This window comes from Bradyrhizobium sp. STM 3561, assembly GCF_045571455.1.
Classification (GTDB): domain Bacteria; phylum Pseudomonadota; class Alphaproteobacteria; order Rhizobiales; family Xanthobacteraceae; genus Bradyrhizobium; species Bradyrhizobium vignae.
Genome location: NZ_CP120695.1, coordinates 919,828 through 974,182 on the forward strand (window position 1 = coordinate 919,828; position 54,355 = coordinate 974,182).

A 54,355-nucleotide genomic window follows, 5' to 3' on the forward strand; every position below is an offset into this window, starting at 1 on the left:
TTCCGCATCAGCACCGGCCGCTATTCCGGCGCCGCCGACCTGCCGTACGAGTTCGAGGATCGCGCAGCCGCCTGGACCGAGATGACCGAGGTGTGCGCCAATCTGCTCGGCGGCATCGCGCGCAGCCTGAAGCCGAACGCCGCGTGGTGCATGGAGCTGCTCGACGAGAACAAGAAGCCGGTCTTTCGAATCAGCCTCGTCGGTGAGGCGGTCGGATGCAAGGCATCCTAGATCCGACTTGAAGCTGCAATTTACAACGATGATGAGATCATTCCCTTCGCGCACCGCGGCCGTGGAGGAGCAGGGGGCGGCGACTCAGGAGATCTCTCGCAACATCGAGCACGCCGCGCAAGGCACCTCCGAAGTCTCGGCGAACATCAGCGAAGTCCAGCGCGGCGCTGGCGTGACCGGAGCTGCGTCGGCACAGGTGCACGTCGTCGAGCTCATCAATACCATCGCGGGCCAGACCAACCTCCTCGCGCTGAACGCGACGATCGAGGCGGCGCGCGCAGGCGAAGCCGGCCGCGGCTTTTGCCGTCGTCGCCTCCGAAGTCAAGGCACTGGCCCGAGCAGACCGCGTGAAGAGGTGAGCATCTCGCCTGACGTTTACGATCCCGTCTGCGGAGCCGGCGGTGTGACCTGCCGCCGGAACAGGATGCGTTGGTACAGCCAACCGATCGCGACCAGCACGACGCCGAGGCACATGAACGAAAGCGCACGATAGACGCCGGTCAGCGTCGACATATCGATGACGAAGGCCTTCAGGATCGTCAGCGCAATGACCGCGGCCGATGCCAGCCGCGCCCGTTCCGAATTGACGAGGATGCCGACGCCGAGCAGCACCACGCCGAAAGCGAGCCAGCCGATCGAATAGGTGTATTGCTCGGCACCCGTGGTCGGTCCGGTAGACAGGATCGGGCCGTGATAGAAGCGGCGGATCTCCAGCGTGACATAAGCGAGCGCGAACACGAGCGCGCAGCCAGCAATCGTATTGGCGTAGACCTTGCCACGCTGTTCTACCACGGCATAGGACAGCAGCAGCAGCAGAACCGCCGGCAGCGCGTAGCCGAGCAGCAGCAGATTGAACACCGCGCCGCCGACGTCGGTGCGCCACAGCAGCGGATTTTCAAGGATCAAGAGGCCGAACACGCTGACGAGTCCGGCGATCGCCGTCAGCACGACCGCGCCGACATTGTGCACGATGCTGCGGCTGCGCAGCCGCAGGCGCTCCAGCCCGATCGCCATCGCCAGCGTGACGCAGGCTTGCAGCGCGAACTCGAGCAGCGAGGGCGCCACCGTCATGCGGCCACCGGTCGCAAAGTGCCGGATCTCCATGAAAGCAAGCAGTGCAGTGAACAGGATGGCGGCGGTCTCGACCATGCGCAGCGGCGCATCGTCGGCGCGGCGGCGCAGGAAGATGCTCGCGGCCCAGAACGATGCCGCCGGCAGGCCGTAGCCCCACAGCAGCCAATTGAAGATTGGCGTGGTGCCGACGGCATCGCCGACGATGCGGGGATCGTAGGCGATGCGCGCGGTGACGAGGCCGGCGAAGATGGCGGCGAGCCAGCGCAGGAACGGAATCGGCCGCTGCAACGAGATCCAGGCGGTGCCGAGCGACATCAGCGCCAGTGCGATCGTCAGCCAGCCCTTCTCCAGCGCGAAGGTCAGCGCCAGCGTCATTGCGCCGAGCGTGCCGGTCGCGAACAGGGCCGTGGAGATCGCCATACCCGGGCGGGTCTCGCGGCGCGTGAGCGCTTCGGTCGCCGCGCCGAAGGCAGCGGCGAGCAGTACCGCGAGAATTGCAAACGGGATCGAGCGGTCGAGATGAGCGATACGCGCGTAGAGCGCCACCAGGATCGCAATCGGCGTCGCGACTGCAGATGCGGACCACACGACCGGAATGATCGCCGAGTTCGAGCGGCCTTGCGCCAGGAAACCGGCGATGCCGAAGCCGGCGGCGAAGATCGCGGCCGCCACCAGATGCAGCGTCACCGCGCTGTCGATCGCGGTCGGTCCGATGCCGGGCATGGCGCCGCCCGGCAGCACCAGCATGTCGGGATTGGCGCGCACCGCCCATTCGGCGAACACGATGAAGACGGTCGCCGCGGCGGCGCCGAGGGCGCCCGTGGCCGCTGGCGCACGCCAGGCGACGAACAGCGTGCCCGCGACGAGAAGCGTGAAGGCGATCAGCGCGAGATCCGCATGTGCGCTCGATAGCACGACCAGCATCGCAGCGAACAGATAAGCGCCGAACGCGCCCGACGAGACCGGCTCGATCTCGCCGTCCTCGAAGCTGGGTCCGAACATGAAGCCACACACCACGAGCAGTGCGGCGAGTACGAAGCCCGCGATCACATGGAAGGCGTGTGGCGCGACCTGTAACTCTTCCGTATCGAGACCCGGGAAGATCCAGAGCACAGCGAAGGCAATGGTCGTGACCGCAAGCCAGCGCCAGAGCCGGATGCGGGCGAGACCAAAACTCGCGGCGGTCACAATCGCAAGATAAATATAGAGCGCCCAATAATCCGGCTTGCCGCTGGAGACGAGGATCGGCGTCACGAAGGCGCCGACCACGCCAAGGCCGGCCAGCGCGGGCCCATGCAGCAGCGCTGCGGCCAGCGTGCCCATCGCAACGATGCCGAGCAACACGAAAGCCGTCGCCGGCACGAGCAAGCCGTAGAGCGCGTAGGCCGCGTAGATGGTCGCGAACGCCACTGCCGTGCCGGCTGCGGTGAGGATCGCGGGGATATTGGCGATCGGCAGCGCCTGGACGGTGGAGATGCTCTCCTTGCGCCGCGTCCATTCGCCGGCGCCCAGCAGTGCAGCCGCGAACAGGCCGCCGAGGAGCACGCGCACGCCGGGGCCGAGGAGCCCGGCCTCGATCGAATAGCGCACCATGAAGAAGCCGCCGAGCGCGAGCGCAAGTCCGCCGATCCACACCACCCAGCGGGTGCCGAGGCGTTCCTCGAACCCTGGCGCCGCTTCCGGTACGCGAGGCGGCGCGTCGGCGCCCGTGCCCGGTTCAAGCGGGGGCGGTGATACATCTTCGGTGATGGGCGCAGGCGGTGCCGTTTCGGCTTGCGGCGCAAGCGGCGGCGGCTCAGCGGCTGTGGTCGTCGCGGGCGCTTCAGCCTGCACCTGCGCAGGCATCAGCGGCGGCGGTTGCACAGGCCGCAGCGCGTGAAACTTCTCTTCGAGCAAGTTCAGCCGGCGGCGCAGCTCGGTCGCCTGGCTGGACGCCTTGATCGCGATCAGGAAGGCGATGATCGCAATGATCAGCGCCAAGACGTCGAACGGGCCGTCCAACATGAACCCTCCAGGTAACCGGCGGGCAGGGGCCGGTACCACAAATATCAGGATCTAGCGCCGGGAGCGTACGCGCAAGCCTGGTGCGGGCCGCTCCTGGAGCACCTCGCGGCGGAAGCGGTAGAGCGCCGCCGGCCGTCCGCCCGTCTGTGTCGACATCACCCCGGTCGGTTCGACCAGGGCTTCCATTTCGACCAGGCGGCGGAAATTCTGCTTGTGCAGATGCCGGCCGGAGATCGCCTCCACCGTGTGTTGCAATTCGGTAAGTGTGAATTCAGCTGGCAAAAGTTCAAAGACGACAGGACGATACTTCAGTTTTGCACGCAGCCGAGCGATCGCCGTGGCGAGAATCCGGCGGTGATCGAACCGCATCGAGGTCCCGAGCGGAGGAAGCGACTTGCGCGCTAACGCCGCAGGACGGCCGTCCCGCCGCGCCTCCTCGATCAGCCCGGCCTCGTACAAGAGCTCGTAGCGGTCGAGCACGCGCTCCTCGTCCCAGGGCGCGCCGTCGAGACCGAAATAGAACCTCACGCGGTCCTTCCTCGGCAGCGCGCGTGTCGTCTCCGGCGTCTCCTCCTCGGCCCACTTGGTCAGCGCCGGGATGATGTCGCGGGCGATGATCTCTGACGGCTGCTCGCGCCAGTCTTCCCAGGGGAAGAAGCGGTACCATGGCGCGAAGCTCGCCGCGTTTGCTGCGAGTTCGCCGTCCACGGGGCGCGTCAGCGCGAGATAGCCGATCGACACCATGTGCGCGCCGGTGTCCCCGGCTTCGGCATGACGGCCGCGGTCGCCGAAGGTGTAGAGCTGCTCGACATAGCCGAGCCGCAGGCCCGCCTGTTGCTCGACCCAGGCGCGCAGGCCCATCTCGAAGGTGCGATGGCTCACTGCGTCGAACGGACCGAACGGCAGGCCGGCAAGCCCGTCAGCACCGCGCGCGGTGAGGATCAGCGGCTCGTGATCCTCGATCGCGACGATCGCGGCGGTGAGGCCAATCTCGATCGGCGTCAGCTGCGTGTCGCTCATGCGGTTAGGCTTGCAGGTGTTGCGACGTCATGCCCGGGCTTGTCCCGGGCATCCACGTTCTTCGGGCCGCGGGAAAGCTCGTGGATGGCCGGGACAAGCCCGGCCATGACGATGTGGATGCATCTGCGCATCAGAACGCGCGCAGTTCCGTTGCGGCTGCTATTCGACTCCCGCCTCATTCGAGCTCGATCACGAAGGGGCGTCCCTCCACCATCATCGCAGCGGGGCCCATCTCGTCGAGCGCGCGCAGCATGCGGCCGTTGCGCCCGAGTGCACGATCGGCGAGGCTGACGATGCGCCGGTTGGGTGAGGCGATCGGCGAGGCCGCGCGGATCTTCCTGGCGATCTCGATCTCGTCGCGATTGGGATTGAGCGCGCACACGGCCGCAAACGCGCTCGCGGTGGAGCGGCTGATGCCGGCATAGCAATGCACCACCAGCGGCGCGCTGCGGTCCCAGCCGCGCACGAAGTTCAGCACCTGCTCGATATGCGTCTCCGATGGCGCGATGAAGCCGTCCATCTCCTCGGTGATGTCGTCCATCGACACTTTGAGGTGGTTGGCGGGGAGCACCGACACCGGGCGCGCGACCTGTTCGACATTGGCCATCACGGTCAGCACATGGCTGGCGCCTGTGGTGCGGACAGTCTCGGGAAGCGCGGCGAGGGAACAGACGTGGATCATGGCGGACCTTTTTGCCGGCGATTATAGCGAGCGCTTGTAGAGTGGGCAAAGGCGCATCGCGCCATGCCCACCATGTCGCAGTCGCGCGCATCTAGTTTGGTGGGCACGCTTCCGCTTTGCCCCCTCCAGGAAGGGATGATGCTACGCGAGCACCGCGCCAAAGCGCTCCAGAAACTGCTTCTCGGCCCGCGCCGCGGTCCAGGGCGTGAGATAGTCGCGCCGGACGCTGTCGGGTAGGCCGGGATCCTTGCCGAACAGGCGCCGCGCCTCGCTCTCGCTGAAACCGGCGAGCTCGGTTGCTTCGAGGTAGGCGGCGCCGCGATCGGCAGCCTTGATCGATTGCGTGATCTCCTCCGGCAGCACGGGCGGTAGCCCGAACCGGATATGGATGGCGCCGAGAAGCCGCTTCTCGACCGCCTTGTAATGACCGTCGAGTACGGCCTTGAAGGGCGAGATCATGTCGCCGATCACATATTCGGGCGCATCGTGCAGCAGGGCTGCGAGCCGCACGCGCTGATCGACACGTGGCATCTCGTGCCGCAGCACGGTCTCCACCAGCAACGTGTGCTGCGCGACCGAAAAGATGTGCGCGCCAAGGGTCTGCCCGTTCCAGCGCGCCACCCGCGCCAACCCATGGGCGATGTCGGCGATCTCGATGTCGAGCGGAGAGGGATCGAGCAGATCGAGCCGCCGGCCCGACAGCATGCGCTGCCAGGCGCGGGCCTCCTCGTCGCGCGCCGCTTTCTTCGCCGTCATCTGGCCTTGAGGCGGGGCTTGCGCTGCGTCTTGCCGCAGGTCGCGTGACAGTGGCAGTCGACCAGGTGGTCGTTGACCATGCCGGTCGCCTGCATGAAGGCGTAGACGATGGTCGGGCCGACGAATTTGAAGCCGCGCGAGGTCAGCTCCTTGGAGATCTGCACCGACAGCGGCGTCGAGGCCGGCACGCTTGCACTGGTCTTGAAATGGTTGACCTTGGGCTGTCCGTCCATGAAGTCCCACAGCAGTTTCGAGAAGCCCGGGCCTTTCTCCATGATGTCGAGATACGACTTCGCGCTCAGGATCGCGCCTTCGATCTTGGCCTTGTTGCGCACGATGCCGGCATCGTTCATCAGTGCGTGAATCTTCTTGGAGTTGTAACGCGCGATCTTCTCCGGCTGGAAATCGTCGAAGGCTTTGCGGAAATTGTCGCGCTTGCGCAGGATCGTGATCCAGGACAGGCCGGCCTGGAAGCCGTCGAGGATCAGCTTCTCGTACAGCGCGCGATCGTCATATTCCGGCACGCCCCATTCGGTGTCGTGATAGGCGACATAAAGCGGATCTTCGCCCGGCCAGGGGCAGCGGGTCAGACCATCCGGATGCAGACGGGGAGCGCGGCTCATGCGATGGGCTGCTTGGCTGGAATTCGAACGGTGTCCGGTTCAGCGAGCGTCAAACTCAGCCCCCCAGCGGTGAGCGGCTGACCCGCGTCGAGCGCATCGGCAACGCGGTCGATCCGCACCAAGGCAATGCCCTTGCCGCCGGCCGTCGAGCCGATCGTGCCGACAGGCTTGTCGCCGGCGAGAATGGTCGCGCCGATTTCGGGTGAAGGACCGTCGAGCAGCACCTTGACGCTGCGGGTGCGCGCGGTGCCGCGATGCTGCATCCGCGAGACGACCTCCTGGCCGACATAGCAGCCCTTGTCGAAATCGACGCCGGCGAGTCGATCCATGTTGGTCTCGTGCGGGAACGCATCGCTATACATGAAATCGAGCCCGCCGCGCGGCACGCCGAGCGCGATACGGTGCGCCTCGTATTCGGCCCCATCGACCAGCGCGGCGCCGATGAGGTCGGACAGCTTCTGCTTGAGATGTTCCGGGATCAGAATGCGGGTGCCGAGCCCGTCGTTCCGTGGATCGACGAAGGCAAGATCGGGCTGGATCGCGGGGCGGCCGTCCCAGGCCGCGAGCACACCGAGATCGTCGGAAAGGTTGTCCACCGTGACCTTGGCGCGCAACTTGTAGAATTTGAGCTTGGTGGCGAGGGTGTCCGCCAGCGCTTTCGGGCAGTCGATCAGGAACCCGCCGCCGTGACCGGCGGGCGCCTCCGTGATCAGGAAGTCAACGATGATCTTGCCCTGCGGCGTCAGCAGCGCGCCGAATCGCCCCAGGCCGGGCTTCAGCCTGTCGACGTCGGTCGTGACCAGGCCGTTGAGGAAGTTGCGCGCATCCTCGCCCGCGACCTTGACCACGCCCCGGTCGGGAAGAAACGCCGATTTCATGCGAAAATCTCTTGCGACATGTTGCTCCGGAACGTAAGCCCGCAACGCATAAACGACAAGACCTCGAGCCCTGCGCTTGGGGATGAGAGAGGCCTTCAGCCATGAGCCAGCGTTTCGATGTGATTCTCAAGGGCGGCACCGTGGTCAACCAGGACGGCGAGGGTGTTCGCGACATCGGAATCGCGGGCGGTCGCATCGCCGAGCTGGGCCCGCTGTCGCAAGGCTCAGCCGCCGAGGTGATCGACTGCAAGGGCCTGCACATCCTGCCCGGTGTGATGGACACGCAGGTGCATTTCCGCGAGCCCGGGCTGACGCACAAGGAAGACCTCGAGACCGGCTCGCGCAGCGCCGTGCTGGGCGGCGTCACCGCGGTGTTCGAAATGCCGAACACCGCGCCGCTGACGGTGACGGAGGCCGAATTCACCGACAAGGTGAAGCGGGCCCATCACCGCATGCATTGCGATTTCGCCTTCTTCATCGGCGGCACCCGCGAGAACGTGCAGGACCTGCCGGTGCTCGAGCGCGCACCGGGCTGCGCCGGCGTCAAGGTCTTCATCGGCTCGTCCACCGGCGCGCTGCTGGTCGAGGACGACGAGAGCCTGCGCCGCATCTTCCAGGTGATCCGCCGCCGTGCCGCCTTCCACGCCGAGGACGAGTACCGCCTCAACGAGCGCAAATCGCAGCGCATCGAGGGCGATGCCCGTTCGCATCCGGTCTGGCGCGACGAGACCGCGGCGTTGATGGCGACGCAGCGCCTGGTCAAGCTCGCGCACGAGACGGGCAAGCGCATCCACGTGCTGCACATCTCGACCAAGGAAGAGATCGAGTTCCTGCGCGACCACAAGGACGTCGCCTCCTGCGAGGCGACGCCACACCATCTTACGCTGGTCGCGCCCGAATGCTACGAGCGGCTCGGTACGCTCGCGCAGATGAACCCGCCGGTACGTGGGGCCGATCATCGCGCCGGCATCTGGCGCGGCATCGAGCAGGGCATCATCGATGTGCTCGGCTCCGACCATGCCCCGCATACGCTGGAAGAGAAGCAGAAGACCTATCCGGCCTCGCCTTCGGGCATGACCGGCGTGCAGACGCTGGTGCCGATCATGCTCGATCACGTCAACGCCGGACGCCTGTCGCTGGCAAGATTCGTCGATCTCACCAGCGCCGGTCCGGCACGCCTCTACAACATGGCCTGCAAGGGCCGCATCGCTGCCGGCTACGATGCCGACTTCACCATCGTCGACCTGAAGCGCAGCGAGACCATCACCAACGAATGGGTCGCGTCCAAAGCCGGCTGGACTCCCTATGACGGCGTCCGCGTCACGGGCTGGCCCGTCGGCACCTTCATCCGCGGCCGCCGCGTGATGTGGCACGGCGAGCTGGTGACGCCCTCGCAGGGCGAGGCGGTGCGGTTCCTGGAGACGCTGAAGCAGTAAGCTTCTGGCGGGGGACGACGCACTATCCCGTCATTGCGAGGAGCCCTTGCGACGAAGCAATCCAGAAACCCGCCGCGGAAAGATTCTGGATGCTTCGCTGCGCTCGCAATGACGAGGGGAGAGACCCGTAGCCCGCACGAGCGCAGCGATATGCGGGACGTCGCCTTGACGTGATTCTACTTGAGACGTCCCCGAGTTTCGCTACGCTCACCCGGGCTACGGCTTTGTAACGCGAGGCGACAATGTCCCAGCCAGCCGCCCTCATCACCACCGAGCAACTCGCCGCGATGCTCGACGATCCCGATCTCCGCCTCTACGACTGCACGACGTACAACGAACCAGTCCCGCCGGGCAGCGACGTGCCCTATCGTGCGGTGCCCGGCGACAAGACGTTCGCGGCTGGCCACATCCCCGGCGCCGATTTCCTCGACCTGCAAGGTGAGTTCTCCGACACCTCGTCGCGACACTTCTTCATGATGCCCGATGTGGCCCAGCTGGAGGCTGCCTTCGGCCGCCATGGCCTCGATGCGGACAAGACCATCGTGCTCTACAGCATCGGGACCATGATGTGGGCGACGCGGTTCTGGTGGATGCTGCGCTCGCTCGGCGTCGATGCCCGTGTGCTCGACGGAGGCTTCGATAAATGGAAGGAGGAGGGGCGGCCGATTGAGACGGGCGCACCGAGGGGCTATCCAGCCACGACCTTCAAGGCCGCGCCGCGCGTGGGCTTTTTCGTCGACAGGAATGTCGTGAAGGGGCGGATCGGCGATCCCTCGACAGTCATCGTCAACGCGCTCGGGCCCCAGTTTCATCGCGGCCTCGAGCCGAGCCGCTACGGCCGGCCGGGCCGCGTTCCCGGCAGCGTCAACGTTCCTGCAGCCATGCTCGTGAATGCCGACAAGACGCTGACGAGCCTTGCAGATGCGCAAGCGAAGTTCGCGGCCCGGGGCATCACGCGCGACAAGACCGTGATTCTCTATTGCGGAGGCGGCATCTCGGCCACGATCGACCTCTTCTTGCTGACGCAACTCGGCTACGACAAGCTGACGCTGTACGATGCCTCGATGGGCGAATGGGCAAGGGACCCAGCGCTGCCGATCGAGACGGATTGAGGGGGCGGCTCTTGGCCTCCGGGTAAGAGCCACGAGTAAACAAAATCGGGAACCTTTCCCCTGGGCCTGCATCCAATGGCCGGAACCAATGGAGACGAGGAAACCGCCATGCCAGGGACCGCAGCCGGCCTGTCGGCCGGCGCCAGGACTTCGGAAGCCGCGCTGGTCGACCGGGCGCGGCGCCGGGACGAGACCGCCTTGCGCGAGATCATGCAGGCCAATAACCGCAGGCTCTACCGCCTCGCGCGAGGCATCCTGCGCAGCGACAGCGAGGCCGAGGATGTGGTGCAGGAAACCTATGTCCGCGCATTCACGCATCTCGACGGCTTTCGCGGCGAGTCCGGACTGTCGACCTGGCTGTCGCGCATTGCCATCAACGAGGCACTTGGCCGGGCACGCAGCGCCAGACCGCATGTCGAGCTCGGCGCGGTGCCGGAACGGGCGCTCGAGGCGCAGATCATCAAATTCCCTGTTTCTCCTCCAGGCGATCCGGAAAGGACCATGGCCCAGCGTGAAATCCAGCGTGTGGTCGAACGCGCCATCGACGAATTGCCGGATGTCTTCCGCATGGTCTTCGTCGCCCGGGTCATGGAGGGGATGACGGTCGATGAGACCGCCGATCTGCTCGGTGTGAAGCCCGAAACTGTGAAGACGCGGCTGCACCGCGCTCGCACCATGCTGCGCGAGAACGTCGAGAAGGAGATCGGCCCGGTGGTTATGGATGCGTTCCCCTTCGCCGGGCGACGATGTGAGCACTTGACCGAGGCTGTGCTGAAGCGGCTCGGGTTCGGAGCCTGAAGTTTTCGGGAACGTTTGCGCGAAATGTCCATCCAACTCCTGTGAAGCAACGTGCCGGCCAAACGTCCGGCACCACAGGAGGATCAAGCCATGTTCATCCGATCGAGCGCGGCAATCGCCGCCGCCGTTCTGCTGTCGAGTCCCGTGCTGCCACAGGGCGCTCGTGCGGCCGATAAGCTCACCGATCCGCAGATCGCGCATATCGCCTACACCGCCGGCGTGATCGACATCAACGCGGCGAAGCAGGCGATGAAGAAAGCCAAGAACAAGGATGTGAAGGCGTTTGCCGAGGACATGGTGCGCGACCACGAGGCCGTGAACAAGCAGGCGCTCGCGCTGGTCAAGAAGCTGAACGTCACGCCTGAAGACAACGACACCAGCAAGGCGCTGTCGAAGCAGGCCAGCGAGAAGCTAGCCGAGCTCGACAAGCTGAGCGGCGCGGCCTTTGACAAGGCCTATGTCGCGAACGAAGTCGCCTACCACAAGACGGTCAACGGCGCCCTCGAAACCCAGCTCATTCCGTCCGCCAGCAATGCCGAGCTGAAGAACCTGCTGCAGACCGGCCTGAAGATCTTCCAGGGACATGAGCAGCACGCCGAACATGTCGCGGCCGAGCTGAAATAGGAGATGGGATGATGCCGGGACGTCTCGCTTCAACCGCGCTTGCAGTCGTCTTCCTGACGATGGTCGTCCCGGCAGACGCCGCGACCATAGAGATCACGATGGAGAATCTCGTGATCTCGCCGGCCGAAATATCGGCGAAGGTGGGCGATACCATTCAATGGGTCAACAAGGACGTCTTCGCTCATACCGCGACCGCGAGGAACGGCGATTTCGACGTGACGCTGCCGCCGAACAAATCGGCGGCGTCGGTTCTGAAGAAGGCTGGAACGGTCGAATATTACTGCCGCTATCATCCCAACATGAAAGCGATGCTCAAGGTCGAGCCTTGAGGAGGAAAGGAGCGCGTTCGCGATTGCAGCGGGAACATCTCCCGGTGATCGCGAGACCAATGCTTGTCCGGGTGATGCGCTAAAGCATGATCCGGAAAAGTGCGAAGCGGTTTTCCGGAAAGATCATGCGTAAACAACAAGCTAGAGCGCGATGACCAAATCTCATCGCGCTTTAGTTCAGCCGGATTTGCTTGAGCGCTGCGCGAACGCCGGGACTGTACGATCGGCTGCGATAGTAGTGCATCAAGGCTTCGTAGAGGCGCCAGGAGCCGGACCATTTTCCCGGTCCCTTGCCAATTCCGCTGGCCCATACTTCGACGTCGCCATAGAGCTGAATGTCATCGCACAGAAATGCTCTTTCCCGTGCCGTAGGCCGGGTCGATGCGCGCTTTGCGATCCATTTGTTGTCCCCGATCCCGTCATCCGGAATCTCGAATGCGACGCTTTTCGTTTCTTTGGGGACCTGCTCCAACCACATCTCCATACAGAGTTCAGGTGTTTTGCCCTTGGTCGCGCGGATGGGGTCGCCATTCTCCTCTTGAAATTTCGCCATAAGGACGGGGGCGGATGATGCGCGGTCTCGTCCGATGGCGCGTGATTGGTCTCTAAGTGCCTTCTTGATCTTCTCCGCGACCTTGTCGGGATTTTCGTGCTTCACGGCGTGAAATGATCGCAACGGAGTCGGAATTGCCGCGCCTTCCACGAGGATTGCAATGACCGGGATGCCGGCGCCCCTTGCAAGCGAATATTCGTAGGTGACCCATTCCGAACGTCTGCTGGCCTCGGTGACGAGAACGACGACACCACGGGAATCGCGAATACCGTCTTCAATGTCGTCAAACCATTTCGCGCCTGGGCTGATGCTGTGTTCATCCCGCCACACCGGCAATTTGTGGGCCTTCAGGCTGCGCTCAAGATCGCGAGCCAGGTCCTTGTCGTCCGAGGCATAAGACAGAATAGACGCTTGATCATGGACTCAGCTCGTCGGGAAAAAATTCGATGAAAAACTTATGGTAGCGTATGCAAGTCGGTTCAGCCAGAAAGAATGCATCGCTGAACGCGCTGTATCCACAACGGCCGAATTTCATTTCAACATGAAGGCGACGCTCAAGGATCGCACCGTGATGGAAGGGGAAATTCCTGATCGTATCAAGAACATTTCCCGCTCATTGCAAGACTAATGCTTGTCCGCGGGGAACGGCTTTCATGCGATAAATCGCTGCAGACTTCGCGACGACTTTCGCAAAGTCATTCATCCGCCAACTGGCCCCGCCCACGTGGCGGGGATTTTCGACAGACTTACTGCCTGGAGATGCCGACCGAGAATTCGCCGTTGCGAATGCGGCCGGGAAAGCCCTCGACGAACTTCGCCACCGCGTCCTCGCCATAGGTGCCGACGAGCTCGGCCAATGCCGCGAACAGGCTCGCCTGCGCCAGGCAATCACCGTCGATGCCGTCATGGCGAGCCTCGGCCCAGGCCTCGTTGAGATAGTTCAGGGCAGCCTTTTTCTGCTCGTGATCGGGCAGCGGCGCGCGGGCGGGGGCGTAGGAAATCGGCTGGCTCATGAAACTCGATCAGGGCTGGGGCGCGATCCACGGCGATGCGCTGTGCGAGAGGTGTAGCACGGTCGTTAACGACGGCTAGGCCACATCTTTAAGAACGGTTAACGGCTATGAACAAAATCGATGACAGGGTTCCCGCACTGCGTGATTCCGCGGCGTGCGCCGCGCGAACCCGGAATGACGAGTAGAGAGAGCTCAGTTCGCGTAGCGCGCCGTGAGATCCCGCGAGATCTTCGAGCCTTCCTCGATGTAGCGGCGGATCGCGACCGTCGCGGCCGGCGTGCAGCTGCGGTAGGTCTGCTGAAAACCGTTATAGCCGCGGTTGAAGCCGGCGATCATGCGGGTGCGGCGCTCCCCGGAGGGAGTTTCGGCATCGATCAGCGCCTGCATCTCGTTGCGCCATTTGTTGCCCTCATTGGTCCCGCAGATGCCGCGCAGATAGTGCAGCCCGCCCAGGATCTCGGCCAGCCGCTGCAAATCGGCGTCAAACGGCGCCGCCACGTCCTGGGCCCGGGCAGGCCCGGCGGCGCAGGCAACAATCAGGGCAAAAATGGCCAGAGGTCGCGTCGACATCGGCGGCTGTATGCCCCCTTGGGATGGCCGGCGCAAGGCGGGCCGGTCAGGCGCCAAGCAGCCGGTGAGCGGACTGGATAACCTCCTCCAGCCCCCCGGTCAGCTTGAGGTCGCAGAGACTGCCAAGAGCATCCGGCACGATCCAGCGGTAATCGTCGAGCTCGTCGTTCAAGGCCGGTTCCTTCGCCCTCCAGCGGGCGGCAAAAGACATGATCAGGTAATGCCCGGCGCCGGCTGCGGCCGGCAGCACTTCGCGCGAGCCGGCGAGGCCGATGATCTCGATCTCGAGCCCGGTTTCCTCGTCGACCTCGCGGCTCAGGGCCTGATGCAACGATTCGCCGAACTCGACCCGGCCGCCCGGAAGCGAATAGAATCCCTTGGCCGGCGAGCGGGCGCGGCGGACCAGCAGCACCTTGCCGTCGCGGAAGATGGCCGCGCTGACCGCAAGCTGGGGATGGGTGGGCTGGACGACCGCGGCCAATCTCGTCACCTATCCGGCCGAATTCGCCATGATGGTGTCGACGTCGGCTTCCGCCCCGCCATTGATGATGCCGCCGCAGGCCGCAATCAGAGGCTTGACCCAGAGTGCGGCCTGCTCGGCGAGGCGGACGCGGGTCGTGTCCTTCTCGACCTCGCGCATGGCCGAACCCACCGCGGTCAGGATCGAGGTCATGGTATCCGTAATGTGGTCGAACTGGGCCCGGACGTTGGGATCGGCCTTCTCATAGGCCTCGATGGCGAGGTCCCGCGCCTTGAAATTCGAGGCCGTGAAATGCTCGGCATAGGACAGCGGCGTCCAGGTCAGGAAGTCTTCGGCGCATTCGGGCATATCAGGGACCATTTCGAGCAGCATCACGGCTTCATTGAAATGGTTGAGATAGTCGGTGGCAAGCCCGGTCCGCGGGTTGATGTTGGCCACGCGCAGCCGTTCGGCCCAGGCCTCGGCCTCAGGGCCCGTCTGTACATGCGTGCGCGCGGGTTTGGAGGCCGTTGAGCTCATCTGCCGCAGTGTTAGCTTTTGGGGTTAAAAGGACCTGAACGGACCCTATATAGATACCCTGCGATGTGTGGACGCTTCGTCATAACTTCGGCCCCCGCGGCTTTGCGGCAACTGTTCGGCTATGTCGAGCAGCCGAACTTCCCGCCCCGATACAATGTCGCCCCGACAGAGCCGATTCCGGTCGTATTGGCCGAGAACGGGGCGCGCCATTTCCGCCTGATGCGTTGGGGCCTGCTGCCGGGCTGGGTCAAGGATCCCCGCGGCTTTACGCTCCTGATCAACGCCCGCTCCGAGACGGTGCTGGAGAAGCCCGCCTTCAAGAACGCGATTCGTCGCCGGCGCGGCCTGATTCCGGCCGACGGCTATTACGAGTGGAAGTCGGAGGGCGGCCGCAAGCAGGCCTTCTTCATCCACCGTGCTGACGGCGCGCCGCTCGGCTTTGCCGCTGTGTTCGAAACCTGGCTCGGGCCGAACGGCGAGGAGCTCGATACGGTCGCGATCGTCACGGCGGCGGCGGGCGAGGATCTCGCCGCGCTTCATGACCGCGTGCCCGTCACCATCAGCCCGCGCGATTTCGAGCGCTGGCTCGACGTCAGCGGCGACGAGGTCGATGCGATCCTGCCGCTGATGAGCGGCCCGCGTATCGGCGAATTCGCCTGGCACCCGGTCTCCAGCCGCGTCAACCGCGTCGCCAACGACGACGAGCAGCTGCTCTTGCCGATCAGCGCGGAGCAGATGGAGGCGGAGGCAGAGGCTGCCAAGCCCAAGAAGGTGGCGAGGAAAGTTGCTGCTGCGTCATCAGACGACGGGCAGGGGTCGTTGTTCTGAACAGCGATGCCGGTGGGCAATGGCGCGCAACATGCCGCGCCCACCGTCCGTGCAATTATTTGACTCAAGCCGCTGCGACGGCCGATCCGAGCGCTGCGTTGCTATAGGCCTCGCCTCCAATGCCCCAGCCGCCATCGACGGCGTAGCTGACATTTGCAAAAATGTGCTCGCGCTTGATGCGTCCCTCGGCGGCCTTCTCGAGGATGGTCGTGCCCTCGGAGATCCAGGCGTCCTTCAGCTCCTGCGTCGGCAGCACAAATGACGGCACCTTGAGCTCGAACACGGCGATGTCGGCGGGCTTGCCGCCGGAATAGGTGCGCCGCTTCGGCACTACGGTCACCTCGCCGATGACGTTCGGCGTCATGAAGCGGTTGCCGGTGAGGCCGTGCAAACGCAGCAGCAGCTCGGTCAGCTTGCCGAACGCCTCGGCTTCTGCGGCCGGCGTCAGCGCGCCTTCGGAAACGATGATCTGGATGGGCATAGAGAGGTCTCCCTTTGAACCGTAACATAACGGTCGTTATATAAAACATAACGATCGTTATCCTGTCAAGCGTAATATAACGATCGCTATCGAGAGGTGACCGATGGCACGACCGAAGAAGAGCGATGGTGACGCGCGCGCGCGGCTGGCGGATGCGGTCGGGCGCGGCTTCCGCACCGGTGGATTCGGCGGCGCCGGCGTGGACGCGCTCGCCAAGGGTGCGGGCCTCACGTCGGGGGCGTTCTACGCCCATTTCGAATCCAAGGCGGATGCGTTCCGGCTTGCGGTAGCGGACGGGCTCGCCTTCCTGCGCGGCGGTATCGCGCAATTTCAGGCGCAGCACGGCAGCGGCTGGCGCGATCCGTTCGTCGATTTCTATCTGGGTGAGCGGATGGAGGTCGGCCTCGATGAGGCCTGCGCACTCCCCAGCTTTTCCTCTGACGTTGCGCGCTCGGACGCCGCAACGCGCGCCGTCTATCAGGGAGAGCTGGAGCGTCTGGCGGACCTCGTCGCGCAGGGTTTTCGCGGCACGCATGCGCGGCAGCGGGCGATCGCGCTGCTTGCGATCCTGACAGGCGCGGCCGACATGGCGCGCGCGGTGAAGGATGACGCCGTCAGGCGCGAGATCCTCGCCGCCGCGAAGGTCGCGGCGAAGGCAATCTAGTCCTCAGACGATCTCGCGCGCCCGCAGCGCCGCAATTTCCGCCGCGTCAAATCCGAGCTCGCCCAGCACCGCATCCGTATCCGCGCCCAGCTCCGGCGCCATCCGGTCCAGCCTGCCGCCGCCATGGGCGAGTTTGAACCCGCTGCCGGCAAAGCGCAGGCGGCCGTATTGGGTGTCGAGCTCCTGGATCGCGCCGCGCGCCTTGATTTGCGGATGGTCGATGACCTCCTCGACCTTCCAGATGCTGGCGCAGGGCGCGCCGGCGTCTTCCAGAATCGTTTCCCATTCGCGTGCAGGCTTCTTCGCGAGCGCCTCCTCAATGATGGCGCGCAGCGCGCCCTCGTTCTCGTTACGCGAAAACCAGTCGGCAAAGCGCGGGTCGTTCAGCGTGTCCTCGCGGCCGAGCGCGGACATCAGCGCGCGGTACTGCTTCTCGTTGTTGACCGCGAGCAGGATGTGGCCGTCGCCGGCCTTGAACAGGTTCGCGGTGATCTTGCGGCTCACCGCTTGATTGCCGGAAAGCTGCTGACGATGGCCGGCAACCGACCAGTCCGCGATCTGGCCCGAGAGAAATGCCAGCGTCGCCTCCAGCATCGAGACGTCGATGAGCTGCCCCTTGCCGGTGTGGTCGCGCTGGTAGAGCGCGCTCGACACGCCGAACGCCGCCGTGGCGCCCGAAAGCACGTCGCAGACCGCAAAGCCCGCGCGGGTCGGCCCGGTCTCGGGATGGCCGGTGATGGCCATGATGCCCGACAGCGCCTGCATCTTGCCGTCGTAGCCGGGCCGCAGGCGGTCCGGACCGGTCTGGCCGAAGCCGGAGACCGCGCAATAGATCAGCTTTGGATTGATCGCCGACAGTGCCTCGTAGCCGATGCCGAGCTTGTCCATCACGCCCGGGCGAAAATTTTCCATGACGACGTCGACCTGGCTCGCGAGCTTCTTCACGACCGCGATCGCCTCCGGCTTCTGCAAATCGAGCGTCAGGCTGCGCTTGTTGCCGTTGATGGCCTGGAACGCCGGTGCCAGCCCGCGCTCGGCCCATTCGCGAGAGAGCGGCGTGCGGCGCATGTCCTCGCCCTCGCGCCGCTCGACCTTGATGACGTCTGCACCCAAGAGCGCGAGCTGATAGCTAGCATAGGGGCCGGCCAGCACTTGCGTGAAGTCCAGGATCTTCACGCCCTCGAACGGTCGCGTCACCTCGCTCTCCCTCGATTATTGTTGTTGGACGACGTCAGGCGGCGCGGTTGCCGCGCGCGATCTCCTTCTGCTTGTCGAATTCGGCGCGGCGGCGCGCCAGCTCCTCGGGCGAGAGCTGCGCGACGTTGTTGTAGTCGAGCTTCCAGGAGGCGTCCTCGCTCCAGCGCAGCGGCGATTGCATCGTGGTCTGCGGGCCGCTCGCGCTCTCCAGCAGTCCCAGCGCGAGCTCGAGCGTCTGCGCCTGCGAGGCGACGTCGTGCGGCTTGCCGGCGGAATTGCCGAGCGGGAAGTCGCTGAACAGGAAGCGCGGTACCGCCGCGTGCTCGATGATGTCCTTGGCGCAGCCCATGATCACGGTCGCAATGCCGTTGCGCTCCAGATGCCGCGCCACCAGTGCCGTGGTCTGGTGGCAGACCGGGCAGTTCGGCACCAGCACCGCGACGTCGACCTTGTCGGCCAGGCAGCGCGACAGAATCTCCGGCGCATCGGTGTCGAGCGTGACGCGATGGCTGCGGTTGGTCGGCGCGCCGAAGAAGCGCGGCGCGACTTCGCCGATGCGGCCTGCTGCGGATGCTTTCAAAAGCTGCGGCAGCGGAAACCAGGTCCCGCTGTCGGTCGCCGACGTGTGCTTGCGGTCGTAGCCGATGTGGGAGATGCGCAGGTCGTGCTGCCTGGACGTGTCGCCGTCATAGACCTGATAGAACTTCGCGCTGCCATTATACGCCGCGCCCGGCCCCTGGTCGCCCTTGGCCGGATCGTAAGGCGCGGCCGTCGTGATGATGGTGACACGTGACTTGGCCAGCGGCTTCTTCAGGGGCTGGAACGGCGCCTCCGTGTAATGCGCCCAGCGATATGGCGTGGTGTAGCCGATCGCTGCGTAATAGTCGCGGGTGCGCTGCATGTAGGGAACGGGGGAGTCGTGGTCGGGCGCAAAGCCGAATTCGTCGTCGCGCGGAGCGGACATGGCGCGTCTCCTGGTTCTTGGTTGGCGCCAGACTAGAGGTAGTTTTGGCGTTGCTCAACGGGGGGCGAGCTGACGCAGGACAGAATTGCAGATGAAGTTGGTCGGCATCGGTATGGTTGACCCTCTCCCACGAGGGCAGAAGGGTCTGCACCTTGCGTGCGAATAGGTCCCTTACCTGAACACATGCAGCGCCACGTATTGCAGCAGCATGATCGCCTTGGCGTCGATGATGCGGCCGTCGGCGATCATCGCCAGTGCCTCGTCGATGGGAAGCTCCAGCACCTCGATGTCCTCGCCTTCGTGCTCGAGGCCGCCGCCGCTGCTCACCCGCATCTCAGGCTCGTATTCGGCGACGAAGAAATGCAGCTTCTCGGTGTTGGCGCCCGGGCTCATGAACGCCTCGAACACCTTGTGGACGTGATGCAGGCGATAGCCGGTTTCCTCCTCGGCCTCGGCGCGGATGCGCTCCTCGGGCGAGGCATTGTCCAGCACGCCGGCGGCCGCTTCGATCAAGAGATCGTCGTAGCCGCGGATGAACGCCGGCAGGCGGAACTGGCGCACCAGGATCACCGTGCGCCGGGCAAGATTGTAGGGCAGCACGGCTGCGGCGTTGTCGCGCTCATAGGTCTCGCGGTGCTGCGTCTGCCACTCGCCATTGGCGCGGCGGTAGTCGAACGTCGTCTCCTTCAGGGGCGTCCAATTGTCGGAGAGCACGCGGACGTCCCTGATGCGGACGCGGTCGGAAATGGTCATGGCTCGATCTCAGTTGCTTGGCGTGGTCGCGCGGCCGTCGAGCCACTTCTGGAACATCACGGACGTCGATAGCTCGAAGCCCAGCGAGCCATAGAACGCATTGGCCTCTGCATTCTCGCGCCGGACGAGGAGCTGCAGCTTCGGAATGCCGGCGCTCCGCAGCCAGTCCTCCGCCGCCGCCATGATGGCGCGACCGAAGCCGCGCTTCTGACAACCGGGATCGACCGCGACGTAATAGACCCAGCCGCGATGGCCGTCATGGCCGACCATGACGGTGGCGACGATCGCGCCGTTGTCGCGGCCGACCAGCACGGTGGAATTGTCGCGCCGCCGCGCCAGCGCGATGTCGGCATGCGGGTCGTTCCAGGGCCGCGTCAGGCCGCAGCGCTGCCACAGCGCGACGACGCCCTCGACGTCGGCATCTCTGATGGCGTCAATCGCAGGCGCGGTCACAGCACCTTCCCCGGATTCATGATTCCCAGCGGATCGAGCATCGTCTTGATCGACCGCATCAGCTCGATCGCGGTCTTGTCCTTCACCTCGGGAAGCTCGTCGCGCTTGAGCACGCCGATGCCGTGCTCGGCCGAGATCGAGCCGCCCATGCGCAGCACGATCTCGAACACGACCGCGTTCATCTCGTGCCAGCGCGCCAGAAAATCCGCGGTGTCGGCGCCGATCGGCTGGCTGACATTGTAGTGCAGATTGCCGTCGCCGAGATGGCCGAACGGCACCGGCCGTGCGCCCGGGATCAGCTTCACCACCGCGGCATCGGCCTCGGCGATGAAGGCAGGCACCGCAGCGACGGGCACGGAGATGTCGTGCTTGATCGAGCCGCCTTCCGGTTTCTGCGCCGCCGACATCTCGTCGCGCAGCTTCCAGAACGCGCCGCGCTGGGCGAGGCTCGCCGCGATCACGGCGTCGTCGACGATCTCCTCCTCCATGGCGCGGGCGAGGATCGTCTCCAGCGGCGTGCGGGCATCCTCGCTGGGTGAGGACAATTCCATCAGCACGTACCAGGGATGCTTCTGTGCGAGCGGGTCGCGCACGTCGATGCCGTGACGGATCGAGAAGTCGACCGCCATCTCCGACAGCAGCTCGAAGCTCGTCAGCGCATTGGCGGCTTCGCCCTGCGCGATCGTGAGCAGCTTGAGCGCCGCTGCCGGCGACTTCAGCCCGACGAAGGCCGTCTCGATCGCCCGCGGCTTGGGAAACAGTTTCAGCGTTGCCGCGGTGATGATGCCGAGCGTGCCTTCTGCGCCGATGAAGAGGTTGTGCAGGTTGTAGCCGGTGTTGTCCTTCTTCAGCTTCGACAGCGCGTTCAGCACACGCCCGTCGGCGAGCACGACCTCGAGCCCCAGCGCCATCTCGCGCGCGACGCCATAGGCGAGCGCGGCGGTGCCGCCGGCATTGGTCGAGAGATTGCCGCCGATGGTGCAGCTGCCTTCCGCGCCCAGCGACAGCGGAAACAGCCGGTCCACCTCCGCCGCCTTCGTTTGCGCGACCTGCAGCACCACGCCGGCCTCGCAGGTCATGGTGTTGGAGGCGGTGTCGACCTCGCGGATCTTGTCGAGCCGGCGCAGCGACACCACCACCTCGCCATTGTGCGGCGTCTGCCCGCCGACGAGCCCGGTGTTGCCGCCCTGCGGCACCAGGGCGATGTTGTGCGCCGAGGCGAGCTTGCAGATCGCGGAGACTTCCGCGGTCGAGCCCGGGCGCAGCACCAGCGGCGAGCGGCCGTGGAACAGGTTGCGCTCCTCGGTGACGTAGGGCTCGATATCGGTCGCATCGGTGATCGCATGGCGCTCGCCGACGATCTTGCGGAATTGGTCGATCAGCTCGGGCGCAAGCGGCGGGGCGGCGGACTTATTGACGTTCATTCTCGTATCTCTTCTCAAGCTTCTTATCGGGCAACTGCCGCCCGGCGCAGCCGGTCGTTGATCGCTTCGCCAAGTCCTTCTTCGGGGATCGCCATCACCGCGATCGCCCGCGGCGCTCTCGCATCGAGGCTGCGAAGATAACCGAACAGATTGGCCGCGGCTTCATCGAGATCACCGGTGGGCGACAAATTCATGACGGCCGCGGCAGCATCAATGCCGGGCAGGCGCGACGGCCCGAACGCCAGCAGCGCCTCGTCCGGCGCGACATCATGCGCATTGAGCCGCACATTGGCGCGCGGCGCGTAATGCGAGGCCAGCATGCCCGGCGCAAGCGGCTGGCTGTCGTCGCTTTCGGCTTCCATAGCGGGTCGCGCGAGTGGGGCGCCCAGCACCGCCTCGATCCGCTCGCGCGACAGTCCGCCGGGACGGAGCAGCATCGGCATCTCGAAGCAGCCGACGATGGTCGATTCGACGCCGACCTCGACCGGCCCGCCATCGACGATCAGGTCGATCCGCCCCGCAAGGTCGCTCTCGACATGGCCGGCCAGCGTCGGCGAGACGTGGCCGGAGATGTTGGCGGACGGCGCCACCACCGCCCCGCCAAAGGCGCGCAGGATCGCCTGCGCCACCGGATGGGCGGGAATGCGGATCGCGACCGTGTCGAGGCCGGCGGTGGCGAGATCCGCCACCGGGCAGTCCTCGGTCTTCGGCACCACCAGCGTCAGCGGCCCCGGCCAGAACGCCTCTGCAAGCTTCAACGCGCGCGCGTCGAAGCGCCCGATCCGCCGCGCGGCCGCGATATCAGCGACATGCGCGATCAGCGGATTGAACGCCGGCCGGCCCTTGGCGGCGTAGAGATGGGCGATCGCCGCAGCGTTGGCCGCATCCGCCCCAAGCCCGTAGACCGTCTCGGTCGGAAACGCGACCAGCCCGCCGGCCGCCAGGGTCCGGGCGGCGGCTTCCGCGCCGGCCTCGCCGGCCGGCAAAATCAGCGTTTCAAGACACGTTTTCACAGGGATAAAATTCCTCATCTCGGCCGCTTGCAGTGCGTCAAACCCGACGCTATAAGCCGCCTTCTTGTCGGAGTGTGGCTCAGCCCGGTAGAGCACTGCGTTCGGGACGCAGGGGTCGCAGGTTCGAATCCTGCCACTCCGACCATTCTTCCAAAAGTCGACGTTCTCCTGAAGGCTTGGCGGACCGGTCGCCGGCGCCTCGGGAGCGCCTTTTTTGCAACGATTTTCGGGGCGGGTCCACGGCCGATTTGGCCCTCGCAGGGCGGCTTGTTGCGGTGGCATGGCTTGCCAGCTTCAGGATGACCCGGCCGCTCGGGGCTCGAACGAGACCGCGACCCGCCTGGCCTTGATCCGGCCGTGCACCCCATAGCTGGATTCGAAGCTCAGTATTGTGCCGTCGGGATCGATTTCGATGCCGAGCGAGAAGATGATTCCCGCTTCCGTGAAGTCGAACAGCTGGACCTCGATCGGCTCGAAGATCGTGAAGGTGACGTCCACATGCTTGGTCAGCACGAAATAGCCGCGTGCATCGACCTTCGGGGTCATCTGGAAGGCGTGGGCGACCAGCCGGCTTGGTGCGCCCTGGCGAAGCTCCAGCTCCCGCAACGTCGCATCGTGGAATGAAGGTACGCCCTCGCACCAGGCACACAGCGCTGCGCCACCTTCCAGATCGCCAATGTTTGCCTTCGCCATGGAACATCTCTCGCACGCAAATGTGTCGCGCAAGCTATCGGGAATTCGACGACGGAGCATCTGCGTGCAGGCTTGACCGCCGAAGCCCCTGCGCGCGATCAAATCGCTTCGTTCGGCAACCAGTTGCCATTCGGTCGGGCCGGCGGCTAGATGAGCGCATAGTCGGTCGCGCGTTCGAGAGCGTGATTCGCCGAGAAGGAGAACAGGGTTGGAAACCATGAACAAGACTATCGTCGCGCTCGTTGCAACGTTTGGTTTTGCTGCTTGCGGCCCGGCATGGGCCGCGTGGCCAGACGAGAAGCCGATCGAAGTCGTCGTCGGCTTCGCGCCCGGCGGCGGCACCGATGTCATGGCCCGCAAGCTTCTTCCCTTTGTCGAGCGCGCGCTGGGCGGCAAGGCGAAGTTTGTCGTCCTGAACAAGCCCGGCGCCGGTGGGGAGATCGCGTTTGCCGCGATTGCGCGCGCAGCGCCCGACGCTTATTCCATCGGCGTCGTCAACGTGCCGGGCTACAACTTCCTGCCGATGACCCGCAAAACCCAATACACCACGGATGAAATCCGGCTGGTCGCACGGGTCGTCGAGGATCCGAACGTCGTCGTGGTGCCTGCGGACAGCCGATTCAAGAATCTGCCGGATGTCGTTGTGGCATTGCGCAGCAAGCCCGGCTCGGTGACCTTTGGTCACAACGGCGCCGGCACCAACGGTCATCTGGCCATTCGCATGCTCGCTTCCGTCGCGAAGGTCGAGCCCAACGAGATCTCCTACCGAGGAACGGCGGCGCAGCGGACTGACCTCTTGGGCGGGCATCTGGATGTCGGGATGGTCACTCTCAGCGAGATTCCCGAACTGCATGGCGCCAACAAGGGGCCGCTTCGCGTCATCGCGATCCTGTCGAAAAAGCGCTTTCCATCGCTGCCCGACGTTCCGACGGCAGAGGAGGTGGGCTTTCCAGTGGTGACGACGGCCGAGCGTGGCTTCGCGGTCCCCAAGGGCGTTCCGGACGACCTCGTCAAGAAGCTGGAAGCCGGGATCGCCGAAGGCCTGCGCAATCCAGAGTACCTGACGGGTTCTCCGGGGGATGAGCCGGTGATCGCCTTCCTGCCTGGTGCAGAGTGGCAGAAGCGCCTCGACGAGATGTCGGAGGCCCTGCGTCCGTTCGCCGACCAGATGCGGGCAAGCGAACAGAAGTAGTGCTGTTGCAAGCGGCTCTGGCGCGCCTACCTTCGCGCCACCAGCGCCCCCACCAGAAACGCCACCAGCAGCGAGGGCAGCGGGGCTTCGCGCACCATGCCGCGGACGATGTCTTGCCAGTGCTGCTCCGGCACCAGTCTTGGCGATCGCACGTGGGGCGCCGGCTCGATGCCCCAGCTTGAGGCAAGCTCGGCGATCTCGCTTTGCGCGAGGCGCACGCCGTCACGGACGCGGAAGACGGCGGCGTCCGTTCGTTTGCGCGGCGCGAGCCGCATCAAGGTCTCGACGGCCGTGCGCAGCGTCATCTCGCCGTAGCCTTGCAGCCGCACCGACTCCTCGGGGTCGGATGTCATGCGAAATCCCTCACAGCGCCAAATTCTTCATAACGCAAAGTGGCGCGCGATGGTGAAGACCGCCGCCGCGCATAGGACCAGCGTGGATACCGCGCCGGCCACGCCACGCGCGAGATGGGCTCGCGTCAGGTGCCTGCTCATGATCTTGCTCCATGCTCTGCATGAAAATGGCCGCCGTGGAGCTTGGTTCCTTGCGCGCGATCCGAATCAGCGGGCGCCGGCTACTTCCGCAGCAGCTCGCTCAAGGCTGCTGTCGCCTCGGCGCAGCGGATGTCGTCGATCTCGCGCGACAGGCTCAGCACGCTCGCCCTCAGCTCTTCGAGCTTCCAGCTGTCAGGATGCTGGTTTTCGAGCTGACCCAGCCGCTTGTTCAGATCGTCCAGTCTCGATTGAAGCTGCCCGATGCTGGCGGCCCCATTCACTTTCCAAACACGTTGTGCACGCATCGTCATTCCCCTGGTAGTCTCACGGCCTTGTGAGAGCGGTTCGTGGCCGGAATGGGAGTTTGTTTTGTCCGGCTTCAGACTGTGTGGAACCGTTGCAGATCGGCAACGAAGTTCCGGTATTGTCGGCGAGCCGTCGCACGATGGTCCCGCCAGGCATGGGATTTGATTGCGCCATCGGCGGAAGACCGAGGCGGCTGCGCGCGGTGGCTGGGTAGCTCCAGGTCCGACGCAATCAGAAACGTAAGGAATGAGTCGTGACGAGGTTTGTGACCATCGCAGCCGGCCAGCTAGGCCCGATTGCGAGGAGCGAGACCAGGACCGCGGTCGTGGCGAGGCTGATGGCGTTGATGCGCGAGGCGCGCGCTTGCGGCTGCGACCTGATCGTCTATCCCGAGCTGGCGCTGACCACGTTCTTTCCGCGCTGGTTCTTCGAGGACCAGGCCGAGATCGACAGCTTTTTCGAGCGCGAGATGCCGGGCCCCGAGACGCAGCCGCTGTTCGATCTCGCGCGCGAACTCGGGATCGGCTTTTGCCTTGGCTATGCCGAGCTCGCCGTCGAGGCCGGAATCGTCAGGCGCTACAACACGTCCATTCTCGTCGACAAGAGCGGCGCGATCGTCCTGAAGTATCGCAAGGTCCATCTGCCCGGTCATGCCGAGCACGAGCCGTGGCGCGAATTCCAGCATCTGGAAAAGCGCTACTTCGAGCCGGGCAGCGGCTTTGGCGTGGTCGATGCCTTCGGTGGCGTCATGGGCATGGCGATCTGCAACGACCGCCGCTGGAGCGAGACCTATCGGGTGATGGGCCTGCAGGGCGTCGAGATGGTGCTGATCGGCTACAACACGCCGGTGCACAATCCGCCCGCGCCCGAGCATGACGATCTCTCGCTGTTTCACAATCGTCTGGTGATGCAGGCCGGCGCCTATCAGAACGGCACGTTCGTCGTCGGGGTCGCCAAGGCCGGCCGCGAGGAGGGCGTCGATCAGATCGGCGGCAGCTGCATCATCGCGCCCTCGGGCGAGATCATCGCGGCCTGCACCACCAAGGGCGACGAGATCGCGCTGGCGCGCTGCGACCTCGATCTCTGCAATTCCTACAAGCGCACCACCTTCAATTTCGACGTCCACCGCCAGCCGCGGGCTTACGGGATGATCGTCGAGCGGAAAGGCGTGACGACGATGGCGGATGGGACGCCGGTGCTGTCGAAGGGGTTGATGCTCCCGTAGCCGGGAATGGAGCGGAAAGCGAAATCCGGGGCCGCTCGCGGCATCTTGCACTTCCCGGATTGCGCTGCGCTCGGTCCGGGCCTGTTTCGCTTCTCTGTCAACCCCCCGGCGCGAAAATATTCCACTTTACCGAAATTCGGATTTGTCGTATGTGTCGCGCATCCCGGCTCATTCTCGAGGGGCGATCATGAGGTCGTCATTGTCGCGAGCCGGGCTTGCGGTGGACGCAGCAGCGTCGTGTACGAGATGTCAAGGGCAGGGCGGATTGCTCTCCGTGAGCCCGAGGCTTCGTGCGGACGAGCGGCGCTGTCGGGTTGGTCTCGTCATACTTCGATGGCAACGTGCACAACGCCATCGGACCCTGTGGCGAACAAGCGAACCGTGCGTACGGCAAAACCGTGTGGTCCTGGCCGTCGTTGCTACGGTCAAGCGCTTGCGGATGCGGCAGTCGCGTCAACCGGCGCGATGGCCGGTGAATTCCGCGAGCGCGAGGGAGGCCAGAAGGAATTCGGCTCCCAGGAGAGCGCGGCATAAGCCGTCCGACCATCGCGCAGGGAAGGCCGAGTGATTGGCACCACCTGTATGCTGCTGTGCGGTCTCCTTTGCGCGATCCTTTCGTGCAGCAGACCGCGGGTGCGAGGTCAGCACCCGGTCTTCCCCATAGGCGTTAAGGTAGCGCGAGCATCGATTGATACGGACGTTTTCGAGGAGGCTCGCGCAGGTGCCGCCCAAGCGCTCGCTTTCTGCGGCGAAAGCAACGGATGGTTGGTTGTGGAATGATCGCTTGTAGCAAGGATGCAACGAGTTGTTGCAAAACACGCCAAGCGCCAGGTGCCGTCAGGCGGCCTGCGTCCAGCGGGGAGAGTCCTCGAAGTCGCGGGCAAGCGGCTCGAGCAGCAGGATGATCAAGAGGTGTGCCAGCAAGTAGGGCTTGGCGGAGCGCGGATCGGTTCCAGGTGGCGTCTTGAGACCAATCAGACTCTTCAGTCGCTTGAAGCCAAGTTCGATGCGCCATCGCAGTCGATAGAGCGCGAGTACATCCTTGGTGGAGAACTCGTCCCGCGCGAGCGACGTGACCAGAATGACCCAATCCGCGGCTTCCAGAGTTTCTTTGGAGATGACGCGGTTTTCGTCTTGTGCGTCGCGCCGGGCTTTACGGCGCGAAGCCGCGACTGCACCGGCGGGCTTCTTGACTGCGACCAGACGCATAGCCAGAGGCGCACCGTCCTTGCGTTTGATCCAAATCCTCCGATCGATCAGTCCGTGCGCCTTCGCCGCACGCAATTGGGCCATCAGATCGAACGGAAGGCCTTTGGCATCAAGCCAACGTGCGTTCTTCCAGCCCGCTCGGATCAAAACGTCTGCCCCGGCGTCGCGCACAGCGGCGATGCGGTCAGGTTGTAGATAAGCGCGGTCAGCAATGCGGATCTCGTTCTTGACCACCGGTATCCGGTCAAACGTTTCGCCTTCTTGCTGATCTGTCAGCTCGAAGTGACCAAAGCGCTCATATGGCAGATCGAATGCACTATGAACGCGCCAAAGCTCACTGTTCCTGCGCGCAGCCGGTCCTGCCTGAGGCACTGTCGTCGCATCGATAATGCGGATCAGGCGGCCTCGGCTCGCTTTCGGGGCTGCCGCAGCGAGCAAGCCCTCCACCAGCACTGCAAACCAATCGCCACATTGACGCAGGCGATAGAACAACGCCACGCTGCTGAGGTCGGCAAGGCCAACAGAAGCCGCCCACGCGGCTGTCGATCTCAACCCTCTTTCACCCAGACAATAGGCCAGCATCAGCCGAAGTAACGACACCGCATCTGGAATTTGGCGCCGCCGCACGAAAGCCTTCGTCTGGCGCGCACTTATTTCAAGCTGCGCAGCCCCGCCGAGCTGCGTAACCACTCTCGTCCAGTCCTCGTTCAGAAGCGATTCGTCTGCCATCCCGCCTTGGAATCACGTGTGATTCCAACACTCAAGAACAAACTTAACGCCTATGCGGTCTTCCCTGCGTCTCTTGGCTTTCAGAGGGTGGAGCGACGAAGCAAAGCTCGGGCGAGTTGCGCCGCGAGGACGCAAAGGCATGTCTGCAGCCACGCATTTGCCGTCATCGCCCGCGAAGGCGGGCGATCCAGTACGCCGAGACGGCAGTGGTTCAATCGAGAGGCTGCGGCGTACTGGATTTGCCCGCCCCAGTGCGCGATTGCGCACAAGGGGGAATGACAGCGTCACTTGGAGCACCAAGCTGTCACCTCACACTCCGTCATTGCGAGCGCAGCGAAGCAAATCCAGAATCTTTCCGAGGCGGGATTCTGGATTGCTTCGTCGCAAGGGCTCCTCGCAATGACGAGGAGGAGAGAGCGTGTACCACACGCCTCTCTCGTGCCCCGTCGCCGCACCGTGCCGTGTTGCTCGGGTCCCGGCTCTGCCCCCAACGCTTCGCGGCTTGCAACTGGTTCCGGGACGCGAAAGTGCGACGCCGTCATCAACCACCCGTTCACAACCACGTGTCTTTATTCGGGAACAATCATTCCCTATTATGCCGCAATGCAAAAGACCGCCCGCCGATCTCCGTCTGCCCGTCCGCCCGGCCGCCCCCGGGAATTCGACATGGACACCGCCCTCGACAGGGCCGTGCGGGTGTTTCGCGAGCGCGGCTACCATGCCACCTCGATCGGCGACCTCACCGCGGCGATGCGGCTCGCTACGGGAAGCATCTACAAGGCGTTTCGCGATAAGCATGCGGTGTTTCTCGCCGCCTTCGAGCGCTATACGGTGCTGCGCCAGGAGCAGACCCGCAACGCGGCCTCGCGCGGCGCAAACGGCCGCGAGCGAATCCGTCACGTGTTGCTGTCCTATGTCGAGCATTCCCAGGGCAGCGAGGGGCGGCGCGGCTGCCTCGTCGTCGGCGGCGCGGTCGAACTGTCCGCGCTCGATCCAGTCGTTGGCGCCCGCGTCAATGCGCAGCTCAAGAGCAACGAAAGCTTCATTGCCGGCCTCATTCGCGAGGGGCAGGCCGATGGCTCGATTCCCCGCCATGTCGATGCCGATGACACCGCGCGGCTGATGATCTGCATCACGCAAGGTCTGCGCGTCCTTGGCAAGGCCCGCCTGCCGCTCGACGGGGAGCGCCTCGTCGGCGTCGCGATGAAACTGCTCGCCTGAGTTTTTTGTCAAAAAAGGGAATCATCATTCCCTATCTTTACCTGGAGTCCATGTGAATGACGATGAATGCCACGATCGAGACCGCGCCCGGGCCGGATGCGGTGTCGCAGCGCCTGACCTTCGTGCTTGCCGCGGCCTGTGGCATGGTCGCCGCCAACATCTACTATGCCCAGCCGTTGATCGCCCCGATCAGCGCCGCGCTCGGCCTGTCGCATGCAGCGGCGGGACTGATCGTCACCATGACGCAGATCGGCTACGGCACCGGGCTGCTGCTGATCGTGCCGCTCGGCGATCTCGTCGAGAACCGCGCGCTGATCTGCTCGGTGATCACGCTTGGCGCCGCGGCGCTGCTCGCCGCCGCCTTCGCGACCCACGCGCTGCCGTTCCTGATCGCCGCGCTGTTCATCGGGCTCGGCTCGGTCGCGGTGCAGATCATCATCCCCTATGCGGCGCATCTGGCGCCTGAAGCCATCCGCGGCCGCGTCGTCGGCAACGTCTCGACCGGTCTGATGCTCGGCATCATGCTGGCACGTCCGGTATCGAGCTTCGTCACGGCCGTGCTGTCGTGGCATGCAGTGTTCTTCTGCTCCGCCGCGCTGATGATCGTGCTCACGGCCGTGCTCTGGATGACGCTGCCGAGGTGCAAGCCTGTCACGCGGATGCACTACGGCGAATTATTGCTGTCGATGCCGCATCTGGTGCGGGCCACGCCGCTGCTGCGGCGCCGTGCACTCTACCAGGCGAGCCTGTTCGGCGCCTTCACCCTGTTCTGGACGGTGGCGCCGCTCCAACTCGCCGCCGAGTTCGGCTTCTCCCAGCGTGGCATCGCGCTGTTCGCACTGGCCGGGGTTGCCGGCGTGTTCGCGGCGCCGATCGCAGGACGCCTCGCCGATCGCGGCCATAGCCGCATCGCGACGCTGGTCGCGATGCTGCTCGCGGCCGCCGGATTCCTCGTGACCTATATCGGCACGCCCGGCTCGCTGCTGAATCTCGCCTGTCTCGTGGTGGCCGCGATTGCCATCGATATCGGTGTCCAGGGCAATGTCGTGCTCGGCTTCCGCGCCATATTCGTGCTCGGCCACGAGCACCGCAGCCGCCTCAACGGTCTCTACATGGCGACGTTCTTCGCCGCCGGTGCGGCCGGCTCCGCGGTCGGAGCCTTCGCCTTCGCGCAAGGCGGCTGGGCGCTCGCATCGGCCATTGGCGGCGCTCTGCCCATCGCGGGCCTGCTCTATGCGGCGACCGAATAGCCGCCGGCAGGGGCGGAATTGTGCGATGCGGCCCGTTTACCAACCCGGCGAGGACGCAATTTCCGTCTCGCAGTCCCGGCGCCGCTGTAGTACTTTGGTCGCAAACGCACCTGGTTAACAGGTTGCAGGGGGAGGCTCATGAGACGTACGGGGCTGTTTGGCGTACCGCGGGTACGGCCGTGGTCGTGGCAGGCGTTTTTGCTCGGGCTGGTCGTCGTCGCAATGTCGGCCGCGCTTCAGGGCATCTGCGTCGCGCTCGGGGCAAAGCTCTATTTCGTGGTGTTCCTGCCCAGCCTGTTCGTGCTTGCGTTCGTTGCCGGCGCGCCGGCGGCGGTATTTGCCGCGCTGCTCACTGTTCCGCTGGTGTGGTGGGCGTTCATACCGCCCGTCTTCCAGTTCAACCCGCTGACCAGCGCAAATGCCGATTCCATCAACCTGTTCTGCCTCCTGGCCGTGCTCCTGATCGGTCTTGCCGATCTCTGCCGCGAGACGATGACGATCGTCAGAAGCGGCGGGCTGAAGCCTTCGGGCGAGAGCGCGGCAACGAATTCGCAATAAATCGCGCCGCGCACGTTGCGCTCGCGCAACAGTCCGGCAACCATCCGCGAACTTGCCGCGCGCCGCTAACTTTTCGAAAAAGATTTGGCCGCAGTTTCCCCCGCGGGAATGACGAGGGAGTTTTCGGACATGAACGGTCACGCCATCTTGGAGAACGTGCGCCGCTACCGCGGCATTGCATCGCTCTATCGCCAGACCGCTGCATTCCGCCCGGGCCAGAGCTGGTCGCTGCTGGAGCAGGCGAGGGATTGGGAAGCGCGGGCGCTGTCGGAGCTGGAGGCCTATTTCGCCACGCGCACCGACTGCAACGCCCCGCTCGCGGCCTGATCGCCAGCCGTCGGCGTGGACGTGAACCGGCTCGCCGACGGCGCGACCGCCCACGGGGCAATTACGGAGTTGTCCCCGCACTCTTGTGTGCTAGCAACGGGCCGATCGAGACATTCTTCACGTCGGCCGGGGCACGCGATGAGCACCTTCAACCGCATCTTCACGACGGAGCGTCTGCTCCAGATCATCGTGATACTGGCGGCAACCGTCGCCATGAAGCTGATGAGCTGAGCGCCGGCCTACTGCCCGCCGAGTTCGGGCACATCAGGCAGATAATTCGATCCTTCCGAGCCCAGGAAATCGAACATCGCCTGCGCCGGCGGCAGCAACACCTTATCGCTGCGGCGGATCACGTACCATTGCCGTACGATCGGCAGCCCTGCAACGTCGAGCACGACGAGCCGGCCCTCGGCAAGCTCATGCGCCACCGTGTGGGCCGAGATGAAGGCGATGCCGAGGCCGGCGATGACGGCCTGCTTGATGGTCTCGTTGCTGCTCATCTCCATGCCGATGATCGGCTCGAGATCCGACTTCTGGAACATGCCCTCCATCAGTGTCCGCGTGCCCGAGCCGGGCTCGCGCGTGAGGAAGGTCTCGTGCACGAGGTCGGTGAGGTTGAGGCCGGAATCCTTCTCCAGCCAGTGGCCCTTGCGAGCGACGATGATGTGCGGATTGCGTCCGAGCTGACGGACGTCGACGCTGACGTCGGCCGGTGGCCGACCCATCACCGCGAAATCGAGGTCGTAGCCGTGCATGGCCTCGCGGATCTCCTCGCGATTGCCGATGGTCAGCTTGATCTCGATCTTGGGATAGCGCTTGGAGAACGCCGCGATCGCGTGCGGCACGAAATATTTCGCGGTCGACACCGCGCCAAGCTGCACCGTGCCGCCGGTCCGGCCCGCCAGCAGGTCCAGTGCGCCCTGGCAATCCGTAATGGCGGCCTCGACCCGCTCGGCCAGCGCCAGCACCTCCTTGCCCGCCTCCGTCAGCAGCATGCCGTCGCCAGTCCGCTGCACCAGCGGCAGGCCGGCAAGATCCTGAAGCTGCCGGAGCTGCTGGGTTACGGCCGGCTGCGTCAGCCCGAGATGGCTGGAGGCCGCCGTCACGCTGCCCTTTGCCGACAGCGCCGCAAGCGAGCGCAGCTGCCGGATCGTCAGATGCCGGAGCTGGGTCGCCGCATGGCCGGGGCCATTATAAGAAAATTCTTTGAGGCTCATTATGATTAGAAATTTTCCTTATTAGGCCGCCCCTGTCAATCTCCTGATGCCGGGACCGACCGCGCCAACCTCCAGAGGGGAGGGAAACTGGATGCGGCGCCGGCACAGGGATGGACGCAGATGACCGGGCGACTCAGGCTGGACGACCACCTTCAACGGTATTGTGAGACCGCACCTCACGCGCTCGCGGTGGCGGGCGCCGTCGATGCCATCGCAGCGGCCGCGATCGAGATTGCCGACCTCGTCGCCTCCGGCGATCTCGCCGCCGGCTCCGGTCTGACCAGGGGCCGCAACAGCGACGGCGATGTCCAACGGGATCTCGACGTCCAGGCCGACGCGATCCTGCGCCGCTGCCTCGGTCGGCTGCCGATCGCGGCGCTGGCGTCCGAAGAAATGCGCGAGGCCCAGATCGTCGACCGCGAGGGCCGCATCTGCATCGCGATCGATCCGCTCGACGGCTCCTCCAACATCGACATCAACATGACCGTCGGCACCATCTTCTCGATCCTGCCGGCGCCTGATGATCTCTCGCTGGCCTTCCATCAGCGCGGCTCGGCACAGCTCGCCGCGGGCTTCGTCACCTACGGCCCGCAGACCTTGCTGGTGCTGACGCTCGGCGTCGGCGTCGACATCTTCACGCTCGACCGCAAGGCCGGCTGCTTCCGCCTCGCGCGCAGCGGCGTGCAGATTTCCGAGGCCTGCGAGGAGTTCGCGATCAATGCGTCGAACCGCCGGCATTGGGACCCGCCGGTGCGCGCCTTCATCGATGAATGCCTCGCCGGCGTCGAGGGGCCGGCCAACCACGATTTCAACATGCGCTGGATCGGCTCGCTGGTCGCGGAAGCCTATCGCATCCTCACCCGCGGCGGCGTGTTCCTTTACCCCTCGGACGCGCGCCCCGGCTACGGCGACGGCCGCCTGCGCCTCACCTATGAGGCGCATCCGATGGCGATGATCATCGAGCACGCCGGCGGCTCGGCCTCGACCGGGCGCGAGCGCATCCTCGATCTGTCCGCGCAGAGCCTGCACCAGCGCGTGCCGTTGATCATGGGCTCCAGCAACGAGGTGCGGCGCGTCGAGGAGCTGCATTGCGATCCGCTGCTGGTCGCCAGCGTTTCAGCGCCGCTGTTCGCGCGGCGTGGATTCTTCCGGCTGTAGGAGGACGAGCATGTCAAGGAAACATCCGATCATCTCCATCACCGGCTCGTCCGGCGCCGGCACCACCTCGGTCAAGAAGACGTTCGAGCAGATATTTTTCCGCGAGAAGGTCAACGCCGTCTACATCGAGGGCGACGCCTTTCATCGCTACGACCGCGCCGAGATGCGCGCGCAGATGGCGAAGGAGGCCGAGCGCGGCAACAAGCACTTCAGCCATTTCAGCCCCGAGACCAACCTGTTCGAGGAACTGGAGCGCGCTTTCCGCGACTACGGCGAGACCGGCACGGCGGTGACGCGGCACTACGTCCACGACGCCGAGGAATCGGCGCTGCATGGCGCCGCGCCCGGCACCTTCACCGACTGGAAGCAGCTGCCGGAGAACTCCGACCTGCTGTTCTACGAGGGACTGCACGGCGCCGTGGTCACGGATAAGGTGAATGTCGCGCGCTATGCCGACCTCAAGATCGGCGTCGTGCCCGTCATCAATCTCGAATGGATCCAGAAGCTGCACCGCGACCGCAGCGCGCGCGGCTATTCGACCGAGGCCGTCACTGACACGATCCTGCGGCGGATGCCCGACTACATCCACTACATCTGCCCGCAATTCACCGAGACCGACATCAATTTCCAGCGCGTGCCGACGGTGGATACCTCCAATCCGTTCATCGCGCGCTGGATTCCGACGCCGGACGAATCGATGGTCGTGATCCGCTTCAAGAATCCGCGCGGCATCGACTTCCCTTATCTGCTCTCGATGCTGCCGCAGAGCTGGATGTCTCGCGCCAATTCGATCGTCTGCCCCGGCGCCAAGCTCGATCTCGCGATGCAACTGATCCTGACGCCGCTGATCATGCAGCTGATCGAGCGCAAGCGCAGCTTGAAGTGAACAGGGAGAGGATCCGATGAACATCTCCGTCCATGCTGAAGCCGACCTCACGGCCGTCACGCACAACGATCTCGCCAACGCTGTCCGCTTCCTCGCGGTCGATGCCATCGAGACATCGCAGTCGGGCCATCCCGGCCTGCCCATGGGCATGGCCGATGTCGCAACCGTGCTGTTCTCGCGCTTCCTGAAATTCGACTCGGCGCATCCCAACTGGCCGGACCGCGACCGCTTCGTCCTGTCGGCGGGCCACGGCTCGATGCTGCTCTATGCGCTGCTGCACCTGACCGGCGGCGATGTCAGCCTCGACGACATCAAGGCCTTCAGGCAATGGGGCTCGAAGACGCCCGGGCACCCCGAATATGGTCATACGCCGGGCGTCGAGACCACGACGGGCCCATTGGGGCAGGGGATCGCGACCGCGGTCGGTATGGCGCTCGCCGAGCGCATGGCCAATGCGCGGCATGGTGACGGGCTTGTCGATCACTACACCTATGTCATCGCGGGCGATGGCTGCCTGATGGAAGGCATCAGCCAGGAGGCGATCTCGCTTGCCGGCCATCTCGGGCTCGGCCGGCTGATCGTGCTGTTCGATGACAATGGCATCTCCATTGACGGCCCGACCTCGCTCGCAACGTCGGACGACCAGCTCGCGCGCTTCGCCGCCTCTGGCTGGTCGGCGCGCCGGGTCGACGGGCACGATCCCGAAGCCGTTGCGCAGGCGATTGCTGAAGAGCGCGAAACCGCAAAACCCTCGCTGATCGCCTGCCGCACCATCATCGGCTATGGCGCGCCTGGTAGACAGGGCACCGAGAAGGCGCACGGCGCGCCGCTCGGCACCGAGCAGACGGCAGCGGCGCGGCGGACGCTTGGTTGGGACTATCAGCCCTTCGTGGTGCCGATCCCGGTGCTCAAGGCGTGGCGGATGATCGGGCAGCGTGGGCAGGTCGATCGCCTCGCCTGGCTCGATCGCTACGAAGGTGCGACGCCAGAGCAGCGCGATCTGTTCGTCGAGGGCAAGGCCGTGACTCTGCCCGCCGCCTACGCGCTCGCCGCGGCGAAATTGCGCGAACGCTTCGCCAGCGAGCGGCCAAAGCTCGCGACGCGGCAGGCCTCGCAACAGGTGCTCGATGCCATCGCCGGGACGATTCCCGGCCTGGTCGGCGGCTCCGCGGACCTGACGCATTCGAACCTGACGCATGCCAAGGCGCAGGCTCCGGTCAAGAGCGGTGCGTTCGCCGGCGACTACATCCATTACGGCATCCGCGAGCACGGCATGGCCGCCGCGATGAACGGCCTCGCGCTGCATGGCGGCTTCATCCCCTACGGCGGCACGTTCCTCGCGTTCTCCGATTACAGCCGGCCCGCGATCCGCCTTGCGGCCTTGATGCGGCTGCGCGTGATCCATGTGATGACGCACGACTCCATCGGTCTCGGGGAGGACGGGCCGACGCATCAGCCGGTCGAGCATCTCGCGGCGCTGCGCGTCATTCCGAACCTGCTCGTGTTCCGGCCGGCCGATGCCGTGGAGACGCTGGAGGCCTGGGATTGCGCGCTTATGGCGGAGCACCGTCCATCCGTGTTGTGCCTGTCGCGGCAGGCCCTGCCGACCTTCCGCAGCGATGCGCGCGGCAAAAACCGCGTCGCGCGCGGTGCTTACCTCGTTGTCTCCCCGGACGGCGGCCGCGATGTGACGCTCATCGCAACCGGCTCCGAAGTGTCGATTGCAATGGAAGCCGCGCGTCTGCTCGCGACCGAGCACATTCGCGCTGCTGTGGTCTCCGCACCGTGCTTCGCACTGTTCGAGGAGCAGCCGGAAGATTACCGCGCCTCCGTGCTCGGCACTGCGCCGCGCGTCGGCATCGAGGCGGCCGTGCAGGGCGACTGGTCGCGCTGGATCGGGATGGACGGCGAATTCGTCGGCATGCGCGGCTTCGGCGCCTCAGCGCCCGCGCCCGTGCTGTATCGCGAATTTGGAATCACGCCGCAGAGCATTGCGGAAGCGGCCCGCCGGGCGATCGCCCGCAAGAGCCAATAAGGAGGACGACCCTTTGGCCCGTATCACCCTTCGCCAATTGCTCGATCACGCCGCGAGTCACGGCTATGCCGTGCCGGCGTTCAACATCAACAACATGGAGCAGGGCATTGCGATCATGCAGGCGGCGGCCGAGGTCGACGCGCCCGTGATCATCCAGGCTTCGCGCGGCGCGCGCAGCTATGCCGGCGATCTCATGCTCTCGCATATGATCGACGCGCTGGAGCGGACCTATCCCGATATCCCGCTCTGCATGCATCAGGACCACGGCAATGACGAGGCGACCTGCGCCTCCGCCATCGCCCATGGCTTCACCTCGGTGATGATGGACGGCTCGCTCAAGGCCGATGCAAAGACGGCGGCCGACTATGACTACAATGTCGCGATCACCCGCCGCGTCGTCGATCTCGCCCATTGGGTCGGCGCTTCGGTCGAAGGCGAGCTCGGCGTGCTCGGCTCGCTGGAACACGGCGGTGGCGAGCAGGAGGACGGTCATGGTGTCGAGGGCAAGGTCAGCCACGACCAGCTGTTGACCGATCCGGACCAGGCCGTCGACTTCGTCGGTGCGACGAAGGTCGACGCCTTGGCGATCGCGATGGGCACCTCGCATGGCGCCTACAAGTTCAGCCGCAAGCCCGATGGTGACATCCTGGCGATGCGAGTGGTCGAGGAGATCCATCGCCGGCTGCCGAATACACATCTCGTCATGCATGGCTCTTCGTCGGTGCCGCAGCCGCTGCAGGACATGTTCAACGAGTTTGGCGGCGAGATGCCGCAGACCTGGGGTGTGCCGGTCGAGGAGATCGTCCGCGGCATCAAGAGCGGCGTGCGCAAGGTCAATATCGACACCGATTGCCGGCTGGCGATGACCGCCGTGTTCCGGAAAGTGGCGGCCCAGGCGCGCTCCGAGTTCGACCCGCGCAAGTTCCTCAAGCCCGCGATGGACGCGATGCGAGAGCTGTGCCGCGAGCGGTTCGAGCAGTTCGGCACGGCGGGCCATGCGAGCAAGATCAAGGTGGTCCCGATGAGCGAGATGGCGCGGCGCTATCGCGCCGGCGAGCTTGATCCGCGCATCGACGCCCGCGAACCGGTCGCAGCCTAGTCATTCAGAGAGAGAGAAGAGCAGGAGAGAGCCATGAACGCACATGCAGGCACGGTCCGCGGCAAAGAGCGCTATCGCTCCGGCGTGATGGAATACAAGCGCATGGGCTATTGGGAGCCCGATTACACGCCGAAGGACACGGACGTGATCGCGCTGTTCCGCGTCACGCCGCAGGAGGGCGTCGACCCCATCGAGGCGTCGGCTGCCGTTGCCGGCGAATCCTCAACCGCGACCTGGACGGTGGTGTGGACCGATCGCCTGACAGCGGCCGAGAAATATCGCGCCAAGTGCTACCGCGTCGATCCCGTCCCGGGCTCGCCCGGCTCGTATTTCGCCTACATCGCCTACGATCTCGACCTGTTCGAGCCGGGCTCCATCGCCAATCTTTCGGCTTCGATCATCGGCAACGTGTTCGGCTTCAAGCCGCTCAAGGCGCTGCGCCTCGAAGACATGCGCTTTCCGGTCGCCTATGTGAAGACGTTCCAGGGACCGGCGACCGGCATCGTGGTCGAGCGCGAGCGGCTCGACAAGTTCGGCCGGCCACTGCTGGGCGCGACGGTGAAGCCGAAGCTTGGTCTGTCCGGCCGCAACTACGGCCGCGTGGTCTACGAGGCGCTGAAGGGCGGGCTCGATTTCACAAAGGACGACGAGAACATCAACTCGCAGCCCTTCATGCATTGGCGCGACCGTTTCCTCTACTGCATGGAGGCGGTCAACCGCGCGCAGGCGGCCTCGGGCGAGGTGAAGGGCACCTACCTGAACGTCACCGCGGGCACCATGGAGGACATGTACGAGCGCGCGGAGTTCGCTAAGGAGCTCGGCTCGGTCATCGTCATGATCGACCTCGTGATCGGCTACACCGCGATCCAGTCCATGGCCAAATGGGCCCGGCGCAACGACATGATCCTGCATCTGCACCGCGCCGGCCATTCGACCTATACGCGGCAGAAGAGCCATGGCGTGTCGTTTCGCGTCATTGCCAAATGGATGCGCCTCGCCGGTGTCGACCACATCCATGCCGGCACGGTGGTCGGAAAGCTCGAAGGCGATCCCAACACGACGCGCGGCTACTACGATGTCTGCCGCGAGGACTTCAACCCGACCAAGCTCGAGCACGGCCTGTTCTTCGACCAGCACTGGGCGAGCCTCAACAAGATGATGCCGGTCGCTTCCGGCGGTATCCATGCCGGCCAGATGCACCAGCTGCTCGACCTGCTCGGGGAGGACGTCGTGCTGCAGTTCGGCGGCGGCACCATCGGCCATCCCATGGGCATTGCGGCTGGTGCGACCGCCAATCGCGTGGCGCTGGAAGCGATGATCCTCGCCCGCAATGAGGGCCGCGACTATGTCCACGAAGGGCCGGAGATCCTCGCCAAGGCGGCCCAGACCTGCACGCCGCTGAAGGCCGCGCTCGAGGTCTGGAAGGACGTGACTTTCAACTATCAATCCACCGACACGCCGGACTTCGTGCCGACTGCGCTGGAAACCGTCTGAGGAGAATGGAGATGAAGATCACCCAGGGCTGCTTCTCGTATCTGCCCGATCTGACCGATGACCAGATCTCCAAGCAGGTGCAATACTGTCTCGCCAATGGCTGGGCGGTGAATATCGAGTTCACCGATGATCCGCATCCCCGCAATACCTATTGGGAGATGTGGGGCCTGCCGATGTTCGATCTCCAGGATGCCGCCGGCGTGATGATGGAGCTCGCCGAGTGTCGCAGGGTCTACGGCGACCGCTACATCCGCATCAGCGGCTTCGATTCCAGCCACGGCTGGGAATCGGTGCGGATCTCCTTCCTCGTCAACCGGCCGAAGCAAGAGGCGGAGTTCGAGCTCGTGCGGCAGGAGGTGGGGGGCCGCGCAATTCGCTACACCACGGTGCGCCGGCCGGCCGCGCACGCGTCAGCTTGAGTCTTTCGCTTCCGCGCGGAGCTCTCCCTGCTTCGCATCCTTGGCGGACCACTGCTTCGTCGCTCCCCTGCGGCGAAGCCCCTTTTATTCGAGGTGCCGATGCTCGATGTGCCCCACGCAACCACGACCGAACGCAGCGAGACCCAATTCGATCTCCGCAAGGAGGCTGAAGCGGCCGGGATCACCGATACGCTGCAACAGCTCGATCAGGAGCTGATCGGGCTCAAGCCGGTGAAGAACCGCGTGCGCCAGATCGCCTCGTTGCTGCTGATCGAGCGCATCCGGCAGCGCGCGGGCCTTGCCGCCGCACCGCCGACGCTGCACATGTCGTTCACGGGCAATCCCGGCACAGGCAAGACGACCGTCGCGCTGCGCATGGCCAAGATCCTGCACGGCCTCGGCTTCGTGCGCCGCGGGCAGGTGATCTCGGTGACGCGCGACGACCTCGTCGGTCAGTATATCGGTCACACCGCGCCGAAGACCAAGGAGATCTTGAAAAAGGCGATGGGCGGCGTGCTGTTCATCGATGAGGCCTATTACCTGCATCGTCCCGACAACGAGCGCGACTATGGCCAGGAATCGATCGAGATCCTGCTCCAGGTGATGGAGAACCAGCGCGAGGACCTCGTCGTGATCCTCGCCGGCTATGGCGAGCGGATGACGAGCTTCTTCGCCTCGAATCCCGGCTTCCGCTCGCGGATCGCCCACCACATCGAATTTCCGGATTATTCGGAAGCCGAGCTGCTCGTCATCGCCGAGCTGATGCTGAAGGAGCGGGGTTATCGCTTCTCGGCAGCGGCACGCGAGGCGTTCGAGAAATACATCGCGCTGCGCCGGACCCAACCGTTCTTCTCCAACGCGCGCTCGGTCCGCAACGCGGTCGATCGCATCCGCCTGCGGCAGGCCGATCGCCTGGTGTCCGATCTCGACCGCATGCTCGATGTCGCCGACCTCGAAACCATCGACCCGGCGGATGTCCTCGCAAGCCGCGTCTTCAGCGGTGGTCCGGTTGCGGAAAGGAGCGTGAGGGCATGAGCAGCGAGATCCTTGTTGCCCCCTCGATCCTGGCCGCCGACTTCGCGCGTCTCGGTGAGGAGATCGCGGCCATCGATGCCGCCGGCGCCGATTGGATCCATTGTGATGTGATGGACGGCCATTTCGTCCCGAACATCAGTTTCGGCGCCGATGTGATCAAAGCGATACGGCCGCTGACGAAGAAGGTTTTCGACGTGCATCTCATGATCGCGCCGGTTGATCCCTACCTCGAGGCGTTCGCGAAGGCAGGCGCTGACGTCATCACGGTCCATGCCGAAGCGGGGCCGCATCTCGACCGCTCGCTCCAGGCGATCCGCGCACTCGGCAAGAAAGCGGGCGTCGGCCTGTGCCCCGCGACGCCGGAAAGCGCGATCCAATACGTACTCGACCGTATCGATCTCGTGCTGGTCATGACGGTCAATCCTGGCTTCGGCGGTCAGTCCTTCCTCGAGTCCCAGATCGAGAAGATCAGACGAATTCGAACAATGATCGGCGACCGGCCGATCCGGCTCGAGGTCGATGGCGGCATCACGCGCGACAATGCCGCTGCCGTTGCCGGAGCGGGCGCCGACACGCTGGTGGCGGGATCCGCGGTGTTTCGTGGCAGGGATGGCACTGAATACGCCGCCAACATTGCGGCCATCCGCCTCGCGGCCGAGACGGCGCGGGTTGCAGGATTGCACGACATTTCCGCGCAACCGGCACGTGCCAGGGAGTCTGCGCGTATCCGGTAGATTACGGATGACACGCGGCCTCAGCGCCGCTCTGCTCTGAGGAAATCTTTCCGGCGGACGTGGCCCGCATGGTCACCGAGCAGGACCGCCGGGTTATCGCGAGCGGCATGCCGATGTTCCTCGAGGAGCATCTGCTCGAAGTCGGCGAAGGCCGCGACCGCGTCGTCAATTCACGCAAAATGCTGATCGCGGATGGCGACGGGAATCCGCAATACTTGGTTGGCGTGATCGAGGACGTCACGGAGCGCGTCACCACCCGGCAGCGCATCAGCCATCTCGCGCATCATGACGTGCTGACTGACCTGCCGAACCGCAGCGCCTCCAATGCGGCGCTCGCCGAGCGGTTGAAGCGGGCGGGGGAGGCGGCGACCAGTTTTGCCGTGCTGAGCCTCGATCTCGACCGCTTCAAGGAGGTCAACGACGTGTTCGGTCACCCCGCCGGCGATCTGCTGATGCGAGCGGCGGCTGACCGACTTGCCACGGAAGCCGAAGGCGCCTTCGTCGCCCGCATCGGCGGCGACGAGTTCGTGGTCCTGATGCCCGAGGACGCGCGCCGTGAGGACGTTCTGGTGCTGGCTGAACGCCTGGTCGAGACGATCGGCAGGGAGCTGGAGGTCGACGACTATCTCTCCAACGTAGGCCTCAGCGTCGGCGTCGCGTTCTGCAGTCGTTCCCGTTCGACAAGATCAAGCTCGAGGTTCCAGGCGTCCGCCGGCGCTATTTGGAACTTGGGCCTGACGACCAAGTTCAAGTGCGGGGGCGCAGCAAATCTTTTGCACAACCGCCATCGACCTGACGCAAATCAGGGCAATAACCCTAGCAAGCGAGGGAGGGTCTCATGGAGAACGTACGTCGCTACCGGGCGCTGGCGTCCCTCTGTCGCCAGCAGGCGGCCTATCGGCCGCTCCAGAATTGGGAACTGCTCGGCCGGGCCGAACATTTCGAACATCTCGCCGAAATCGAGCTGAAGGCGCATTTCGACGCCTGCAATGTGCAACGCGACAAGGACGCCGCCGCGCCCACGACATGGGAAACTCCCGTCGCGGCGTGATGGCGCCATCCGGCACGGCTCAATGCGACATCAGCGTCGGGACCGTCATGGCATCCAGCATGGCGCGGGTGACGCCGCCGAGAACGCGCTCCTGCAACCGCGAGTGGCCGTACCCGCCCATCACCAGGAGATCGAGACTCTCGTCCGCCGCCAGTGACAGGATGGTCGGTTGAATGTCGGCGCGCGTTGCCGAGAGGGCGACCGTGCGGGTCGACAGTCCGCGCCGGCGGAGATGTTTTGTCAGACTGTTCGCTGACGCTTCGTTGGAGGCGGCGTCGGTCTCGTTGATGGTGATGATCACGATTTCTGCGGCGCGCGCCAGGAACGGTGCTGCGTCGCGCACAGCGCGGGCAGCGAGGCGGCTGCCATCCCAGCAGATGCCGATCCGGTTTGCCTTGAAGGCTCCACGGAAGGTGTAGGGCAGGAACAGGACCGGGCCGCCCGCCTGGAACAGGATCTCGCGTGGCATGTCGTTGTCGAACGAGCCTTGCGTCGGATCAGGCTGAAGCACGACGCTGAGGTCGTGCAGTCGCGCCATCTCGCCGAGCGAGCCGGCTGCATCCGCCGGGATCGCGCCGAGTGCGTGGCAGGCGTAGGAGATGCCGGCGTTCGCCGCCTCGCTCTTGAACACTGCGAGCGCGGCCTCGGCCCGCTCCACGGCGCGCTCGCGTTCCAGTTCGAACACGGCCGCCACCGCGGCGCCGCCTTCCATCACGTAAGCTGCACTGGTTACGACATAGCCGACCGCGACCGCGTCGAGATGCGCGTTGAGTTTCGCCGCGAGCGAGATCGAGCCGTCGATCGCCGAACGCATGGGACGTTCGGTGGGAATGTGGACGAGAATGTCTTTGTACATGGCGCGCCTCCAGTGGACATCATCCGGTGGTTGCAGTTTTTCACTGCGCGAAGGACCCGTGTTGAGCTGCATCAAACGGCCAGCGACCGTTTGCTTGCTGCGCCTGCTCCCCCATTCTTTGCCGAGATTTAATCGGGTGGACGGGACGCCGTAAGGTAGCAACGACCATGTTGAGGGCAAGGCGACACCAGCTCAACATGGACATTTCGACATGAACGATCGCATCAATTCCAACATTACCACGTCTCGCAAGATCTTGCGGCCGCGCCGGCTCGTGCTGCTCGGCACCGTGGCCGCGCTGGGCGTGGCCGCCCTGTCAGTTGCCCCAGGCACTTCGCCGTTCGGGATGAACTCCTTCATTGCGCCGGCTCAAGCTGCGGAAGCCGTCGCAACACCGCCGGGCTTCGGCGATCTGGTCAGCAAGGTCAAACCCGCGGTGATCTCGGTGCGGGTCAAGATCGACCGGGACAACGACAAGAGCGCGATGCTGCAGCAGAACCGGATGGACCAGGACGAGGCTTCTCCGTTCGACCAGTTCTCGCGGGAGTTCGGCTTCCGCTTCCCGGGTGGCACGAACGGCGTGCCGCACCGCCACCAGGTCATCACCGGCGAAGGCTCCGGCTTCTTCATCTCCGCTGACGGCTATGCCGTGACCAACAACCACGTCGTCGACCATGCCGAGTCCGTCCAGGTGACGACCGATGACGGCACCATCTACACCGCAAAAGTGGTCGGCACCGATCCGAAGACCGACCTTGCCCTGATCAAGGTCGACGGCAAGAAGGACTTTCCGTTCGTCAAGTTCTCCGACCAGAAGCCGCGCATCGGCGACTGGGTGGTCGCGGTCGGCAATCCCTTCGGTCTTGGCGGCACTGTAACCGCCGGCATCGTCTCGGCCAGCGGCCGGGATATCGGCAACGGTCCCTATGACGACTTCATCCAGATCGATGCGCCCATCAACAAGGGCAATTCCGGCGGGCCGGCTTTCGACATGAACGGCAACGTCATCGGCGTGAACACTGCGATCTTCTCGCCGTCGGGCGGCTCGGTCGGTATCGGCTTTGACATTCCGGCTTCGACCGCCAAGCTCGTCGTCGCGCAGTTGAAGGAGAAGGGCGCGGTGACGCGCGGCTGGCTCGGCGTTCAGGTGCAGCCGGTGACGGCCGAGATCGCCGACAGCCTCGGCCTGAAGCAGGCGCGCGGCGCCATCGTCGACAATCCGCAGGACGGCAGCCCGGCGGCCAAGGCCGGCATCGAAGCGGGCGACGTCATCACCGCCGTCAATGGCACCACGATCAAGGACTCCCGCGATCTCGCCCGCACCATCGCCACCTTGGCACCGGGCACGTCCGTGAAGCTCGATATCTTCCGCAAGGGCGACAGCAAAACGGTGACCCTGACGCTCGGCGAGCTGCCGAACGAACAGCGGGCCGAGAACAAGGCCGATGACGGCAAGATGCAGCCGAGCGCCGGTACGCCGCGCCTCGGGCTTGGTCTGGCTCCAGCCGGCGAGGTGCAGGGCGCCGGCCAGAAGGGCCTCGTCGTCACCGAGGTTGACCCGCAAGGGCCGGCGGCGCAGCGCGGCATCCAGACCGGTGACGTCATCCTCAATGTCGGCGGCAAGGCGGTCAGCAATGTCGGCGAGATGCGTTCGGAGCTGGCGCAGGCCAAAGCGTCGGGCAAGCGCAGCGTTCTGTTGCAGGTCAGAAGCGCGGATGCCACCCGCTTCGTCGCGGTGCCGCTCGTGTAAGGCGAAGCTCGACCGGCGCAAGTCCAGAAAGGCGGCCATCGGGCCGCCTTTCGCATACGCAATCAAGCTCGCCAAGGCCCGATAACATTCTCGTTAACGGCAGGGACGATGACCCGGTGCGTCCGAAAAAGCCGTGTTCACTGGTCACAGTTCCTCTGTGCTCTGCTGCGACGTAGCCGCGGAGCCCAGTTGCAAGCCTGGAACTTCGAACCTTCCCGGCGCCTTATGGAACTGGCCGGTGGTTCACATTTGATCGGTGCCGACATGGATCGATTGAAGCTCTCGCTGAGGAGTGCGCTGCTCCTGGCGCCATTGGTGCTCTGGCACGGAAACGCGCTCGGGCGCGACGACGGCCGCTACGCCGACTCGCCCCTCAAGCCATGGTTCGACAGCCTGCGCAGCCATCTGGGTCCGTGCTGCTCGGATGCGGATGGGGTCGCCGTTGCCGATCCAGACTGGGAGTCGCACAACGGGCGTTACCGGGTGCGTCTCGATGGACAGTGGATCGAGGTGCCGGACGAAGCCGTCATCACCGAGCCGAACCGTGCAGGCCGCACCATGGTGTGGCCGGTGAAGACTGCGTTCGGGATTTCGATCCGCTGCTTCATGCCGGGGAGCATGATCTGAGACTGATCAGCGTCAGCGCTTGCTGGATTTGCGCTTCGACGACTTCTTCGACGACGTCCTGGAGGTCTTCTTGGCGCTCTTGCGCTTCGACGCCTTCTTCGGGACTTTCTTGCCCTTCTTGCGTGCCTTCGACAGTCCGATTGCGATCGCTTGCTTGCGGCTCTTCACGCGGCCGCCGCGTCCCCCGCGGCCGCTCTTCGCGGTGCCCTTCTTGTAGCGCCGCATCTCGCCTTCGACATCGCTGCCGGCGCTGCGTGAGTAACGGCGTTTCTTTGCCTTGCGTGCCATGTATGTTCTCCCTTGGCCGAAGAAAAACCATTCGGCACGGCCATGGTTCCGGGAGCGCCTATGCAATGTTCCAAACGCGAACCGCTGCCTAGAAGGAATTCGCCAGCTCTATCTCCGCTTCGAGGGCCTGGATGCGCCGTGCGGCCTCGCTGAAGGACAGATCCCGTGCGTATTGGGCGGGTTGATAGGCCTCTTCACTCAGCCGTTTCAGCCTGAGGCCCTGCGCTCGTGTCATCTGCTCGCTCAGGAAAGCCCTAGCATCGTATTGACCTTGAACCTGCATGTCTCTCCTCCTCTCGCCTCCGTCCAGAAATCGTGACTTGACTATATGTTCTTATTTTGTTCTAACAAGGCATGGACAACAGAATTAATGAAATTCGACGTAAAATCAGAGCCTTGAGGCTTGAGATGGCCGACGTCGAGGCGTCGGTGCGCGACCTCGTCGAGCGCGATCACGACTGCACAGAAAGGGCCCTGGCGCAGATGGATCTGCGCCGGAAAATCAACCTCCTGATCGACGAATGGAGGGCGGCTGGTGGCAGCGACGTTCTGCCCGATGTCCGCGACCGGGTGCGCCTTCGTCCCGTGAAGGCAGTCGGCAATCCCGTCCACGCAATCGGACGCCGCTGAGATCTTTGGAAGCGTATGGCGGAGGAAGAGCAGGACCCATACCGGATCTCGCAACTGCCCGTCGAACCGCGATGGCGTTGAGCGTGCGTCCCGGGTGCCGGAAGCGCGTGGATGCCGAATCCTGACAGCTCGGAGCGTCGAGCAAGGGCCCCGCAGTGGCGGAGCCCTCCATGGATTACGGGGAGCGGCTATTTGGTGTTGGTCATGCCGCCTTTGTTCGTCATGGTGCCGCCCTGATCGGAGCCGGGACCAGAGCCGCCTTGGCCGGAAGGATCAGCGCCCCGGGTAGACTTGGTATTGGCGCCGGTGGTCTGCGACGATGACATCGAGGATCCGTGCTTGGCCTTATGCGACTTCGCCTGGGCGGCGAGCGGCGCGGCGGCTAGGCCGGTTGCCAACATTACGGCGAGAGCGAGCTTGGTCGTCTTCATGCGGGAAACTCCCTGAGTTGAATTGACGCAGGCAGCCAACCGCTATTCGCCGCAGGAGTTCCCAACAAAGCATTTCCACGCGTCACGCACGCTTCAAGATTGCTTGTCCTCTGCGAGGATGAACACGACGCCAGTGAGCGTTGCGCCGATCGCGAACGTCGTCACCAAGGTGAGGACGAAGACCGCAACGGCTTGGCTTCCGCCGTTATTGAGCAGGTTGGCCACGGCCGGATTGGACAGGACGAGCGCGAGGCTGAAGATGAGGCCGAGGGCTGCGCCCATCATTGCATGCGTCATCAGCTTAATAAGGCCGCTGGCAGAGATCAGCTCAGACGACTTCTTGGTGCGCATGGGACTGAATCCCGAACTGGCATGCCAACGCACGCGCAATTGCCGGGTTCCAGCCGATCGAACGAATTTGTCGTCACTCGCTTCATCCGACGTTCATGCCGGGCTTGCGAGGATGGGTGTCATCAAAACGGGAATATCGATATGGGTAAGGTAGTCTTTCTTTACCGCTCGCTGGCCTATCGTAGCGCGGCCGTGGACATCTTGCGCAAAGCCCGCAGGCTGCCGCGCGGAGCAGAGCGAAATGCGGCACGCCGCTACGCCAGGGCGTTGCGCGATCTCGCCCGAACGGAGGCCTGGCTGGAAGGACGGGTCGCGCGCGAACCGCGGATGGCCCGGCGGGTGACGAGCGCAGCGTCCGGTTAGCCGGATGCGCGCTGCAATTCGGCGGAGCCAGCGGTATCGAATTTGCCGGGTGCGCTGGTCGCCGTCTTGCGTGTCAACGGCACCTCCAGGCGGCACAACAGGCCTTCGGCTCGCCAATCGAACTGCGCCTGTCCGCCAAGCTGGGACTCGATGCTCGCAAGCAGGCTCCGCGTGCCGAAGCCGCGCGATTTCGGTGTCATGACCAGCGGACCGCCCGACTCCTCCCAACACAGCGTGAGCAGTTCGTCCTCGACCTGCCAATCGATCGCGAGCCGTCCCGATCGGGTCGAGAGCGCGCCATACTTTGCCGAGTTGGTGAAGAGCTCATGCAGTGCGAGTGCCAGCGTCTGGGCCGTTGCCGGCATCAACTGAACTTCGGGACCTGCCAATCTGATCTGGTCGCCGAGCGAATAGGGCGCAAGCTCCTCGTCGATCAACTTGGAGAGCTCAGCGCCCTGCCAACTCGACAGCGACAGGATGGTATGCACGCGCGCCAGTGCATTGATGCGCCCCTCCACCGCGTTGACATAGGCCTTGACCTCGTCGGCCCGCGTGAGGCGCACGATCGACTGCGCCAGCGCCAGCGCATTCTTGGCGCGGTGATCGACTTCCCGCGCGAGGAGGTTCTGCCGCTCTTCGGCGCGCTTGCGTTCTGTGATGTCGACGGTGACGCCGCTGACGCGCACCACGCGCCCGCTCTCGTCGACCGTCGCGGCCGCCGTGCCGACGCACCAGCGCACCTCGCCGTCGGGCCGCACGATGCGGAACTCTGTTTCATAGGCGCGCGTGCCCTTGTTGAATTCGGCGATCGCTTTGCGCAATTGATCGACGTCATCGGGGTGCAATAGCGCCTGAACGTTGGCCGGATTGACCTCGAAGCTCTCCGGGCTGACGCCGAAGATGCGGTATTGCCCCTCGTCCCACATCCAGTCGCCGCTGATCCAGTCCCAGTCCCAGGACCCCATCTTGCCGGCAGCGATCGCCATGCTGCGCCGCTGCTCACTCTCGCGCAGCTTCGCGGTGGAGCTCTCCAGTTCCGCGGTGCGTGCGCGGACGCGGTCCTCCAGCTCGTGATTCAGCCGTTCGAGCTCGCGCGTCTTGCGGTAGAGCTCGGCAAACACCTTGATCTTGGCGCGCAGCACTTCCGGCACGACCGGTACCGGGACGTAATCGACCGCGCCCATCTCGTAGCCGCGCAACCGGTCGATGTCGCTGACCTGGATGGCCGAGATGAAGATCATCGCGGTCTTCTGGAAGCGCGGATGCTCGCGGATCATCGCGGCGAGCTCGAAACCATCGAGCTCGGGCATGCAGACGTCGACCAGGATCACCGCGATCTCGGTCTTGAGCAGAACCTCAAGCGCCTCCCGCCCCGAGGAGGCGATCACGAGGTTCTCGCCGAGATCCTTCAGAATCACCTCATAGGCGAGCAGCTTGGCGGGCTGATCGTCGACGAGGAGGATGTTGACCTTTTCGTGGTCCATTCGCGGATCCAACTCAGCGGTGCAGCCACATGCGGATCGCAAGCAGCAATTGGTCGGTGTTGACGGGCTTGGCGAGGTAGTCGGACGCGCCGGCTTCGAGGCACTTCTCACGGTCGCCCTTCATCGCCTTGGCGGTCAATGCGATGATCGGAACACGGGCGAAGGCCGGGTTCTCGCGGATCACGCCGATGGTCTGATAGCCATCCATCTGCGGCATCATGATGTCCATCAGCACGATCGCGATCTCCGGATTGGATTCGACCAGTGTTACCGCCTCGCTGCCGGTCGTCGCCGTCAGGACCTTCATGCCGCGTCGTTCCAGCACGCTCGACAGGGCGAAGATGTTGCGGGCGTCGTCGTCGACGAGCAGTGCGGTCTTGCCGATCAGGTCCTCGTCGGAACTGTTCAGCTTCTCCAGCATACGCTGCTTCTCGATCGGCAGTTCCGTGATCACGCGGTGCAGGAACAGCGCGGTCTCGTCGAGCAGGCGTTCCGGCGACTCCACCCCCTTGACCACGATGCTGCGTGCCATGGTGTGGAGCTCGGCATCCTCTTCCGCCGACAGCTCGCGTCCGGTGAACACCACGACCGGGATGTTCGACAGCTTCTCGTCATTGCGGATCTGATCAAGCACCTCGAATCCGCTCATGTCGGGCAGCCGCAGGTCGAGCACCACGCAATCGCAGGGCTGCTCGCGCAGCGTCGAGAGCGCGCCGGCCCCGGTATCCGCGGCCAGGATCTCGATGTCGTCGTGGTGCAGCAGCTCGCGGATCGAGAGCTGCTCGGCCTCGTTGTCCTCGACGATCAGCAGCCGCTTGCGCCGCGGCCGCGCATATTCCTTGATCTGCGTCAGTGCGGCCGATACGCCCTCGGTGGTCGTCGGCTTGTTGACGAATGAGAACGCGCCGCGTGCCAGCGCATGCTGGCGGTCCTCGTCGAGCGTAATGATCTGCACGGGGATGTGGCGGGTGAGCGGATTGTGCTTGAGCTGGCTCAGCACGGTCCAGCCGAGCATGTCGGGCAGGAACACGTCGAGCGAGACGGCCGTCGGCTGGTACTGCTTGGCCAGATCCAGGGCCTCGGCGCCCCGGGCAGCGACCAAGACCTTGAAGCCCTTGTCACGGGCAAGATCGACCAGCACGCGGGCATAGTGTGGGTCGTCCTCGACGATCAGGAGGATGGTGTCGCCAGGCTCGAGGTTAAGCCGGTCGTCGGGAAGCTGCTCGATGACACGCTGCTGGTCAGGCACGGCCGGCTGTAGTGCCGGCGGCTGGCTGTATTGCTGTGACGCCGGCGCGGCTCGCGGCGCGAGCGTCGGGCCGGAATATTTCAACGGCAGATACAGCGTGAAAGACGAGCCCTTGCCCGGCGCGCTGCGCAGGTGGATCTCGCCTCCGAGCAGGCTCGCGAGCTCGCGGCTGATCGCGAGCCCGAGTCCGGTGCCGCCATATTTTCGGCTGGTGCCGGCGTCCGCCTGCTGGAATGCCTCGAAGATCAGCTTCTGCTTCTCCAGGGGAATGCCGATGCCGGTATCGGACACTTCGAAGGCGATCACGGCCGGCGCGGAGTTCAGCACCGGGTGGTCGATCCCCCAGCCGCCGACCGCGCCGGCGACCTTCAGGCGCACTTCGCCTTCGGCGGTGAACTTGAAGGCGTTGGAGAGCAGGTTCTTCAGGACCTGCTGCAGGCGCTTGGAATCGGTGACGATGCTGCGTGGCAGGTTCGGATCGACATCGATCTTGAACGACAGATTGCGGTTGTCTGCCTCGTGCCGGAACGGCCGGCCGACGGTCTCGAGCAGGTTCGCGGTCAGGATCTCCTCGGCGTCGACCGTCACCGTGCCGGACTCGATCTTGGAGAGATCGAGAATGTCGCTGATGAGGTTGAGCAGGTCGGTGCCGGCGCCATGGATGGTGCGGGCGAATTCGACCTGCTTGGCAGAGAGGTTGCCGTCGGGGTTGTCGCTCAGCTGCTGTCCGAGGATCAGGATCGAATTCAGCGGTGTGCGCAGCTCGTGGCTCATATTGGCGAGGAATTCGGACTTGTATTTCGAGGTCAGCGCGAGCTCGGTCGCCTTCTCCTCGAGCGCGCGGCGGGCCTGCTCGATCTCCTGGTTCTTGCGTTCGACCTCGACATTGCGCTCGGCGAGCTGCTGCGCCTTCTGCTCGAGCTGGTCGTTGGTCTGCTGCAATTCGCGCTGCTGGGTCTGCAACTCGCCGGCGAGCTGCTGCGACTGCTTCAGCAGACCTTCCGTCTGCATCGTCGCTTCGATCGAATTGAGCACGATGCCGATGGAGTCGGTGAGCTGCTCCAGGAACGTCATTTGCGAGGTCGTGAAGGAGGTGAGCGAGGCGAGCTCGATCACGGCCTTGACCTGGCCTTCGAACAGAACCGGCAGCACGACGAGGTTCTTCGGGGCGACACGGAACAATGCGGAATTGATCGGCACCACGTCCGTAGGAATGTCCGCAACGACCCGCGGGCGCCTGTCGAGCGCGCACTGGCCGATCAGGCCCTCGCCGAACTGCAGCACGCGTTGATAGGGAAAGACGCCGTCGCTGGCGTAAGAGGCGAGCAGCAGGAGCTGCGGGTTGTTCTCGTTCTCGACCTGGTAGATCACGCCGGTATGCGCGTTCACCAGCGGCGACAATTCGGTAAGCAGCAGACGGCCGACGGTGGTGAGGTCGCGCTGGCCCTGGAGCATGTTGGTGAATTTCGCCAGGTTCGTCTTCAGCCAATCCTGCTCGGTGTTCAGCTCGGTCGTGAGCCGCAGGTTGGTGATCATCGTGTTGATGTTGTCCTTGAGCTCCGCGACCTCGCCGCGGGCATCGACCTGGATCGAGCGCGTCAGGTCGCCCTTGGTCACGGCGGTGGCCACTTCCGCGATGGCGCGCACCTGTGAGGTGAGGTTGGCCGCCAGGAGGTTCACGTTGCCGGTGAGATCCTTCCAGGTGCCGGCTGCGCCGGGCACGTTGGCCTGGCCGCCGAGCCGGCCTTCGACGCCGACCTCGCGCGCCACCGACGTCACCTGATCGGCGAAGGTCGCGAGCGTCTCGGTCATGTTGTTGATGGTGTCGGCGAGCGCCGCGACCTCGCCCTTCGATTTCACAGTGAGGTTCTGCTTGAGGTCGCCGTTGGCGACCGCGGTCACCACCTTGACGATGCCGCGCACCTGCTCGGTCAGGTTCGCCGCCATGAAGTTGACGGTGTCGGTGAGATCCTTCCATGTGCCGGCGACGCCGGGCACCTGCGCCTGGCCGCCCAGCTTGCCCTCGGTGCCGACCTCGCGGGCCACGCGCGTCACTTCGCCGGCGAAGGCGTTGAGCTGGTCCACCATGGTGTTGATGGTGTTCTTCAGCTCGAGGATCTCGCCCTTCACGTCGACGGTGATCTTGCGGGAGAGGTCGCCGCGCGCGACCGCCGTGGTCACTTCGGCGATGTTGCGGACCTGCGTGGTGAGGTTCGCAGCCAGGAGGTTGACGTTGTCGGTGAGGTCCTTCCATGTGCCGCCGACGCCGGGCACGACGGCCTGACCGCCGAGCCGTCCCTCGGTGCCGACCTCGCGCGCGACACGCGTGACTTCGGCGGCGAAGGAGCGGAGCTGCTCGACCATCGTGTTCAGCGTGTCCTTCAAGAGAAGGATCTCGCCGCGCACGTCCACCGTGATCTTCTTCGAGAGGTCGCCGCCGGCGATGGCGGTCGCGACCTCGGCGATGTTGCGGACCTGGGCCGTCAGGTTGGAGGCCATGAAGTTGACGTTGTCGGTGAGGTCCTTCCAGGTGCCGGCAACGCCGGGCACCTCGGCCTGACCGCCGAGCTTGCCTTCGGTGCCGACCTCGCGGGCGACACGCGTGACTTCGCCGGCGAAGCCGTTGAGCTGGTCCACCATTGTGTTGATGGTGTTCTTCAGTTCGAGGATTTCCCCCTTCACGTCGACGGTGATCTTGCGGGACAAGTCGCCGCGCGCCACGGCGGTCGTCACTTCGGCGATGTTGCGGACCTGGGCGGTGAGGTTGCCCGCCATCGAGTTCACGCTGTCGGTGAGGTCCTTCCATGTGCCGGCGACGCCGGGCACGTTGGCCTGACCGCCGAGACGGCCTTCGGTGCCGACCTCGCGCGCGACACGCGTGACCTCGCCCGCGAAGCGGTTGAGCTGGTCGACCATCGTGTTCAGCGTGTCCTTGAGCTGAAGGATCTCGCCGCGCACGTCCACAGTGATCTTGCGGGACAGGTCACCACCGGCGATCGCGGTCGCGACTTCGGCGATGTTGCGCACCTGGGCGGTCAGATTGCCCGCCATCGAGTTCACGGAGTCGGTCAAATCCTTCCATGTGCCGGCGACGCCGGGCACGTCGGCCTGGCCGCCGAGCTTGCCGTCGGTGCCGACCTCGCGGGCGACGCGCGTGACTTCGCCGGCGAAGGCGTTGAGCTGGTCGACCATGGTGTTGAGCGTTTCCTTCAGCTGAAGGATCTCGCCCGACACGTTCACCGTGATCTTCTTGGACAAGTCGCCCTTCGCCACCGCCGTCGCGACCTCGGCAATGTTGCGGACCTGACCGGTCAGGTTGGAGGCCATCGAGTTGACGCTGTCGGTGAGGTCCTTCCAGGTGCCGCCGACGCCGCGCACGACGGCCTGGCCGCCGAGCTTGCCTTCGGTGCCGACCTCGCGGGCGACGCGCGTGACTTCGCCGGCGAAGGCGTTGAGCTGGTCCACCATGGTGTTGATGGTGTCTTTCAGCTCCAGAATTTCGCCGCGCACGTCC

57 protein-coding genes, 1 tRNA gene and 2 pseudogenes (2 of these 60 running past the window's edge) are annotated in these 54,355 nt (G+C 64.8%); 30 read left to right on the plus strand and 30 right to left on the minus strand.

Annotation, left to right across the window (positions count from 1 at the left end; translation table 11 throughout):
- Both P6U28_RS03930 and P6U28_RS03935 read left to right on the plus strand, forming a co-directional pair.
- Positions 1-231: the 3' portion of a DUF6894 family protein gene (locus P6U28_RS03930; RefSeq protein ID WP_122404778.1), read on the plus strand. Its footprint begins 15 nt before the window's first position; 231 of the gene's 246 nt are visible here — the last part of the coding sequence; the start codon falls outside the window, past its left edge; its stop codon occupies positions 229-231.
- Positions 232-286: 55 nt separating this feature from the next.
- Positions 287-569 (plus strand): annotated as a pseudogene (locus P6U28_RS03935) (methyl-accepting chemotaxis protein); the annotation flags it as partial.
- A 37-nt stretch (positions 570-606) separates the two neighbouring features.
- Here the strand turns inward: P6U28_RS03935 and P6U28_RS03940 are convergent.
- The 6 genes from P6U28_RS03940 to P6U28_RS03965 all read right to left on the minus strand — a co-directional run bounded on the left by P6U28_RS03940 (position 607) and on the right by P6U28_RS03965 (position 7,268).
- The gene (locus tag P6U28_RS03940) at positions 607-3,309 is read right to left on the minus strand and encodes a DUF2339 domain-containing protein (protein ID WP_407121797.1); all 2,703 of its coding nucleotides are present in this window, start codon (positions 3,307-3,309) and stop codon (positions 607-609) included.
- 51 nt (positions 3,310-3,360) lie between these two features.
- A complete protein-coding gene (locus tag P6U28_RS03945) occupies positions 3,361-4,329 on the minus strand; it encodes an NUDIX hydrolase (RefSeq protein ID WP_407121798.1) in 969 nt (322 codons plus the stop codon).
- Positions 4,330-4,504: 175 nt separating this feature from the next.
- A complete protein-coding gene (locus tag P6U28_RS03950) occupies positions 4,505-5,011 on the minus strand; it encodes a tyrosine phosphatase family protein (RefSeq protein WP_122404774.1) in 507 nt (168 codons plus the stop codon).
- Positions 5,012-5,152: 141 nt separating this feature from the next.
- Positions 5,153-5,767, minus strand: a complete 615-nt coding sequence (locus P6U28_RS03955; protein WP_122404773.1) for a YfbR-like 5'-deoxynucleotidase — start codon at positions 5,765-5,767, stop codon at positions 5,153-5,155.
- A complete protein-coding gene (locus tag P6U28_RS03960; protein WP_407121799.1) occupies positions 5,764-6,390 on the minus strand; it encodes a DNA-3-methyladenine glycosylase I in 627 nt (208 codons plus the stop codon). The genes P6U28_RS03955 and P6U28_RS03960 overlap by 4 nt, the downstream gene beginning before the upstream one ends.
- Complete coding sequence (locus tag P6U28_RS03965; RefSeq protein WP_407121800.1) at positions 6,387-7,268, minus strand: YgfZ/GcvT domain-containing protein; 882 nt, start codon at positions 7,266-7,268, stop codon at positions 6,387-6,389. The genes P6U28_RS03960 and P6U28_RS03965 overlap by 4 nt, the downstream gene beginning before the upstream one ends.
- Before the next feature lie 101 nt (positions 7,269-7,369).
- Between P6U28_RS03965 and P6U28_RS03970 the strand changes: the two genes are divergently transcribed.
- From P6U28_RS03970 to P6U28_RS03990, 5 genes are all read left to right on the plus strand, one after another.
- A complete protein-coding gene (locus P6U28_RS03970) occupies positions 7,370-8,704 on the plus strand; it encodes a dihydroorotase (protein WP_407121801.1) in 1,335 nt (444 codons plus the stop codon).
- A gap of 242 nt (positions 8,705-8,946) precedes the next feature.
- On the plus strand, positions 8,947-9,816 hold the full coding sequence (locus P6U28_RS03975) for a sulfurtransferase (RefSeq protein WP_407121802.1): 870 nt from the start codon (positions 8,947-8,949) through the stop codon (positions 9,814-9,816).
- Between the two features lie 108 nt (positions 9,817-9,924).
- Positions 9,925-10,614 carry an RNA polymerase sigma factor gene (locus P6U28_RS03980; protein WP_162500398.1) on the plus strand — a complete coding sequence of 230 codons (690 nt, stop codon included), beginning with the start codon at positions 9,925-9,927 and terminating at the stop codon, positions 10,612-10,614.
- Between the two features lie 90 nt (positions 10,615-10,704).
- Complete coding sequence (locus tag P6U28_RS03985; protein WP_122404767.1) at positions 10,705-11,238, plus strand: DUF4142 domain-containing protein; 534 nt, start codon at positions 10,705-10,707, stop codon at positions 11,236-11,238.
- An 8-nt stretch (positions 11,239-11,246) separates the two neighbouring features.
- Positions 11,247-11,567, plus strand: a complete 321-nt coding sequence (locus P6U28_RS03990) for a cupredoxin family copper-binding protein (protein WP_122404766.1) — start codon at positions 11,247-11,249, stop codon at positions 11,565-11,567.
- 172 nt (positions 11,568-11,739) lie between these two features.
- Here P6U28_RS03990 and P6U28_RS03995 read toward each other — a convergent pair whose 3' ends face one another.
- From P6U28_RS03995 to P6U28_RS04015, 5 genes are all read right to left on the minus strand, one after another.
- A complete protein-coding gene (locus P6U28_RS03995; RefSeq protein ID WP_407123198.1) occupies positions 11,740-12,525 on the minus strand; it encodes a toll/interleukin-1 receptor domain-containing protein in 786 nt (261 codons plus the stop codon).
- A gap of 341 nt (positions 12,526-12,866) precedes the next feature.
- Entirely contained in the window at positions 12,867-13,133 is a 267-nt protein-coding gene (locus P6U28_RS04000; protein WP_122404764.1) for a hypothetical protein, read from the minus strand.
- A gap of 192 nt (positions 13,134-13,325) precedes the next feature.
- Positions 13,326-13,703, minus strand: a complete 378-nt coding sequence (locus P6U28_RS04005) for a TIGR02301 family protein (RefSeq protein ID WP_122404763.1) — start codon at positions 13,701-13,703, stop codon at positions 13,326-13,328.
- Between the two features lie 46 nt (positions 13,704-13,749).
- On the minus strand, positions 13,750-14,184 hold the full coding sequence (locus P6U28_RS04010) for an NUDIX hydrolase (protein ID WP_407121803.1): 435 nt from the start codon (positions 14,182-14,184) through the stop codon (positions 13,750-13,752).
- Positions 14,185-14,193: 9 nt separating this feature from the next.
- Positions 14,194-14,703 (minus strand): hypothetical protein, encoded by a 510-nt coding sequence (locus P6U28_RS04015; protein ID WP_122404761.1) that lies wholly within the window; start codon positions 14,701-14,703, stop codon positions 14,194-14,196.
- A 63-nt stretch (positions 14,704-14,766) separates the two neighbouring features.
- Between P6U28_RS04015 and P6U28_RS04020 the strand changes: the two genes are divergently transcribed.
- Positions 14,767-15,531: an SOS response-associated peptidase gene (locus P6U28_RS04020; RefSeq protein ID WP_122404760.1), complete on the plus strand. Its 765-nt coding sequence runs from the start codon at positions 14,767-14,769 to the stop codon at positions 15,529-15,531.
- 64 nt (positions 15,532-15,595) lie between these two features.
- On the opposite strand, the gene P6U28_RS04025 is transcribed toward P6U28_RS04020, so the two are convergent.
- Positions 15,596-16,012, minus strand: coding sequence for a Tautomerase enzyme (locus tag P6U28_RS04025; RefSeq protein WP_407121804.1), 417 nt, complete (start codon positions 16,010-16,012; stop codon positions 15,596-15,598).
- 103 nt (positions 16,013-16,115) lie between these two features.
- Here P6U28_RS04025 and P6U28_RS04030 point away from each other — a divergent pair, with 103 nt between their 5' ends.
- A complete protein-coding gene (locus tag P6U28_RS04030; RefSeq protein WP_122404758.1) occupies positions 16,116-16,676 on the plus strand; it encodes a TetR family transcriptional regulator in 561 nt (186 codons plus the stop codon).
- A 3-nt stretch (positions 16,677-16,679) separates the two neighbouring features.
- Here P6U28_RS04030 and P6U28_RS04035 read toward each other — a convergent pair whose 3' ends face one another.
- The 6 genes from P6U28_RS04035 to P6U28_RS04060 form a co-directional block, all read right to left on the minus strand.
- Positions 16,680-17,873, minus strand: a complete 1,194-nt coding sequence (locus P6U28_RS04035) for a CaiB/BaiF CoA transferase family protein (RefSeq protein ID WP_407121805.1) — start codon at positions 17,871-17,873, stop codon at positions 16,680-16,682.
- A gap of 34 nt (positions 17,874-17,907) precedes the next feature.
- Positions 17,908-18,837, minus strand: coding sequence for a glycine reductase (locus P6U28_RS04040; RefSeq protein WP_407121806.1), 930 nt, complete (start codon positions 18,835-18,837; stop codon positions 17,908-17,910).
- 171 nt (positions 18,838-19,008) lie between these two features.
- The gene (locus P6U28_RS04045; protein WP_407121807.1) at positions 19,009-19,590 is read right to left on the minus strand and encodes an NUDIX domain-containing protein; all 582 of its coding nucleotides are present in this window, start codon (positions 19,588-19,590) and stop codon (positions 19,009-19,011) included.
- Between the two features lie 9 nt (positions 19,591-19,599).
- On the minus strand, positions 19,600-20,043 hold the full coding sequence (locus P6U28_RS04050; protein WP_129146254.1) for a GNAT family acetyltransferase: 444 nt from the start codon (positions 20,041-20,043) through the stop codon (positions 19,600-19,602).
- Positions 20,040-21,467 (minus strand): FAD-binding oxidoreductase, encoded by a 1,428-nt coding sequence (locus P6U28_RS04055; protein WP_129146253.1) that lies wholly within the window; start codon positions 21,465-21,467, stop codon positions 20,040-20,042. The genes P6U28_RS04050 and P6U28_RS04055 overlap by 4 nt, the downstream gene beginning before the upstream one ends.
- 23 nt (positions 21,468-21,490) lie before the next feature.
- Positions 21,491-22,480 carry an L-threonylcarbamoyladenylate synthase gene (locus P6U28_RS04060; RefSeq protein WP_129146252.1) on the minus strand — a complete coding sequence of 330 codons (990 nt, stop codon included), beginning with the start codon at positions 22,478-22,480 and terminating at the stop codon, positions 21,491-21,493.
- A 68-nt stretch (positions 22,481-22,548) separates the two neighbouring features.
- Between P6U28_RS04060 and P6U28_RS04065 the strand changes: the two genes are divergently transcribed.
- Positions 22,549-22,625 (plus strand) — tRNA-Pro (locus P6U28_RS04065).
- 149 nt (positions 22,626-22,774) lie between these two features.
- Here the strand turns inward: P6U28_RS04065 and P6U28_RS04070 are convergent.
- The gene (locus P6U28_RS04070; RefSeq protein ID WP_129146251.1) at positions 22,775-23,173 is read right to left on the minus strand and encodes a hypothetical protein; all 399 of its coding nucleotides are present in this window, start codon (positions 23,171-23,173) and stop codon (positions 22,775-22,777) included.
- 217 nt (positions 23,174-23,390) lie between these two features.
- On the opposite strand from P6U28_RS04070, the gene P6U28_RS04075 reads away from it, so the two are divergent.
- Positions 23,391-24,365, plus strand: coding sequence for a tripartite tricarboxylate transporter substrate binding protein (locus tag P6U28_RS04075; RefSeq protein WP_407121808.1), 975 nt, complete (start codon positions 23,391-23,393; stop codon positions 24,363-24,365).
- Between the two features lie 26 nt (positions 24,366-24,391).
- Here the strand turns inward: P6U28_RS04075 and P6U28_RS04080 are convergent, their stop codons facing one another.
- Positions 24,392-24,718, minus strand: coding sequence for a hypothetical protein (locus P6U28_RS04080; RefSeq protein ID WP_122404750.1), 327 nt, complete (start codon positions 24,716-24,718; stop codon positions 24,392-24,394).
- 221 nt (positions 24,719-24,939) lie between these two features.
- Positions 24,940-25,164 carry a hypothetical protein gene (locus tag P6U28_RS04085; protein WP_122406816.1) on the minus strand — a complete coding sequence of 75 codons (225 nt, stop codon included), beginning with the start codon at positions 25,162-25,164 and terminating at the stop codon, positions 24,940-24,942.
- 254 nt (positions 25,165-25,418) lie between these two features.
- On the opposite strand from P6U28_RS04085, the gene P6U28_RS04090 reads away from it, so the two are divergent.
- A complete protein-coding gene (locus P6U28_RS04090; RefSeq protein ID WP_407121809.1) occupies positions 25,419-26,390 on the plus strand; it encodes an N-carbamoyl-D-amino-acid hydrolase in 972 nt (323 codons plus the stop codon).
- A gap of 837 nt (positions 26,391-27,227) precedes the next feature.
- Here the strand turns inward: P6U28_RS04090 and P6U28_RS04095 are convergent.
- Complete coding sequence (locus P6U28_RS04095; protein ID WP_122401899.1) at positions 27,228-28,328, minus strand: IS4 family transposase; 1,101 nt, start codon at positions 28,326-28,328, stop codon at positions 27,228-27,230.
- 603 nt (positions 28,329-28,931) lie between these two features.
- Here P6U28_RS04095 and P6U28_RS04100 point away from each other — a divergent pair.
- The 4 genes from P6U28_RS04100 to P6U28_RS04115 all read left to right on the plus strand — a co-directional run bounded on the left by P6U28_RS04100 (position 28,932) and on the right by P6U28_RS04115 (position 31,684).
- The gene (locus P6U28_RS04100) at positions 28,932-29,549 is read left to right on the plus strand and encodes a TetR/AcrR family transcriptional regulator (protein WP_122404746.1); all 618 of its coding nucleotides are present in this window, start codon (positions 28,932-28,934) and stop codon (positions 29,547-29,549) included.
- Positions 29,550-29,605: 56 nt separating this feature from the next.
- Entirely contained in the window at positions 29,606-30,799 is a 1,194-nt protein-coding gene (locus tag P6U28_RS04105) for an MFS transporter (RefSeq protein WP_407121810.1), read from the plus strand.
- Between the two features lie 138 nt (positions 30,800-30,937).
- Complete coding sequence (locus tag P6U28_RS04110) at positions 30,938-31,357, plus strand: DUF4118 domain-containing protein (RefSeq protein WP_407121811.1); 420 nt, start codon at positions 30,938-30,940, stop codon at positions 31,355-31,357.
- A gap of 129 nt (positions 31,358-31,486) precedes the next feature.
- Positions 31,487-31,684 carry a hypothetical protein gene (locus tag P6U28_RS04115; RefSeq protein WP_129143919.1) on the plus strand — a complete coding sequence of 66 codons (198 nt, stop codon included), beginning with the start codon at positions 31,487-31,489 and terminating at the stop codon, positions 31,682-31,684.
- A 239-nt stretch (positions 31,685-31,923) separates the two neighbouring features.
- Here the strand turns inward: P6U28_RS04115 and P6U28_RS04120 are convergent, their stop codons facing one another.
- Complete coding sequence (locus P6U28_RS04120) at positions 31,924-32,901, minus strand: LysR family transcriptional regulator (RefSeq protein ID WP_122404743.1); 978 nt, start codon at positions 32,899-32,901, stop codon at positions 31,924-31,926.
- A gap of 120 nt (positions 32,902-33,021) precedes the next feature.
- On the opposite strand from P6U28_RS04120, the gene P6U28_RS04125 reads away from it, so the two are divergent.
- From P6U28_RS04125 to P6U28_RS04170, 10 genes and pseudogenes are all read left to right on the plus strand, one after another.
- Entirely contained in the window at positions 33,022-34,059 is a 1,038-nt protein-coding gene (locus P6U28_RS04125; RefSeq protein ID WP_407121812.1) for a class 1 fructose-bisphosphatase, read from the plus strand.
- A 10-nt stretch (positions 34,060-34,069) separates the two neighbouring features.
- Positions 34,070-34,945: a phosphoribulokinase gene (locus P6U28_RS04130; protein WP_027570916.1), complete on the plus strand. Its 876-nt coding sequence runs from the start codon at positions 34,070-34,072 to the stop codon at positions 34,943-34,945.
- A 16-nt stretch (positions 34,946-34,961) separates the two neighbouring features.
- On the plus strand, positions 34,962-36,980 hold the full coding sequence (tkt, locus tag P6U28_RS04135) for a transketolase (protein WP_407121813.1): 2,019 nt from the start codon (positions 34,962-34,964) through the stop codon (positions 36,978-36,980).
- 13 nt (positions 36,981-36,993) lie between these two features.
- Positions 36,994-38,079 (plus strand): class II fructose-bisphosphate aldolase, encoded by a 1,086-nt coding sequence (gene fba, locus P6U28_RS04140; RefSeq protein ID WP_122404740.1) that lies wholly within the window; start codon positions 36,994-36,996, stop codon positions 38,077-38,079.
- Positions 38,080-38,112: 33 nt separating this feature from the next.
- Positions 38,113-39,573: a form I ribulose bisphosphate carboxylase large subunit gene (locus P6U28_RS04145; protein ID WP_129143913.1), complete on the plus strand. Its 1,461-nt coding sequence runs from the start codon at positions 38,113-38,115 to the stop codon at positions 39,571-39,573.
- A gap of 11 nt (positions 39,574-39,584) precedes the next feature.
- The gene (locus P6U28_RS04150) at positions 39,585-39,992 is read left to right on the plus strand and encodes a ribulose bisphosphate carboxylase small subunit (protein WP_122406815.1); all 408 of its coding nucleotides are present in this window, start codon (positions 39,585-39,587) and stop codon (positions 39,990-39,992) included.
- 99 nt (positions 39,993-40,091) lie between these two features.
- A complete protein-coding gene (gene cbbX / locus P6U28_RS04155; protein ID WP_407121814.1) occupies positions 40,092-41,027 on the plus strand; it encodes a CbbX protein in 936 nt (311 codons plus the stop codon).
- On the plus strand, positions 41,024-41,761 hold the full coding sequence (gene rpe / locus P6U28_RS04160) for a ribulose-phosphate 3-epimerase (protein WP_407121815.1): 738 nt from the start codon (positions 41,024-41,026) through the stop codon (positions 41,759-41,761). Before cbbX ends, rpe begins: the two co-directional genes overlap by 4 nt.
- A gap of 44 nt (positions 41,762-41,805) precedes the next feature.
- Positions 41,806-42,423, plus strand: a pseudogene (locus P6U28_RS04165) (diguanylate cyclase domain-containing protein); the annotation flags it as partial.
- Positions 42,424-42,599: 176 nt separating this feature from the next.
- The gene (locus P6U28_RS04170; protein WP_122404736.1) at positions 42,600-42,812 is read left to right on the plus strand and encodes a hypothetical protein; all 213 of its coding nucleotides are present in this window, start codon (positions 42,600-42,602) and stop codon (positions 42,810-42,812) included.
- A 19-nt stretch (positions 42,813-42,831) separates the two neighbouring features.
- Here P6U28_RS04170 and P6U28_RS04175 read toward each other — a convergent pair whose 3' ends face one another.
- Entirely contained in the window at positions 42,832-43,668 is an 837-nt protein-coding gene (locus P6U28_RS04175) for a universal stress protein (protein WP_407121816.1), read from the minus strand.
- A 211-nt stretch (positions 43,669-43,879) separates the two neighbouring features.
- On the opposite strand from P6U28_RS04175, the gene P6U28_RS04180 reads away from it, so the two are divergent.
- Positions 43,880-45,418: a Do family serine endopeptidase gene (locus P6U28_RS04180; RefSeq protein WP_407121817.1), complete on the plus strand. Its 1,539-nt coding sequence runs from the start codon at positions 43,880-43,882 to the stop codon at positions 45,416-45,418.
- Positions 45,419-45,682: 264 nt separating this feature from the next.
- Positions 45,683-46,045, plus strand: coding sequence for a hypothetical protein (locus tag P6U28_RS04185; protein ID WP_122406814.1), 363 nt, complete (start codon positions 45,683-45,685; stop codon positions 46,043-46,045).
- A 12-nt stretch (positions 46,046-46,057) separates the two neighbouring features.
- On the opposite strand, the gene P6U28_RS04190 is transcribed toward P6U28_RS04185, so the two are convergent.
- Positions 46,058-46,333, minus strand: coding sequence for a DUF6496 domain-containing protein (locus tag P6U28_RS04190; RefSeq protein WP_407121818.1), 276 nt, complete (start codon positions 46,331-46,333; stop codon positions 46,058-46,060).
- Positions 46,334-46,421: 88 nt separating this feature from the next.
- The gene (locus P6U28_RS04195; RefSeq protein WP_122404732.1) at positions 46,422-46,616 is read right to left on the minus strand and encodes a DUF3072 domain-containing protein; all 195 of its coding nucleotides are present in this window, start codon (positions 46,614-46,616) and stop codon (positions 46,422-46,424) included.
- A gap of 125 nt (positions 46,617-46,741) precedes the next feature.
- Here P6U28_RS04195 and P6U28_RS04200 point away from each other — a divergent pair, with 125 nt between their 5' ends.
- Positions 46,742-46,963, plus strand: coding sequence for a hypothetical protein (locus tag P6U28_RS04200; protein WP_407121819.1), 222 nt, complete (start codon positions 46,742-46,744; stop codon positions 46,961-46,963).
- A gap of 188 nt (positions 46,964-47,151) precedes the next feature.
- Here the strand turns inward: P6U28_RS04200 and P6U28_RS04205 are convergent, their stop codons facing one another.
- Both P6U28_RS04205 and P6U28_RS04210 read right to left on the minus strand, forming a co-directional pair.
- Positions 47,152-47,394 (minus strand): hypothetical protein, encoded by a 243-nt coding sequence (locus P6U28_RS04205; protein ID WP_407121820.1) that lies wholly within the window; start codon positions 47,392-47,394, stop codon positions 47,152-47,154.
- Positions 47,395-47,487: 93 nt separating this feature from the next.
- Complete coding sequence (locus P6U28_RS04210) at positions 47,488-47,745, minus strand: hypothetical protein (RefSeq protein WP_407121821.1); 258 nt, start codon at positions 47,743-47,745, stop codon at positions 47,488-47,490.
- 141 nt (positions 47,746-47,886) lie between these two features.
- Here P6U28_RS04210 and P6U28_RS04215 point away from each other — a divergent pair, with 141 nt between their 5' ends.
- Positions 47,887-48,108, plus strand: a complete 222-nt coding sequence (locus tag P6U28_RS04215) for a hypothetical protein (RefSeq protein WP_122404728.1) — start codon at positions 47,887-47,889, stop codon at positions 48,106-48,108.
- Here P6U28_RS04215 and P6U28_RS04220 read toward each other — a convergent pair.
- A complete protein-coding gene (locus P6U28_RS04220) occupies positions 48,105-49,592 on the minus strand; it encodes an HWE histidine kinase domain-containing protein (protein ID WP_122404727.1) in 1,488 nt (495 codons plus the stop codon). The genes P6U28_RS04215 and P6U28_RS04220 overlap by 4 nt on opposite strands.
- A gap of 13 nt (positions 49,593-49,605) precedes the next feature.
- Positions 49,606-54,355, minus strand: partial view of a HAMP domain-containing protein gene (locus P6U28_RS04225; protein ID WP_407121822.1) — the 3' portion only. It continues 1,547 nt past the right edge of the window; 4,750 of the gene's 6,297 nt are visible here — the last part of the coding sequence; its start codon lies beyond the right edge, outside the window; its stop codon occupies positions 49,606-49,608.

Bases quoted from the DNA above. Each gene is read 5' to 3' on its own strand.
- P6U28_RS03940 (WP_407121797.1), bottom strand. From the start codon at position 3,309: ATGTTGGACGGCCCGTTCGACGTCTTGGCGCTGATCATTGCGATCATC.
- P6U28_RS03945 (WP_407121798.1), bottom strand. From the start codon at position 4,329: ATGAGCGACACGCAGCTGACGCCGATCGAGATTGGCCTCACCGCCGCG.
- P6U28_RS03950 (WP_122404774.1), bottom strand. From the start codon at position 5,011: ATGATCCACGTCTGTTCCCTCGCCGCGCTTCCCGAGACTGTCCGCACC.
- P6U28_RS03955 (WP_122404773.1), bottom strand. From the start codon at position 5,767: ATGACGGCGAAGAAAGCGGCGCGCGACGAGGAGGCCCGCGCCTGGCAG.
- P6U28_RS03960 (WP_407121799.1), bottom strand. From the start codon at position 6,390: ATGAGCCGCGCTCCCCGTCTGCATCCGGATGGTCTGACCCGCTGCCCC.
- P6U28_RS03965 (WP_407121800.1), bottom strand. From the start codon at position 7,268: ATGAAATCGGCGTTTCTTCCCGACCGGGGCGTGGTCAAGGTCGCGGGC.
- P6U28_RS03970 (WP_407121801.1), top strand. From the start codon at position 7,370: ATGAGCCAGCGTTTCGATGTGATTCTCAAGGGCGGCACCGTGGTCAAC.
- P6U28_RS03975 (WP_407121802.1), top strand. From the start codon at position 8,947: ATGTCCCAGCCAGCCGCCCTCATCACCACCGAGCAACTCGCCGCGATG.
- P6U28_RS03980 (WP_162500398.1), top strand. From the start codon at position 9,925: ATGCCAGGGACCGCAGCCGGCCTGTCGGCCGGCGCCAGGACTTCGGAA.
- P6U28_RS03985 (WP_122404767.1), top strand. From the start codon at position 10,705: ATGTTCATCCGATCGAGCGCGGCAATCGCCGCCGCCGTTCTGCTGTCG.
- P6U28_RS03990 (WP_122404766.1), top strand. From the start codon at position 11,247: ATGATGCCGGGACGTCTCGCTTCAACCGCGCTTGCAGTCGTCTTCCTG.
- P6U28_RS04000 (WP_122404764.1), bottom strand. From the start codon at position 13,133: ATGAGCCAGCCGATTTCCTACGCCCCCGCCCGCGCGCCGCTGCCCGAT.
- P6U28_RS04005 (WP_122404763.1), bottom strand. From the start codon at position 13,703: ATGTCGACGCGACCTCTGGCCATTTTTGCCCTGATTGTTGCCTGCGCC.
- P6U28_RS04015 (WP_122404761.1), bottom strand. From the start codon at position 14,703: ATGAGCTCAACGGCCTCCAAACCCGCGCGCACGCATGTACAGACGGGC.
- P6U28_RS04020 (WP_122404760.1), top strand. From the start codon at position 14,767: ATGTGTGGACGCTTCGTCATAACTTCGGCCCCCGCGGCTTTGCGGCAA.
- P6U28_RS04025 (WP_407121804.1), bottom strand. From the start codon at position 16,012: ATGCCCATCCAGATCATCGTTTCCGAAGGCGCGCTGACGCCGGCCGCA.
- P6U28_RS04030 (WP_122404758.1), top strand. From the start codon at position 16,116: ATGGCACGACCGAAGAAGAGCGATGGTGACGCGCGCGCGCGGCTGGCG.
- P6U28_RS04040 (WP_407121806.1), bottom strand. From the start codon at position 18,837: ATGTCCGCTCCGCGCGACGACGAATTCGGCTTTGCGCCCGACCACGAC.
- P6U28_RS04045 (WP_407121807.1), bottom strand. From the start codon at position 19,590: ATGACCATTTCCGACCGCGTCCGCATCAGGGACGTCCGCGTGCTCTCC.
- P6U28_RS04055 (WP_129146253.1), bottom strand. From the start codon at position 21,467: ATGAACGTCAATAAGTCCGCCGCCCCGCCGCTTGCGCCCGAGCTGATC.
- P6U28_RS04070 (WP_129146251.1), bottom strand. From the start codon at position 23,173: ATGGCGAAGGCAAACATTGGCGATCTGGAAGGTGGCGCAGCGCTGTGT.
- P6U28_RS04075 (WP_407121808.1), top strand. From the start codon at position 23,391: ATGAACAAGACTATCGTCGCGCTCGTTGCAACGTTTGGTTTTGCTGCT.
- P6U28_RS04080 (WP_122404750.1), bottom strand. From the start codon at position 24,718: ATGACATCCGACCCCGAGGAGTCGGTGCGGCTGCAAGGCTACGGCGAG.
- P6U28_RS04085 (WP_122406816.1), bottom strand. From the start codon at position 25,164: ATGCGTGCACAACGTGTTTGGAAAGTGAATGGGGCCGCCAGCATCGGG.
- P6U28_RS04095 (WP_122401899.1), bottom strand. From the start codon at position 28,328: ATGGCAGACGAATCGCTTCTGAACGAGGACTGGACGAGAGTGGTTACG.
- P6U28_RS04100 (WP_122404746.1), top strand. From the start codon at position 28,932: ATGCAAAAGACCGCCCGCCGATCTCCGTCTGCCCGTCCGCCCGGCCGC.
- P6U28_RS04105 (WP_407121810.1), top strand. From the start codon at position 29,606: ATGACGATGAATGCCACGATCGAGACCGCGCCCGGGCCGGATGCGGTG.
- P6U28_RS04110 (WP_407121811.1), top strand. From the start codon at position 30,938: ATGAGACGTACGGGGCTGTTTGGCGTACCGCGGGTACGGCCGTGGTCG.
- P6U28_RS04115 (WP_129143919.1), top strand. From the start codon at position 31,487: ATGAACGGTCACGCCATCTTGGAGAACGTGCGCCGCTACCGCGGCATT.
- P6U28_RS04120 (WP_122404743.1), bottom strand. From the start codon at position 32,901: ATGAGCCTCAAAGAATTTTCTTATAATGGCCCCGGCCATGCGGCGACC.
- P6U28_RS04125 (WP_407121812.1), top strand. From the start codon at position 33,022: ATGACCGGGCGACTCAGGCTGGACGACCACCTTCAACGGTATTGTGAG.
- P6U28_RS04130 (WP_027570916.1), top strand. From the start codon at position 34,070: ATGTCAAGGAAACATCCGATCATCTCCATCACCGGCTCGTCCGGCGCC.
- tkt (WP_407121813.1), top strand. From the start codon at position 34,962: ATGAACATCTCCGTCCATGCTGAAGCCGACCTCACGGCCGTCACGCAC.
- P6U28_RS04145 (WP_129143913.1), top strand. From the start codon at position 38,113: ATGAACGCACATGCAGGCACGGTCCGCGGCAAAGAGCGCTATCGCTCC.
- P6U28_RS04150 (WP_122406815.1), top strand. From the start codon at position 39,585: ATGAAGATCACCCAGGGCTGCTTCTCGTATCTGCCCGATCTGACCGAT.
- cbbX (WP_407121814.1), top strand. From the start codon at position 40,092: ATGCTCGATGTGCCCCACGCAACCACGACCGAACGCAGCGAGACCCAA.
- rpe (WP_407121815.1), top strand. From the start codon at position 41,024: ATGAGCAGCGAGATCCTTGTTGCCCCCTCGATCCTGGCCGCCGACTTC.
- P6U28_RS04170 (WP_122404736.1), top strand. From the start codon at position 42,600: ATGGAGAACGTACGTCGCTACCGGGCGCTGGCGTCCCTCTGTCGCCAG.
- P6U28_RS04175 (WP_407121816.1), bottom strand. From the start codon at position 43,668: ATGTACAAAGACATTCTCGTCCACATTCCCACCGAACGTCCCATGCGT.
- P6U28_RS04180 (WP_407121817.1), top strand. From the start codon at position 43,880: ATGAACGATCGCATCAATTCCAACATTACCACGTCTCGCAAGATCTTG.
- P6U28_RS04185 (WP_122406814.1), top strand. From the start codon at position 45,683: ATGGATCGATTGAAGCTCTCGCTGAGGAGTGCGCTGCTCCTGGCGCCA.
- P6U28_RS04190 (WP_407121818.1), bottom strand. From the start codon at position 46,333: ATGGCACGCAAGGCAAAGAAACGCCGTTACTCACGCAGCGCCGGCAGC.
- P6U28_RS04195 (WP_122404732.1), bottom strand. From the start codon at position 46,616: ATGCAGGTTCAAGGTCAATACGATGCTAGGGCTTTCCTGAGCGAGCAG.
- P6U28_RS04200 (WP_407121819.1), top strand. From the start codon at position 46,742: ATGGCCGACGTCGAGGCGTCGGTGCGCGACCTCGTCGAGCGCGATCAC.
- P6U28_RS04205 (WP_407121820.1), bottom strand. From the start codon at position 47,394: ATGAAGACGACCAAGCTCGCTCTCGCCGTAATGTTGGCAACCGGCCTA.
- P6U28_RS04210 (WP_407121821.1), bottom strand. From the start codon at position 47,745: ATGCGCACCAAGAAGTCGTCTGAGCTGATCTCTGCCAGCGGCCTTATT.
- P6U28_RS04215 (WP_122404728.1), top strand. From the start codon at position 47,887: ATGGGTAAGGTAGTCTTTCTTTACCGCTCGCTGGCCTATCGTAGCGCG.
- P6U28_RS04220 (WP_122404727.1), bottom strand. From the start codon at position 49,592: ATGGACCACGAAAAGGTCAACATCCTCCTCGTCGACGATCAGCCCGCC.